The organism is Paraburkholderia sediminicola (genome assembly GCF_046027355.1).
Taxonomy (GTDB): Bacteria; Pseudomonadota; Gammaproteobacteria; order Burkholderiales; family Burkholderiaceae; genus Paraburkholderia; species Paraburkholderia sediminicola_B.
Genome location: NZ_JAQQEK010000028.1, coordinates 57,672 through 111,786 on the forward strand (window position 1 = coordinate 57,672; position 54,115 = coordinate 111,786).

The window sequence follows — 54,115 nt, forward strand, 5'->3', positions numbered from 1 at the left end:
GTAGGCTTCGAGTCCCTCGGTGGCAATGATCTCCTCGACCATGTCGCGGACCATGTGACAACCGGCGATCCGGGTGCGCTCGTCGAGGATCCAGTATTTCGGCGTGCGCACCGAACGCTGGCTTTCATGCAGCCAGTCGCGCAGCGGCTGGTCGTTCACGCCCGTCTTGCGACAGGTGATCTGGTAGCCGTCGCCGAAACGCTGGACCTGGCCCGTCGACATGGAACCGGGCGTCACCGCGCCGGTGTCGATCACGTGGGTCACGCCGCCCACCCAGCCGATCAGCTTGCCGGCCCAGAAGATCGGCACGATCGTCGCGATGTCGCAAGGATGGACGTTGCCGATCGAGCAGTCGTTATTGGTGAACATGTCGCCAGGGTTGATGCCCGGGTTGTCCTCCCAATTGTTCTCGATCATGTACTTGATCGCGGCCCCCATGGTGCCGACGTGAATGATGATGCCGGTGGAGGTCAGCACGCAGTCGCCGACCGCGTTGTACAGGGTGAAGCACAGTTCCCCTTCCTGCTCCACGATCGGCGACGCGGCGATCTTCTTCGCGGTTTCGCGAGCGTGCACCAAACCGCCGCGGATCTTGGAGAACAGTTTCTCGTAGCCGATCGGGTCCTTCTCGCGCAACTCGAGCCGGGCGAGTCCGTTGTAATGGCCCGTCGTACGCGTACGCTCCATGATCTCGCCGCGATACGCTTTCAGGGTCTTGCCGTTGGCAAGCAGATCGGCCTGGCCGACTTCCTTGGATGACATGATGTTCATTTGCGTCTCCTCACTTCACTTCTTGCAGGTGGAACAGACGATGCTTGTCGAGCGTGGTTTCGAAGCCATCGGGAACGACGAAGGTGGTGGATGCGGACTCGATGATCGCCGGCCCCACGATGTGGTTACCCGCCATGAGCGCCTCCATCTGCCAGACATCGGCTTCCACCCAAGTCTTGTGGCGATAGAACGGGCGCTTGCCTAGACGCGCGGATTGAGGCGGTGTAACGCCTGCCTCCGGGTCTTCGGGCAGCACCGGCTTCTGGGTGGCGACAAGGCCTCGCATGATCGCGCCTGTAGCGCTGAAGCCCAGTTCTGGTGAGCGGGCAGAACTCGCGTACACCCGGGAGTAGGTCTCCTCGAACGCGTCGGTGATCTTTTCCCAGTCCGCTGCGGTGGCAGCGCCACTGATTGGCGAAGTGATCTCCAGATCGTTCAGTTGCCCCATGTACTGCATCCGGTAGCCGGGCAACAGCGTGATGTCCTCCAGCTTGAAGCCGTTGATGACGAACTCCTCGACAACCTTGTCCGCCAATTCCTTCCACGCTTCCTGGATGACCGCAGAAGCCGCCGCTTTCTCTTCGTCCGGAGCGTCCGGTGCGACTGCGATATCCACGCTCTTGTCGTAGCGGTACTCGAAGTCAGCGCACGCGCAACCGAAGGCAGAAAATCCGGCTGCCCATGCGGGGACAATCACATCCTTGAAGCCGAGGCCTTCCGTATATCCGTAGGTATGCACTGGCCCGGCCCCGCCGTACGAGAAGCACACGAAGTCCGTGGGGTTATAGCCTTTCGCGCTAATGTTGGCTCGCAGGTACTCGTGCAGGCTGAGATCGAGCAGTTCGATCACGCCCGCGGCGGCGTCTTCCACGGAGAGCCCAAGCGGATCAGCGATCTGGGTCTTGATGTGCTGGCGGGCACGTTCGACATCGAGCTTGATGGCTCCGCCGAGGAAGTTGTTGGGGTTGAGATAACCCAGCACGACGTGGCAGTCGGACACCGACACCGTATCGAGCCCGCTTTCAGGCCAGCACGTGCCGACGCGATAACCCGCGCTATCCGGTCCGAGCTTGATGGAACCGCTATACGGGTCGAGCCGCACAAAGCTGCCGGCGCCTGCCCCCACCGAATCCATTGCCACGAGCGGCAACGACAGCACGAGACGGGCCATGTCCGGATCGGAGGCAATCGCAAAGTTGCCCTTGGTGATCAGCGCCATGTCGAAACTGGTGCCGCCGATATCGCTGCATGCGATGTTCTCGTAGCCTAGTCTCTCGCCAAGCAGCCGCGACCCGATCACCCCCCCAATCGGACCGGAGACGATCGTGCGGGCAAGTTCCTTGGCCTTCCAGCTGATCGTCCCGCCATGCGTGGCCATCACCCGCAGGTCGAACTTCGCTCCGTGCTTCCTGAAGCGGTCGCTGACCTTTTTCAGTGTTTGCCGGGACGGTTCGGCCGCGTAGGCTTCGAGAATGGTGGTGTTGGTGCGATGGCTTTCCTTGCGCGACGGATAGTAGTCAACCGACGCAAAGACCGGGATGTCCGCACCGATTTTCTTCAGTTCGTCGCGACATACATCACGGGCGCGTTTTTCACTCGACTCATTCTTGTGGGACTGCAGGAGACAAATGACAATCGCCTTCGATCCGGCGTTCACGAGTTCCCGCGTTGCCTTGCGCACTTCATCTTCGCGCAGGGGAATCACGATTTCACCCTGAACATCGGTGCGTTCCGTCACACCCCGGGTGCGCGAAAGCGGGACAAGCGGTTCGTCGTAGCGGTGGGTGTTGAGGTGGATTCGTTCTTCCAGCGCGTAGCCGAGATAACTCTGGATGGCCCGCCCCATCGAGTGAATCTGTTCGAAGCCGCGATTGCAGATAAGTCCCACGTCCAGGCCCTTGCGCTGAACGACGCGATTGAGCATCGCCGTTCCGGAATAGACGCAGGTCACCAGTTCGGGATACACCTCATCGACCTCACGGCTCCACTGTGCCAGCGCATCATGCGACGACTCCAGAATCGCCAACGACTCGTCTGCGGGATTGCTTTGGGCTTTACCAACCACGAACCGGCCATCCGAGCGCACGAAGAAGGTATCGGTCATCGTGCCACCGGCATCGATGCCCAGTACCTGGACGTGTGAAAGTTGCTGTTCCATTAGTGTCTCCAGCTCTCCTTGATTGAACATCGCCTCAACGGGGAGGCGCGATGTGAAGCGAGTGTTGCGATTCGCTTCGGAGGAGTTAAAGGCAAGGGATATGCCAATGACCGCCGAATCGGCGGCTTACCGGCAAACTACTGAATGGATTGGCTTTTCCGGGAACTATCGGCGCGCTCGCGGTGAACGAGACGCTCGCGCAACGACCGGTTCCTGAACGGTCGGCCGTTTGGAGAGCGGAATTCGAACGCAGGTCTGACGGGGAGCGTGACGTGCGGGAAGTCGACCAGGTTCAACGTTACCGGCTGACACGCCGGGTGATCCCGAGGTCGTGCGCAAGCGCGTACTTCCTGATCTTCTGATAGAGCGTGCTTTTCGCTATGCCAAGCTGCGCGGCCGCCTGGGTCAGGTTGCCGTGACTTTGCTGGATCGCAAAACGAATCGACTCTGCTTCCGCCATTTCCAGCGACCGGACCTTTTGGCGCGCAAGTGCAGACAACCCAGAGGACGCCGTATCTCGAGCACCCCCAGAAGAAACAGTCGAGGCGCCGATTTCGGGCGGCAGCTCTGCGGCTGTAATGATTCCGTTGCGGGCCATGAGTACCGCGCCCTCAATCGCATTTCGCATCTCGCGGACGTTACCTGGCCAGGTGTAGTTCAGCAGGCATCCATATGCCACGTCGTCAAAGACGGCATGGGTTACGCCGTACCGCTCGCGCGAGACACTCAACCAATGCTCGATCATCTCTGGCAAATCCGTCTTGCGTTCGCGCAGCGGCGGTATGGAGATGTTCGTGACGGCCAGCCGGTAATACAGATCCATGCGGAATTTCCCGTCAGCGACTTCTGCACGCAGGTCGCGATGCGTTGCGGCGATCAGACGGAAGCTGACCTTGCGAGCTGTGTTTTCACCCAGCCGGTATATCTCCCCTTCTTCCAGCACCCGCAGCAGATGCGGCTGGATGTCGAGTGGCATTTCGCCGATCTCGTCGAGGAACAGCGTGCCTTGATTCGCCGCTTCGATTTTCCCTGTCATGCCTGACCTGCGTGCGCCGGTAAACGCGCCTTCGGCATAACCAAAAAGTTCACTGCTCAACAGATCGCGGGACAAGCCACCGCAGTTCAGTGCGACGAAGGGACCGTTTGCCCTCGAGCTGGCCTGGTGGATGCCTTGCGCGAACAACTCCTTGCCAACGCCGGTTTCGCCCAGGAGCAGTACCGGGACCGAAGCTTTGGCCAGTTGCTGCGCCTTCTGGATAGCCGTCCGCAGTGCGGGGCTCGTGCCCATAATGCGAGAGAACGCCGCGGCAGGCGTGGGCTCGGCGACCGGCATCGCGTCAGACAACGGAGCGGCGCGCCGACTGGCAGCCGGCGCAATCAACATGAAGCCGAGCGTGTCGGCGCCTTCAGTGACGCGTTCAATTCGTGCGAGAAGCAACCACGCCGGTGATTGCGGCAACATGGAGCCACCCGCAATCCTGGCGATGTCCGGGATCGGAAAAGCGTTGTCCAGTGCGCCTGATACGCCAAGCCGTGCAAAGGCGGCTGACGCCTGTGGGTTGGCTCTGACGAGACGTCCGGACTCGTCCACCACGACGACGCCGTCCGTACGACCGGAGCAGTAAGCCATGCAACGCTCCATCAGGCGCAGACGGCGCTCCATTGCGAACTTCCCAAGCCGGCTCTCGATACGCCCGGCCATCGAGACGATAAACGCCAGGCTATGCTGGCTGTAGGTTTGCGCAAGCCCCGAGACATCGAGTACGCCGAGTACGGTGCCGTCGAGCGGATCGCGGATCACCGTAGCTGAGCAAGTCCATTGCTTGATACCCGCGCAGAAATGCTCCGAACCATGGATCTGCACCGGTTGCTGCAAAGCGAGTGCCGTGCCGATCGCGTTGGTGCCACAACTGAGCTCGGTCCAGTTACAACCCGGTATCAACCGGACCTCGCCGGCGGGTTCAACGATGCGCGTGTCGCCGGCCAGTTCGAGGATCATGCCGTCCGGATCCGCGAGCAGCAGAATGGTCCCCGTCTGCGAAACGAACTCGCGTGTCTGCTGGATAAGCGGCACGCTAGCATGCATCAGGCGGTCGTTCCTGACGCGCAAGTCGAACAGAGCCCCTTCTTCCAGCGGTAGTGGGGCGCCTGCCGCATCGGGAGCCACCCGGCCATCAAGGCAGCGATGCCAGGAATCGTCAACGACCCCACGAAGGGCACCAGAGGGCGGCTTGTCACCTTGAATCAAACGCTCCCACGCCGCCATGACGCTGGCGTCCCGATCGGGACTGGAAAACCAGTCCATTGGCGAGCCTGTCTCTTTCATGCTGTCTCCGTGTGAGCACGAGTACCTCACCCCATCAGAGGGTTCGCCTTATGGCGTTTTCTTTTTGCCTGTGACGGCGATGGCCTCGGTCGACATCGCGCCGCCCCCGGCGCGCGCCGCGAGCGCCGAGGCACGTTCGGCGGTTCGAACGAAGCGGTTTCGAACGCCTCACCGCCAGGCGCAGGCCGCGGCGCGATTGGACCCGTCCGTCGCGCCACGCCTTGACGCCGCGGGTGTGCCCATCAGCGATCGACTACGACGCACTCGCCCCGCAGCCGCGGGCCCTCCGTCTGAATTCTATGCCCGAAATACAGCACCGTCCGGAAATCGAACGCTTTGCGCAACTGATACCCGTTAAAAGCGCCAACCAACTGACAAAAATACCTACCAAATCAATGACTTGATGTCACAGCGGCGATGCTGGCATGGCCCATGCGGTTAGCTGGGCGAGGGCGAGCCGCAAGACTGTTTCAGCGCTCGGTCTCGTAGCAGAAAAGCGGTCGCCGTTTGCGCGATGACAAAGAGGTCAAAGGAGAAGACGATGAACACCGGTCAGAGGTCCCTGCGTTTGCTGGTCGAAAAGTGGCTGGCGCCCACTCCTGCGATTCCGGCTCACGTCACGCGGTTTAGTCGCATGGGTACGAATCAGAGGCGCTATGTGCGCGTTGAAGCGCAACATCCGACTGGCTTGCTTGCGTTTTTTTTCTTCAGACACGATGACGGTTCGTGGTGTGTATTCCCACCCGGCACGGAAAGGCCGACCATGAAAGTGTGATCGCCCTCGGCGGGGTTGTGTCGCGATAATGGCGGCAAGGCAAGAAAATGCCGCAATGACAAGGAGTCCTTGCGACACCAACGAATAGAACTCTCGGACTCAAGAATACTACTGCACTCGCCGTCTGGAATGCTTCCTATTCAATAAATAAGGCATTCTCTGTATTGGAGACGTCTCGGCTTCACCGGCTGTTTGCACCATGTATGGACGACTCCCAGTTGTCAAGCAGTCTGACTCTCTGGCATTGGGTCGAGGTTGCAGCCATGTATCCGGGCTCGATTCGCAGCGCTCGCTGCAGGCCCACGATGAATATCCGCGAGTGGGTACCCCATCAGAGCCACGGGCTTGATTGCCCTTGGTGCAAAGCGGGTTTGGCCCACCACGGTCCGACCGTTCTGTCATCGAATTGAAGTCTGCTCAAGCAACCTCTGGAAGGTAGGTGTTGTTCTTACGCTTAGAACCTGGGCCTGTTAAACCGTCACGTCAGTTCGCACGGGAACATGGCTAACCTGGTAGACCTGCTTGCGTATTAGCAAGGCCCACGCCGTTCGGGCGTTCTTTGCTGCAAGCGCGACGGCAGCGATGTTTTTGTGCCGGCGTCGACATAGTTTCATGACCCACGAATCGTTCATTTCAGGCTTATTGGCTGCCATACGAATAACAGCGCGAGCGCCGTGAATCAGAAGTGTTCGTAGTGCTGTATCACCACGCTGATGCCGTGCAGGTTTACCTTCCCGCCCGAACCTGTCTGCTTCGACACAAGCCCCACCCACGCGGCAAACTCCCGTCCCGACCTGAACGCCTTCGCGTCACCCATCATCGCGACTGCCGCCGTCGCCGTCAGCAGCCCAACGCCCGGAATCTCGCTGATCGCCTTAACTGCCTTGTCTTCCTTCTTCCACTCGCGCATACGGCGTTCGATCTCCGTTACCTGCTCGTCGAGCTTCGTCAGTCCGTTCCACTGTTCGCGAAACGTATCGACCAACACAGCGGGCAGACGCTCCTCAATCCGTTCGAGCACGGCGGGTATTTCTTTGGCCAGCTTCTCCCCGCCTTTGCTCATGATCTCGGCGTATTCCGTCAGCAGCCCTCGCAGGTTATTGATCTGCATCGTGCGAAACTTGATCAGTTGCTGTCGCATCCTGTGCAACGCCAGCATCGCCTGCTGCATTTCCGTTTTCACGGCGACTGGTTTGCCCGGCTGCTGCACGGCCAGCCAGATCGCCCGCGCATCGGCAGCGTCGTTCTTGTTTCGTACATTGAATGCCTTTACGAACTCCGCAGGCATTAACTTGACCTCATGCCCCATCTTCGTAAGTTGCCGGGACCAGTGGTGCGCACCACTACATGCTTCCATCCCGATCAGACACCGCGCATGGTTTGCGAAGTGCTCAAGGAACTTCGCTCGCTTGATCGGCTTGTTCACAATCTCGCCGGTTTCCTGATCGACGTAATGCACCTGGAACACGTGTTTGGCGATATCCACGCCCACTGCCGTACAATTCACCACTGGTTCCTCCGATTGCCTTGGAAAACTTCGTATTTCCACGTGGGCACATCGATGCCGTTGGCCCGTGAGGATCCACTGCCTCGCCTTTCCTCCTACTCGGTCACGGGGTGGGACGCGTTCATTTCATTCTCTTCAATGAGTTCTTCTTAAACGGTTGACAGCCTCGACAAGCTATTACGCCGCGGAGCCCAATACTTCGGGGTTGATACAGGTCTGCGGCTTTTTGCCTTTCAGCACGCTGATGACGTTTTCCGTTGCGATCTTACCCATCGCAAGGCGCGTCTCGATCGTCGCGGAAGCGATGTGCGGTACGACAAGCACGTTATCGAGGCTGCTCAATCCTGGCTCGAGTTCGGGTTCGCGCTCAAACACGTCGAGCCCGGCCCCCCAAATTACCTTGTCGCGCAGCGCGGCAACCAGTGCCTTTTCATCGACCAGCGGACCGCGGGCTGCATTGATCAGGATGGCTGTCCGCTTCATCTTCGCAAGCTCGGCCGCGCCGATGTAATGCTGCGTTTCTGGCAGAAGCGGCAGGTGCAACGAGAGAAAATCCGACTCTCGCAGGAGCGTATCCTTGTCGACAAATGTCGCGCCGACCTGACGTTCGATTTCGGGATTGCGCTGTGCGTCGGTGTAGATCACCTTCATGTCGAAGGCGGCCGCCTTGCGCGCGAATTTCGATTCGATCCGACCCATGCCTGCGACACCCAGAGTCATGTTGTCAACGTCCTGGCCGATAAATGCCATCGGCGCCCACCCCTGCCACTTATCCGCACGCACGAAGCGTTCGGACTCAGAGATGCGCCGTGCTGTCGCAAGCATTAGCGCCCATGCATGTGTTGCCGTGGCGTCGTCAAGCACACCCGGCGTATTGGTCATGATCACGCCGCGTTGAGTCGCCGCCTGCAGGTCGAAGTTATTGAAGCCAACAGCGTAATTTGCGAAGATCTTGCATTGCGGGCCGGCGGCATCGAGCACTTCGCCGTCAATTGTGTCGGTCAGTAGGGCACTGTCACGTTGGCGGGGCGTTCACGTAACATGATGCGATGACGAAAACGAAATCGCTTTATCACGGCCACCGGTTCCCGGCGTCGATCATCAGCCATGCGGTGCGGTGGTATTTTCGGTTCCAGCTCAGCCTACGCGACATTGAAGAGTTGCTGTTCGAGCGCGGCGTGACGGTCAGCTACGAGACGATTCGCCGCTGGTGCGAGAAGTTCGGCGCGGGCTTTGCCCATCGGGTGAAAGCGGCGCGCTGCAAGTCGGGTAGCACGTGGCACCTAGACGAGATGTTCGTTACCCTGCGTGGCGAACCGTACCTGCTTTGGCGTGCAGTCGACGAGCACGGCGTCGAACTCGACATCTTGCTGCAAAAGCGTCGCGACAAGACCGCCGCCAAACGTTTCTTCAAGCGTGTACTGCGCTCGAACCCGGTGCCACGCAAGATCGTCACCGATCAATTGCGCAGCTATCCGGCAGCGAAAGCCGAAATCCCGGAGCTGGTCAACGTGAAGCACGTGTTCGTCAAGGCTGCGGCCCGTGTCAACAACCGTGCAGAGAACAGCCATCAGCCCACGCGGGAGCGCGAGCGGCGCATGCGAGCCTTTCGCGACCCGAAGCGCACGCAGGCTTTCCTGACGAGCTTCGGTCCGATCCGTCAGCACTTCGCACTGAAACGACATCTGCTGCGCGCTTCTCTCTATCGCAAACACCTTGCGGCCCGGTTCGCCGCATGGCGCGAATTTACCAACGTCACCCAAACTCCGTCGACTGCTTTCTGAGCCACAGTGCTTTATGCATCAACATCGACGAAGTTCCGTAAGTTGACAATGCCTGGTTTGAACCTCGCCAGGTCAGTCCACCGGAACCGACCTGGTTGCTAAAAGTCAATCGACTGAGTCTGGGCGGAATGCGTGCCGCGCGCGCTAGCCGCCCGCTCACGGATTCTTCGGCGCACCACTTCGACCAGCGACGCAACGATCGCTTCCATTGACATACCCGTCCCCAACACAGCTTCAATCCCGCGCCGTTTGAGACTTCGGGCGTGCTCGTCAGGGACGATGCCACCCAAGACAACTGGAATGGTCAAATTTCGCCGCTCCATCTCGCCAAATAAGTCAGAAACCAGGCCTAAGTGAGCTCCCGCCAGCGACGAAACACCCAGAACGTCGCACATTTCTGCACATGCAAAATCGACCACGGCGCAGGCCTGTCCGAACAATCCACCCATAACAACTCGGAATCCGGCGTCCGACAACGCGCTGCCGATCAACTTTATGCCCCTGTCATGCCCGTCTTGCCCAAGCTTTACAAGCAGGATACCCGGTGCGCGTCCTAACTCCGCTGCAAGTTCCCGCACAGCATCGCAGGCCCCCTCCCATCGACTGTCGCGCCCTCGCGCTGAAGCATATATGCCGTGGCTGATGCGCATGGCAGCTGAATACCGGGGCCAGACAGCCTCTAATGCCTTGATGCATTCGCCAACCGTCGCTCTTAGGCGCATGCAATCGATCGTTGCCTGCAGGAGATTTCCGCGCCGGGTCCGGGCGATTTCGGTGAGGTGCCTCAGGGAGTTGGTTACAGCACTCGCGTCACGATGGATCTTGACGCTATTGATCCGTCGCACCTGTTGGGTGCGCACATGCTGATTATCAATCACCATGCTCGGGACCGATACGGCAGTATCCGGGTCTGGTGATACAAAACGATTCAACCCGACGACGACCCGTTTTCCGGAGTCAGTTGACGCTTGCACTTCTGTTGCCGCCACCCCAATTTCGCGCTGCACCCACCCGGAATGGATCGCCTCCAGCACACCGCCCTGCTCCTTGATCTCGCCAAGCTTTTCCCGGACGCGGCGCGCAACCTGATCGGTAAGCGACTCCATCATGAACGAGCCCGCCCAGGGGTCCACTACGTCACACAGCCCCATTTCATGCTGAAGGATCAATTGCGTATCTCGAGCAAGCCGCGATGCATCGGCCGATGGGAGCGACAAGGCTTCATCGTACGCGTTAGTGTGAAGCGACTGCGTGCCACCGAATATTGCGGCCATCGCCTCGACGGTCGTACGGACAACATTGTTGTCGGCCTGCTGAGCGCTGAGCGAAAACCCCGAGGTCTGACAATGCATTCGCAAACCGCGAGCTTTCTCGGTCGATGCTCCGTATTGCGCCGCCAACTCAGACCAGATCAACCTGGCAGCGCGTAACTTGGCCGTCTCGACGAAAAACTGTTTTCCCACGCCAAAAAAGAAACTGATCCGCTCGCAAGCGAGATCGGCTGACATGCCGTTCGCGAGGAGTATCTCTACATACTTACAGGCGTTGGCAAACGTTAGTGCAAGCTCCAGCACTGCGTCAGCCCCCGCCTCATGAAAATGGTAGCCCGAGACAGAAAGAGTATTGAATCGTGGTGCCACCCTGGCAAGATGCTGAGCAACATCGCTCGTGATCCGCAACGATTCCTCTGGAGCAAAAATATAGGTATTTCGCACCATATATTCTTTGAGGATATCGTTCTGCACTGTGCCGGTCAGCCCGGAAACCTCCACACCACTTTCTTCGGCTGCAACAATATAAGCTGCCAGAACGGGCAGTACCGCTCCGTTCATGGTCATAGAAACTGAGACACGGTCCAAAGGGATGCCTTCAAATAGCCGAACCATGTCTTCAACGGTGTCGATGGCCACACCAGCCATGCCAACATCTGCATGAACGCCCGCGTCGTCGGAGTCGTAGCCCCTCTGAGTCGGCAGGTCGAATGCGACTGACAGACCTTGAGCCCCTTCCGCCAGAGCACGTCGGAACGCGAGGTTGGAATCAACAGCATCGGCATAACCCGCATACTGCCTGATTGTCCAAGGCTTACCGCTATACATCGACGCATGAACACCGCGTACGAACGGAGCCTCGCCGGGCAAGCTCTTCACATGCGGGATCCCAGAGATATCGCTCGCCGTGTAAAGAGGTTTCAGTTCGATCGTGCCGCTCACTTTCGGCAAACCTTTCCGGGCCGTCATGAATTTTTCCACCGTTTCTCGGTTATAACGTCGGCAATCTTCGCGCCGTCGCTCGCGCGCAAAACATGGCACCAGTGTGCAATTCCCCGCTTATCAATCCGCTTGCCGATCGTACGAACAAGGACGGAGTCTCCCAGATTGACGTTCCCGTAGAAGAACATGTCTCGGGCAGTCATTACGGGCGGCTCCTTGAACTTGTGAGTCTGCCACTCCGCTCTATCAACGAAAGCCTGAAAACTTGCAAAATAGAGCAGGTCGGCACCGTTGAAATCGCCGTTTGGACATGGATGGAATTCGCAAGATGAGACATATTGAGTATTCAAATTTGGCAGCAGCTCGCGCGAGATAGCTTCTCGGTTGCCCAGATCTGAGTTCCGTACCGCCTTACCCAAGGCAAACATCTCGGCAGCCTCCGCTGGCGGGTCGGCAATCTCCCCTGTCAGCGAAGTGAGCGTCGCTCTGGATATGGAACGGTTATTTCCCACTTCGCTACGCGTTACAAACGTTGACGACATTGAGACGCTGCAGTGCTCCTCCCCACGGGAGATCAACTCATGACGGCTGAAATGCCGTGCCTGACCGACTCTGCGAAGTGACGTGCGGATTTCGAAATCGTCGTTCTCACGCACTTTTTCAAATCCGGCAGTTCGGACACGAATCGCGGTGAACGCAGCGTAAGACCGTCGTCCGACATCGTCGAAGAAGTCCGGCCGCTCACGCTGGCCGTGACTCGCTAGCGCGTCCCAGTGCTTCTGTCCGCACTCCTTCAGAATCCAGTTTTCAGATATGCCGGTCAGGCTGAGTTGCGGCATGCCGGCACGATAGCCTTGCGTCGTCAGGTACATGACGTCACGCCGCCATGCTCTCTTGCTGTCCGCCAGCCGCCGAGCGAACCGAGACAATGTCGTCAACGATGTACTGCGCATCTCGCGAGATGCCCGAGAAGCGGCCTGAGCCCCATGTGTGCAACCACGGCAGACCCACGAAATACAACCCAGGCTGGGGTGTAATGCCACGATGATGAGCTGGATAGCCCCGACCGTTAAAGACCGGCGCATCAATCCAGCTGAAATCCGGACGGAAACCAATACACCAGATTACGCATTTGATGCCACTTCGAGCGAGATCGAGAGTCGTCCGTTCGCTTGCCGGACTCCATACAGGTTCGTACTTCTCACCCATAGGTGCGTCAATCCCGTTCTTCTCGATGAACGCGTCGATGCTTGAGTTGATGCGGTTGTAGACATCATCCGCGTCGTCGAGGTTAGCGATCAGATTTGGCGAGAATTTGAGCTGACCGTCCTGAAGCTCATCGAGTTGTCCGTACAATTCCATGCCTTCCGACGCAAACTTGCGCAGATCGATGTCGCGGCCTCCGTCGCGGCCGGTTACGTAGTGATTGGTGTTATCACGAACTCCTTCCCGCAAGGGATGCTTCTCGACTGGCATATCGTAATAGCGCATATCAGCGAGCCAATCCACAACGTCGCGGCCCCGATAAAAGCGAGCGCAGCGCGGCGCCTCGCCAACGGCGAGATAGACCTTTCGGCCGGCGAGTTGGAGGTCTTCTGCGATCTGTGCGCCCGATTGTCCCGAACCGACCACGAGCACAGCCCCTTCTGGAAGCGCTTCGGGACTTCGATATTCGGACGATTGCACCTGCAATACCTCGCCCGGGAGACGCTCAGCCATACGAGGCACGATTGGCGCGTGGTACCCGCCCGATGCCACGACGACCTGGTCAGCCGTGAAATCGCCACCCGTCGTCTCAACGGCATAAATGCCGTCATCTCCGCGCTTGACTCGAATGACACCGGTATTCTCAAGGACCGGAGGATTGACCTTCGCGATAAAGCCGTCCAGATACTCGATAATCTCGTCCTTCTTCATGAAGCCATGCGGGTCCGGCCCGCTATAGGGATGCCCGGGCAGAGCACATTGCCAGTTGGGCGTCACAAGGCAGAAGGCATCCCACCTTTGACTGCGCCAGGTATGGGTCACCGTCTTTTTCTCGACGACGGCGTGGTCGATCCCCGCCTGTTTCAGGTAGTAGCTCACAGACAAGCCGGCCTGGCCACCGCCGACCACGATTACGCTGTAATGGCCGGGCTCGATGTTCGGTTGGTTCGCTGTGACGTTTGAGAGGGACATTTTCTGTCTGCCTTTGATAGATGCGGTGAATGAAGGAGAACGCTCCGTCCTGTGGACGCAGATCGCCAGTCAACGAAGTTCGAGCACGGTGACAGCTGCGCTCTCGTCCGTGAAGCGCTCCGCCAGTTCCTCGATTTGTGCCAGCTGGTCCATGGCTGCGGAACAGGCGAATCCATACTTTTTTCGCACGCGCTCCGATGCGATGTTGAGGGCTTCCTTTGAGCGCGACACAAAATCCCGAACCGGGTAGTGAGTTCCAGGAGTGAAGAATTCGCTCACAATCACCGACGGCGAGTAGCAATCTATTTCGTGACCATCCGGCCACCGAACCTTGAAATGCATGACTGGCATAGCAAACCTCATTGATTGGCAATTGACTGCGTGGCCAGCCATTGCTCATAAAGTTGAGAATGTCGGCGTGCACTGGCAGACCAGCTGAACCGGTCGAGCAGCGCGGGAACCGCGTGTACGAAGTCGATGCTGTCGCGCGCGTCCAGCGCATCGAGCAATGCCTTGGCAATGGTCGCCGGGTCCTTCGGATCGGCCCACGAACAGACGGCATCATTCAGGTATTCGGTGAACGGCGGAATCTTCGACACAACCGCTGGCGTTCCACTGGCCAGTGCTTCCAGAACAGCAAGCCCAAAACCTTCCTGAAGCGAAACCATCGCCAGCACGTCAGCACGCCGGTAGAACGCCGACATTGCTGCGTCCGTCAACGCACCGGTCAGCACGACTGCTTCTCCAGCGCCGACGCTTAGGCCGAGTTCGCTTGCAAGTCTGATAAAACCGGAAACGTACTTATTGTGGTCGAGCAAACTCGCACCGCCAGCAATCACGAGCTGGACGTCCGTACCGCCTTCGCGCAGAAGCGCAACTGCCTTAAGAAGAAGCAGAGTATTTTTTCGTTCTTCGATGCCACCAACAGCGAGCACGACGGGCGAGCGATGAATGCCGAAGGGCCTCAGGAGTTCAACGTCTCCCTGAGCGACCGGACTGAACCGTTGCGTGTCTACCCCATTCGGCACGGCTAACGCGGTGACACCGAACTCCCCTTGCATCCGTCGCGTCCATGTTTCGCTCACGCAAAGAACCCTGTCGGCGTCCTTCCAGGCGCGTCGCTGCCAGGAAGAGAGTTTCGGCTCGGGAAATTGATCAAGATGGTGCACAGTGCGAAAAAAGCCGCGAATCTCGCCGCTTTGCTTCATCTCTGCCAATGCGTTGCCACTAATGCTGTCTTGCGCATGCAGGATGTCAAATTCGCCGGCGCCATTTGAGCGCAGGACTCGCTTTAACGCACGAATTCGCCCATCGACCATGTCAATGGTATTGGTCGGTGCTTCATCAACAACCGCGAGAACAACTCGGCAGCTCGAAGGGCGAAACATTCTTTCACCCTCCTGCGCCGGCGCAAAAATTGTCACGTCGTGCCCAGCTTCGACAAGTGCCTTTCCGAGTTCAAGGGTGTGTACAACCCCACCACGAGGATTGACGGAGTGTGTCAGCAGCCCAATGCGAAGCATGCGGGTTGAAGTCATGCCGCACTCCGATGTCCGGGGCCGATAAAAGGTTTGTCACTGAAGTCCCAAAGCAGACCCGACTCGCCGTCCTGCGTGATTACTACCCGCCTAGAGGCGTCAACGGTCCCGATGACTGAGCAATCCAGCGACCTCTCCGTGAAGCTCCGGATTACCGCGTCAACGTTGCCCTCCCGAACGGACAAGATAAATCCGTAGCTCGGAAAAGCCGTGAGCCATCGGAAAAAGTCCACACCCGCTGGTCGAGGTATGCTATCCAGATCAATGGTGGCCCCAACGGAAGAACATTCAAGAAGCATCATCGCGGTACCTAGCGCACCTGCCATGCTTATGTCCTTGGCGGCGTCGCACATGCCCGATTCTGCAAGTTCCGGCAAAACTTCAAGATCCCCTCTCAGTCGGTTGGCAGGCGCTTTCACCGACGCATTCCAGAAAGGGTAAGGATCTTCAAATCCGCCGCGCAAATCTGCAACCATGAGCAAGCGGTCTCCGGGTCGCGCATTGAAGCTCGTCAGGAGCTTCTTCGCACGACCCAGGATTGCGACTGCAAGTTGCGCTTCTTCAGAGCGAGTGTTGCTGTGTCCGCCAATCAAAGGAACGCCGTACGCCACAGACGCCGCCGCCATTCCTGCTATTACCTCGTTCGCGCCTTCGATCCCGCGACTCCATAGAGCATCCACCACGGCGATTGGACGACCACCCATGGCGTACACGTCGCTCACATTCACCATCACTCCGCTATAACCGGCGAACCAGGGCATCGTGTTGACGAAGTCGCTAACAAGGCCTTCGATTGCAAACAGTAGATAGCCGTCGCCATCGGGAATCGCGGCACAGTCATCACCCACAGCAACCGCCTGTGCCAGATCGTCGCGGCCTCCCGGCATATTCGCAGACAGCGAAGCTACGACATCGGAAATGTCGTTCTTGTGGGCAAAGCCACGGCTGGCTCGCAGGCGCTCGGCTATTGAAGCGACACTCATCGCGGCACCCCAGCCCGAACGACGAAGCCCGACTGAGGAGTGACGCAGGGCGGGTAGTGATCGAGCTGAGCCTGCATCAATTGATGCGGGCGACCGAGCAAGGTCTCTTCGCCCAGAACGTCCCACCGCAACCGGCGGAAAAGCGGTACGTTCTGACTTTGAACGTGCGCCAGAAACCGATCACAACCCAATGCGTGAGCGCTCGTGACAGCAAGGCGAATCAGCGTAGACCCGATTTTCCCGTGACGGCGGAAGGCGGCATGGACCGCGAGCCGGGATCCGAGCCATTCGCGCGGGCCTGTCTCGTGAATGCGAACCGTACCCACGACCTGCTCGGGCAGCCCCGCTACACAGCTAACCGCGACAAGCAACTGTGCGCGTGCATCCACTTCGTCCCGATCGTCGCCCACAAAAATACCTTGTTCGATACAGAAGACTGCTCGCCGGAGTTTATGCGCCTGCTCAATCTCCCATGGCAACGTGGCCCACTTGATCCGGTATTCGTTTGGCGAGAACGCCAACTGGACATCGTCGCGGTAGTTGTCTTCACAGAACATGGCTAGGCCTCGTACGAAGACAGCGACGAACAGGCGCCACACTTGCCGCAGCCAGCCTTGATGTCGGCGGAGCGCATGTTGGCGTCGCGCAGCATCGCCCCAATCGGTGCAAGTATCGATTTCATGAATTCCGGAGTTGGAGCTGGATGATCTTCAAGCGGTGTTCCGCTGATGGGAACGAACGGGACCACGAATGGATAGACGCCAATACCAATCAGTTCTTGCGCAATATCGAGGATTGCCTGTGCGCTGTCGCCGAGGCCTGCAAGGATATATGTGCTCACCTGACCTCGACCAAAGACAGCCACCGCTGACTTGAATGCGTCCATATAGCGCGATAGCGGCACGCTCGCTTTGCCCGGCATGATCTGGGCGCGTACCTCAGGTGTGACGACTTCCAAATGCATGCCGAGGGCGTCAATTCCGCTGGCTTTCATCCGCTCGAACCAGACGTCATCGTCAGGCGGCTCGCATTGCGCCTGGATTGGAATGTCCACTGCGGCCCTGATTGCGGCTGCGCTCTCGCAAAGGACCTGCGCGCCTCGATCAGGCGTCGGCGGCGTGCCCGTCGTCAGAACCATATGCTTGATGCCGTCCAGTTCAACGGCAGCGCGCGCTACTTCCGCGAGCTGCTCGGGCGACTTGTGCGCAACAGTGCGCCCCGCCGCAAGAGACTGGCCAATCGCGCAAAACTTGCAGGTCTTGCGGCGACTTTCATACCGGATACAGGTTTGCAGAACGGTTGTCGCCAACACATCCGCGCTGTGCAGCGTCGCGATGTGCGAGTATGGGACGCCGTCTTGAGTCGTCAGGTCGTAAAAGCGCGGCGCCTTCGGAAAGCTGATGCTAGCGATTGGGATACTTCCACGCAGCAGCTTGCTCGAACCGCTTTCGTCTGGCTGGTCCGCCACAAAAGGCGAGTTCCAGGCGGTGCTCGTGTGGACGGGGACCATAATGGTTACCCCGTCAACGATCACTGCCTTATGGTCCGACGGCCCAGCACCACCGCGACGGCTTGCGGCGCCGGCGCGCGGATCGACAAGCCGCAAACCGCAAGACTGGAGTTCAGTCATCAGCTTCCGACTTGCCTCGGAGAGATTTTCATTCGCGTTCATTTGTTTCCCCACCGGGTGCCCCGTTGCCTGCGGCCGCCAATTCAAGTCCGTTCATCGGCTCCATGGGAACGGCAGGACGATCATTGATTTGCAGACTGAGAAGCTCGGGGCGTGCATAGTGCCCAACCGAGTCCATCATCCGTTTGCGTTTGGTGATAAGAGACATATCAAGATCCGCGATCACCATCCCTTCGCCCTCACGCAGAGGCTCGACGACGTGCTGCCCCTCTGGCGAAATGATTGCCGTGTTGCAACCACCGCGCAGCGCCTTCTGGAGCTTCAGGTCAGAGGTCATCGACTCGATCTGGGCATCCGTCAACCAGCCCGTGGCATTTACAACAAAGCAGCCGGATTCCAACGCGTGGTGCCGGATCGTCACCTCAATCTGATCGGCGAATATCGGGCCTACGAGCGACCCGGGAAACTGGCTGCAATGAATCTCTTCGTGCTGCGCCATCAGGGCATATCGGGCGAGAGGGTTGTAATGCTCCCAGCATGCAAGCGCGCCAACGCGCCCGACATTGGTACTGGCTACTTTCAGGCCAGCTGCGTCACCCTGCCCCCAGACCATGCGTTCATGAAATGTCGGCGTGATTTTTCGGCGCTTCAGAACCAGGCGGCCATCAGCATCGAAAATCAGCTGCGTGTTGTAGAGGCTTCCGTGATCGCGCTCGTTGACACCGAGCACGACCACCATCCGATGCATGCGAGCTCGCTCTGAGACTGCATGCGTTACAGGGCCCGGCACTACCACGGCTTCTTCGTAGAGCTTCATGTGTTCGGGTCCGGATGCAACCGGTGTCCGAATAAACGAAAAATACGGGTAGTACGGAACAAAGGTTTCGGGGAATACAATCAACTGCACCCCTTTACTAGCTGCCTCGTCGATCGCCGAGCAGACTTTTTCGACCGTTCCACCCGAACGCTCAAAATCTGGCGTGATCTGAACGGCGGCCGCGCGAATGACGCGCTTGTCGGACCTTGTATCGGACATGATGTTTCTCGCGCCTTAAACGGTCCAGGTGTGAATGACCAGCGCATCCTCTTTTCGATGCAGGAGTTGCAGATCAAGCACGTCAAGCGGATTGATGGGTCGAATGCCTTCAATCAGAGATGCTTCACCTTGTCCGTAGAGCGCCTGCAGCGCGAAGCGGCATGCGTACACCTTGCCACCCTCTTCCATGAATTTGACGAGCTGCTTGTTGAAGTTCATGTGCCCCGGGAAAGCTTCGTCGCCGAGAGTCGGGAAACCGCGTTGCAAACCGAGCGTGACGCCGGGTCCGTACAGCAACACAGAGGTCTCAAATCCCTTTCGTTGCAGACGCGTCGCTTGCAACAGGTTCACAAAGCCAATCGAGCCTTCAAATGCTACGGTGTGAAACGTCACCAATGCCTTTTCGCCGGGTTCGGCCTTCACGTCTTCGAAGACCTTCTCCTCGTAATCGACCAGATAGTCGCCAGCTTTGTGAAGGGGCGTATTGACTGCGGGCATAGCACTCTCCGAATGAGTCGTTGATGGAACAGCCGGGGGATCCCGGTGCTCCATCTAATGCAACAGCTATGCCAATCATTTGCAGACCAGATGCGATCACTATCCGATCATTCCGACGGCGAAAAACGGACGGTGCCAAAAAAAACTTAAACCCGCTAAAAAGCCGCAACCCCTCTCTGGCTGGGGGTCCGTCTGACATAGACTGGGACGCACACGCAATGGGAAAGGTCGACCCAGAGTGGTGCGAGCTTGTCGAAATGCGTGCACGCATATGATCAATGCGATCACTTGTCGGGCTGAATGCAATATTTTGATTGCATCGCGTGCTGGGCGTGCTATTTTTAAGGCCGCCACTGCCTGAATCTGATTTATATGCCGAACACCAAACATCACTGGCTCAAGACGCTGGACGAAAGTCGCAAGCCCGCATATCTGGCAATTCCTGATCTCATAGCCGATGACCTTGCAAGCGGCCGCCTGCGCTCGGGCGACCGCCTGCCCGGCATGCGCGAACTTGCGGACGCCCTATCCCTTAACTACACGACGATTTCGCGCGCTTACGCGGAAGCGCGCAAGCGCGGGCTGCTTGATACGCGCGCTGGAAGCGGCACCTTCGTCAAAGGCATTGCGAGAGCAATCGTCTCAGAGAGTGCGGCCGTTGAAATGTCGATGAACATGCCTCCGGAGCCTTTTGAACTTGCCGGCAGGCTGAGAGAATCTGCGTCGGAGCTGCTGAGGGAAGCGGACCCCTACCAGCTTCTGAGATATCAGGATTTTGGGGGCACCGCTGCGGATCGGGCCGCCGGGCGCAATTGGTTGTCCGGAATGACACCGGGCCGCAACGAAGATACGGTCCTGGTCTGCCCCGGCATCCATAGCGCCCTTGTCGCGCTAGTCTCCCAGTTGGCCCGCCCCGGCGAAACGATATGTCTCGATTCGTTGGCCTATCCGGGCATCAAGGCGATCTGCTCGCAGCTGGGTGTCCGTCTGCAAGCAATTGCCCGCGATGACGAAGGCCCGCTGCCACATGCCTTTGAGGCGCTCTGCAAGACCGCTGCGCCTCGTGCGTTTTACTGCAATCCGACGATTCAGAACCCGAGCACGCTTACGCTATCGACATATCGCAGACAGGCGTTGGCAGAGGTCGCATTGCGTCACAACGTGCCCATCATCGAAGATGACGCATATGGGCTGCTGCCGGGCAAAGCGCCCACGTCGATTGCGTCGTTGGCGCCTGAACTCACGTACTACGTCACAGGATTCTCGAAGACCTTCGGAGCGGGACTGAGGGTGGCCTATCTGAGCGGCCCGACAGCACGAAAGACCCAGCGTATGACCAGCGCGCTACGGGCCACCTCAGTCATGGCCAGTCCATTCACTGTGCGTCTCGCGACCCGATGGATTGAGGACGGAACAGCAAAGCAGATGCTAGATGCCATCCGAACCGAAGCGAACGCGCGGCAAGCCATTGCGGCGAGCGAGTTGGCGAAATTCTCGTTTATGGCCAACCCTGATGGCTTCCACTTGTGGCTGACGTGTCCTCCTGATACAAACCTGAGCGTCTCAGAGTTGGCAATAATGCTTCGAGAAAAAAATGTCGCCGCAGTCGCTGGCGCCGCATTCTCAACTGACGGCGACCCGCCAGACGCAATCCGTCTCTGCCTGGGTGGTCCGCAAAGCAGAGAGGGCTGCCGGGAAGGGATCAGGCGCGTTGCAGAGATGATCGCGGACCCTCATCACCTGCACGAGCCTATGTTGTGACAGGGCTCTGTCAAGTTATTGGGGAAGCGGCGGTAGAATGAAGTGATGAAGAAGAGAAAATCGCTTTATCACGGTCACCGCTTCCCTGCTGTCGTCATCAGCTGCGCGGTTCGCTGGTATTGATATGACTTTGCGTGTCAATAGCGATGTTGGGTTTCGGGTTGTTGCATGGACGCATGAATTTCCTGAGGGCGGCGCAGCAGTAACGTCGACGGTGGATCACACTTCTATGAGCGAAGCTCTGTCAAGATCGCCTATGCCAGAATTTTGATAACCAACTGGTTGCGGGTTTTCTGAGGCGGCTAAATTTGTCTGCGAGCCGCATCAGGACTGGATCTGGTGATCTGCGCTGCCTGATCGGTTAAAGTCCGGATTTGTGGGTGGCACGGATGGCTGGAAGTCAATGCGGGCAACCGATTCCAACGAAATTGAGCGTTAAGCAGTTCGAGCAATTTGTCTTGCCGCATCTGAGCATGGGTCGACGCGGACCGCCGCCCACACTGTCGTTGCACAAAGTCTTCAACTACGTCCTGCAACTGCTATACATGGGGTGTCAGTGGAAGATGCTGCCGATTGAAACGAATGCCGAAGGTCGTCCTGAAATCCACTACACGCGCATATATCGGGCGTTGCGGCGATGGCAGGCCGATGGCTGCATCGACAGGATCTTTACCGGCTCCGTGCGCAAGCTTCATCAGGGCCAGCTCCTCGATCTCACGGTCATTCACGGCGACGGCACGACCACTGCCGCGAAGAAGGGCGGCGACAACCTGGGGTACAGCGGACACAAGCACCTGAAAGGCGACAAGGTGGTCGCCTTCTGCGATCGCCGCTGCAACGTGATCGCACCATTCGTTTCTGCCCCGGGCAACCGCAACGAATCGCCGCTGCTGCGTGACGCGCTGCCTAGACTGGACCACATGGCCCGCGCCATTGGCATGGACCTGCAAGGCTCAACGGTCAGCCTGGACGGTGTCTACGACTGCCGGGCCAACCGCAAGGCGATTTTCAACCGGGACATGATTCCCAACATTCCCGAAAATCCGCGTGGACGTAAAGCGCCGAAGCGGGGCCGCAAACTGCGCTTTGATCCAGCCATTTTCGAGGAGCGCTTCAGGACCATCGAGCGGCTCTTCGCCTGGGAGGACAAGTTCCGGCGGCTGCTGCTTCGCTTCGAGCGTCTGAGCCCGGTTCACTATGCATTCAAGACCCTCGCTTACACGATGATCAACCTGCGGCACTACTGCTGACAATCAGCGCTGGTGCGAGCACCATGGGGATGGCGCCCCGCGCCATGAAGCGTCACGTCAACATCATCTGCAATCCTGACAAACCATCGCTAAAAATAGCATAACGATCGATCTTTTCACAACCCTCGAACCGCTCCCGCGCGCCCACGCTGCATCGCTTCTTCACATCCCGCTTGCGCTCGAGTGAAACCCGCAACCAGTTGTTCGTCACAGAGACGGTAAATGGCGGGTCTTTCCGGCGACCCGGCAGCGGCCGACAATCATGGCCGAGCAAACTCCGACAGATCCATGCCTCGTCGTGGGCAACCTAGGAATGGCCTGACGGCCGATGACCTCTCTCTCGATGCGTTTCTCGTACTGGCGGCAAGCAGTCCTGGCGGCATCGTTAGTTACCGGTCGTGCGATCGCCGAACGGATGGACCGGCCACTGACGGCTGCGGAATTTCACCAGCTTGCCGCGGTGCCGGCCGAGGCCGAGTGGTTTGCTAATCTCGACAATCCACGGACCCGGCGCGCGTACCGGACTGACCTGCAGGACTTCTTGGGTTTCGCCGGGATCTGGCAGCCGGGCGAATTCCGCATCGTCACGCGCGCGCATGTTGTTGGTGTTCAGAATTGCTGCTAGCTATTGTTCATAGGGCGCTACCATGATCATTAATGACGCTAGCGTGCCTTGCACACGCCCGACAATTCATTTCGAATAACGCGCTGACCCCTGAAGCAGCTATACTCCTTTTCCTAGAGCGGGCGTTCGGCACAGTTGGATCATCGCGGAACGCTACCGTGCGTGTCGCTCAGAATATCCCTTCATACAAGCATTAAAGTTTGTTCCAGAACTCGTCCACCAAGAACAGATGCTGCTCCTGATATCGTGTGCCACCCCGTTCGATACCGACTGCCGATAGTGGCAAGCATCTTTCGAATCACAACCCTCATGAGGTTCGATATCCAGGACCGCCGAGGGCCACGCTCGCAGAGTTACTGAACAAGTCTCGTCATGATTGTTGCACTATCGCAACAGGCATCGAATCATGCTGATTTTGCCCTATCCCTTACGCAGCAAGGCATTCGGCGCCTTCCACGCTAACATTCCGGTGAACACGGCTAGCGGCAATTATGAACACCTACACTTGCTCACCGGTCACAAATCAGATTGTCGAACAGATCCAAGGTTGAGCCATGCTGCTGTGCGGGTAGATTCCCGCTGCGGACTTGCGCAACCACTTCCTGCGGCATCCAGGTGTCTTCAATCGCGTCGATGCCCTTCTCGATCAACTGCTTGAGAAAAAACGACTGGCTGTGCCCTGTGGTTTCCGCCAGCAGTCTCAGTCGCTGTTCGATTGCCGGCTCGACGCGTACCGCGATGACCTGTGAGCCGTTGTCTGACTTCCTTCTCAACCTCTACTCCCGAATGGACTCATGCGCAGCGGACGGCGCATTCGCGCGCTGTTTTACCACAGTCGGGCGGAGTAAAGCGAGTTACCGTCGGTGTGTCGGAGCGGATTCGCCCCGCCCCTCACTAACGTGCGCCGCAGCGATTTGTAAAGATAGGTTTTCAGGAAACGCACCTCGAAACAGCGCTATTAAGATAATCCTTCTTATCACAATAGATGGCATCGTGACGCTCGGCGATCTCACCGTACGTGTGCCGCGTCGCCGTCAATGGTGGCATGCCATCAAGGGGCTTGGTGCAGCCACCGCAAGGCAGATCGAAGCGTTCTTCGCCGCCTATCCCACTCTCACCGAGCGGGCCCGTGCGCTGGTCGCCAGTCAGCCGACCGCCGTGCACGCGCGAGACCGCGTGTCCCACGATGTCCTAGCGCCGTGGGAGCGGCTTCACGTGCCACCCGGAGTCGACGGCACCGCCGGGACCTTCCGCGCGCCGCGCAGCGCCTGCACACTCGACGCGAACAACGATTACGAGGCCGTACACGCCTGGCTTTCGCTGCATGAGGCGCCAACGACACAGCGCGCCTACCGCAAGGAGGCAGAACGGCTGATTCTCTGGGCGATCGTCGAACGCGGCCGCGCGCTGTCGTCGTTGACAACCGAAGACGCAATTGCCTATCGCGCCTTTCTTTTGGCCCCATCGCCTCGCGGTCGCTGGGTAGGGCCCCCCAGGCCTCGTCACGCACCTGACTGGCGCCCGTTTGCCCGCAGCCTCTCGTCGCGGTCGGCCGCCTACGCACTATCGGTACTCGGCGCGCTGTTCCGCTGGCTGATCGAGCAGCGTTACATGCTCGCCAATCCCTTTGCAGGCGTCAAGGTTCGTGGACGCACACGGGTGGCCCCGCTCGACACGTCCCGCGGCTTTACGGACGGCGAATGGCAGATCGTGCGTTCGCTCGCCGATGGCCTCGAATGGTCATATGGCTGGGAGGCCGCCGCCGCGCGGCGACTGCGTTTCATGCTCGATTTCGCGTATGCGACCGGGCTGCGCGCGGGCGAACTGGTCAGCGCAACGCTGGGCGATGTGCTAACCGATGCGAATGGAGATCACTGGCTACGGCTGATCGGCAAAGGCAGCCGGCCAGGCAAGGTCGCGCTGCCACCCCTCGCGCGACACGCGCTCGATCAGTCGCTTCTGCAACGCGGCCTGCCAGTGACGCCTGCACGCTGGCAGCCGAAGGTTCCGTTGCTGGCCAGACTGGGCGACGAAACAGACAGCGCCGGCATCACGCCTGCCCGATTGTGGCACGTGATGCGCCGCTTCTTTTGTCAGGCGGCTGGACTGATTGAAGCCGACCACCCACCGCTTGCGGAGAAGTTGCGGCGAGCCAGTCCACACTGGATGCGGCATACGCATGCAACGCACGCGCTCGCCCACGGCGCGGAGCTGACGACCGTACGTGACAACCTGCGTCACGCATCGATCGCCACGACCTCGATCTACCTGCAGGGCGACGAGGTCAAACGGGCACGGCAGCTCGATGCGGCTTTTGGCAGGCGTACGTGAGAGTGTGTCACATCACCTGATTCCGAATGGTGAGGATTTTCGGGAGCTTACGGACCGGACGACCTGCCCGGAACGCGCGGCGAACGTCATGTCGTTTTCACCGGCGGCATCAAAGCGTTGCAGTAATATGCGATCCATAATCGAGCGGCCGCCGTACCGTGCTTTTCGAATAACACTTCTGAAAAATGCCCCCGTCTCTTGCAAAGCCTATGGTTGATTGCCCGCGGTGACTCGCGGCGAATTGACGGTTAGTTGCGTTATTGAGATTGGTTTAGCAAAAGCTGGGCGTTCAACATGGCGCCAGTGCTGCATCAAGCGATCGGCATGAGAGCAGCCGCCGTTTGGCCTGCCTGTGTCAGGAGGCAGCAGCTAATCGCGGAATGGAAATTCATCGAAGGGGGCGACGGGCTTATCGGGCCCAACACGCGCCAGACTTACCTGCGAAATTTGTTAGAGGTCAACGACCCTTCATCGGCCTGAGCCGCCATTGAGGTGACGAGGTCGGTGAGGCGGCTACAGGTCGCTTTCCTGCCGCTCGTGCACCGATGGCCGCGAATGTCGGGTCTCACTGTCCGCGAATCCGTGCTCCCGACCCACTCCGGCCGTTGGAGCTAGCGCGACGCGAACGGCGGTTTGTGAGGTCCGGCGGTCATCCGTGCACGCGTGCTGCCGTCTCTATCGACATCCACTTCCGTTCACATGACACCTACAAGGAGTGGAGCTGATAATCGAAATCAGCACAAAAAACCGTCACGTGGTCACCGATTAGGACAGACGGCGGTGCGTGTGACCATTACGGTTGCTGACAACGCTCTTCAATCCAGCCAGCTATTTCATCGAGCGCGTCTGAATTTTGATAGAGAAGGCTATGTTTCAACCCGAAGCGGGAAGAATGCGGTCCCTCGGGACTCGTGCTTAAGTTGACCGTGGTTACGATCCACTTGCCAGGTGGTGCTGATTCAGCAGTAACCTCCATATGGCCGATTGTAAAGATCAACTCTGGTCCAATGAGGAGAATCACTGGAAGAGCAACCGCGAAAAACCACGGAGCCAACAGCAGCACTCCGAATACGTGAATCAGTAGTCCAACCGTAAGCGTCGCAACAATGGTCCACGCTATGCCGATCATAAGGGCGAGTCCCCAATGCTTCCAGCTGAACAGCACGCCCGGTATCGAGCCGGACGCGATCACTGTAGAAGCAGGCCAATGATGGGCGAGAATGGTAGCCCAACCCGCTCCGATGACGAGACCGATGGGAAGCAAGCAAACGGGCCAAGCCCAAATGCCCAAGCGGTCGATGCCCTCATCGAAATCGGGTGTCTCCAACATTTCATACGCCCGTACCACGGAAGTGACCGCACGGGTCGCAACGACTGTAAGTCGCGTCACAAACCATGACCATATGTATCCCGTCGCGATAATCGCGCTGGCCTCGTCGCCGTGATGCCGAAGTATCATTAGCTGGTTTGCCTCAAGGGAAGGAACCGCAGCGGCCGCCATAACCGATTTGGTAGCACGGTCGGAGACAAGACGAAGCAAGCGTGTTGCGACTCGAAATTGAATGAGCGCGAGCAGTCCGGTTAGGATGCCGATCAGCACGCCCCAAAAAGGCCAGACGGGAAGAGGACCGAAATACCACAAGAAAATAGCACCCAGTACGCTATCCAACGATCCTACGAGAACGAGGAAAAGGAACATGCCTGCATAGGCTCGCGCATAGCGGAACACGCCGGGCAAGCTGGTCTGGGTGACGTGCAAGAACGGAGTCGCCAAGCATACGAGACCGCTGATTTGGCGAGCAAGGTCTCCGTCGGCTAGCGCAATAAGGCTTACTGATCCGCCGTGGCTGTGCGCGATAATGAAATGGTTCGCGTTGGGGAATTCAGAATGGGCTTGCCGCAAGTGTATTCGTAGCCGCTCGGCAGCTTGATTCCTTGCCGAGAAGGAGTTCCAGCCACTCCAACGGAACTCCAAGAATCGAGCGCGTCCAGCCAGCGAGCGTGCCAGTGAGACGCGACACTGAGATGAGGCCTGCGTCCATTTCCCCCACCACCCGAATGTCCCATGGACGAGCGTGATAACCACGTCCGTCGGACCAGACGTGTCCTCCTCGATATGCACCAGTCGCCTGTCGCGTATAAGTCGAAGACCATACGTAAGGAAAACAAGATATACGATGAACGCTCCGGCGAGCATTAGGCTGGTGCACAGGATCGAGATTGGCTCGGTTATATCGAATAGGGGCGGAACCATTTGTGGCCTCTGTCACCCAAGAGTTGGCTAACGCCGACAGTGTAAATGTCTAGATTAAAATCTCGGTCTGGCGATGAAAGTCGTTTACCGGTTAAACGATCTTCGAGCTTATAGCAGGCTGGCGGGTATAGTCTTCCAAAGGCAGCGGAACGGTCATTCGTTAGGAGGGGAACAGCGATGGCGGGAACGTCGGAAATGGCCGACGACGCGCGGATAGGGTCGACGCGCGAAGGTCCGTTGTCTGGGCGTAGCTGACGTTCGAAGGTCCACCTGAAAGCATGGGCCAACGGCCGTAACTGGGGGATGAACAAGATACGCGCTTATCCTCTGCGGAGCATTAGCGCGTACCTTGTTCATATCCCTAACTGGCCGGCAGTACGCGTTCGCACAAACCGCCTAAGCTGCCATTGAGAATTCCAACGTCCTCACGGCGGCACGTTCATCGAACTGGAGCTATCGGCCACGTACGGCCGTTCAAAGAACATTCGTGAATGTCCGCTTACCTGCGAGCTTGAGCCGCCAGCGCTTAGTCGTCCTTGAGTCTCGCGAGACGCCGAACAGATCGCTCCTGTACGGCGCTGCTACTGGACCAAAGCCCTATAGCACATCATCCGATCCCCCGTTAAGCTGAAATTACAAATCGCCAGCTTGCCGGGAGCGACCGCGTCGTTATATGGCCACCCTGAATAAAATCGTCGCTGTGATCGACGATGACGAATCAATTGCCCGCGCCATCAAGCGCTTGCTGCGTTCTGTCGGGATAAAGGCGGAGTCGTTTTCCAGTGGCGAGGAATTCCTGGGCACGCTGTCGTCGACATCGGGTTGGCCCGCCTGCGTGATCCTGGACTATGAGCTGCCGGGGATCGACGGGCTGGAGCTACAGCGTCGCCTTGCCCCGACTGGCGTGCCCATCATCTTCATTACGGCACACGACGATCCGGCCGTTCGCGAGAAGGCTCTTGCGTCAGGCGCTGCGGGCTATCTGAAAAAACCATACAACGGCACGATATTGATCAAGACCATTAAAATAGCGCTAGGCGCTACATAAAGCGCTGTACCCTTTAGTCGCTGAGTGTCCGGTCCAACGTTTACTCCAGCCATAGGTACGCAGCGGGTGGCAGTCCGGAGTGGGTCGCGTGCTGTCCGTCCTCGTCAGGCAGGCATCGGCCAGTTTCTGCCGCTCGAACGAATGTCGCGAAGGTCCGCTTGTAACCTGACATGTGACGGACGTGATTCCACTGCGAGTTTCTCCGTTCATCGGTCAACGATCCATTGGCGGCGCGTGGTTGTCTGCGCGCTGCGATTTGCCAGATTGCTGGTCTGAGGCCGGTGGAGTAGGCGCGACGTGCACGGGTGATCACGGAGTCCAACGATAAACAACGATGCTGGAGCCGTTGTAGTTGTCCTTCGTGACCACGTACTCCCCGGTCGATCGAAGGTACGATCCAAGACCGTACATCGAATCCATGTCATTGCCGACGTACACATTGCTGGGGTTGCTGTTGATGAACGTATTGTCCAACCTGCCCGTCGTCAGGTTGAAGGCATCGATGTTGGGCACAGTGTGGACGTAGCCAACGAACAGGTAGTTGCCAGCAGCAGTGAGGGACTTCGGATTGGCGCTGGTGAGCGTGATAACCGGGTTCGGGTTGGTTGTGTTGCCGGCGAGCCACCCGTGGTAGACCTCTACGCGGGTTCCGATGCCGGTCCAGTCCGTGCTGCCCGTGATCCGCTGCCCGAGAATCATCGTGTCGCTTTCGGGCAGGTAGATGATGCGGCTCAGGTCACCGATCGATGCAGGAACCGGCACGGTTACGGGCGCTCCCCATGACGGCTTGCCGTTCGCATCGAACCCGGTCAGCGGCCAGTGCCAGATCCGGTTCGTCTTGTCGAGCCCGGCCCACACGTCGCCCCTGCTGTCGAGGCAGAAGCCGTTGCGAACCAGCGCAGTGGCAATGAATAGCGTGCCCGGCAATACCCCATCCGGGACGGCAGTGTAGCCCTGGGCGGGGTCAAAGTGGAAGAAGTAGAAGCCGTCGGGGTTCTGGTCAGTGGCGACCAGCACCCTGTTCGTTCCAGCGCTCGCAACCATGCCGAAGTGCAGGCCGCGCCCCCGGTAAGTCACGTCGAGGCGGGGGTCGGACGGATACGTGAACGGGTCAACCGTGTTGGCGACAAACTTCCAGTCCGCACTACCTGTGCCTGAATAGATGTTCACGCCGGAATAGAACAGGGTTGCGTCGGTCGCCGGATCGGGAGCGGCTATCGCCTCGAAATTCAGTGCACGCAGGTTGTAGAGGAGCTTGCCTGTCGGGCTGTATGCGTAGAGGTCTGTGCCTCCTGTGCGGCCATGGTCCCATGAACCTCCCCACGGCTGGGAAAGGATGTAGAGGTTGCCGGCCGAGTCTTTGCCGATGCCGTCGATGCGCGCGAAGCGCAGGCTCCCCACCTGCCCTTTCGTACCAGTCGTTGTATCCAGATAGCCACCCTTCACCCCGAACGTGCTTTTCAGTGTCCACGTGCGCGTGTCGTAGATCTTCGCGTTCTGGTCCGGTCCTGCGTCGCCGATCCAAAGATACTGCGTGGTTGGGTCGAAGTAGAGCGCATGCGGGACTTCGCCAGTGGGCAGGGTGAGCGTATGCAGGATCGTCCCCGTCTGGCCGACCTGAAGGACGGTGCCCTCTGCCTCCTGGGCGACGAGGATGTTGCCATTGCGGTCGAATGCTAGTGCGCCGGGTTCAGTCACGGCAATGTCACGCAGCCAGGTGCCATTGATGTCGTAAAGTCGCATGCGCGCGCACGGGTTGTCGCTCGCCACCCAGAAGTGGGACCAGGTGGCGATACCGGTGATCACATCGGCGCGCCGCTCGGTGGTGTCGCACGAGACCTGGATGTTCTGGTCAAACGCCCCCGTCACCCGGTCGTATCTGATCACCAGGCCGCTCGAGTAGACCCCGTTCACGCGTCCCCACTGGCGCGGCGCCCAGAGCTTGGTGGCATTGCCGGTGATGGCACTGCCTTGTGGTTCACCATGCGCGCCAAGGCTGCCGGCGTTCAAACCACTCTTGTAGATCGCAATGCCGCCCTCGTTCTCGTCCCACATGGAAGCAGTGTAAATGGTGCCTTCTGGCGCAACCCACATCGAACGCGCGGCGTTACCTACGTGAGTGGCGTTAGTCCCAAACGTATTCGCTATCCAGTCAGTCGTGTACTGGCCCTGACATTCTGACGCGATCGTAGCGCTCAGCATTGCCGCAAGGAATGCGGCACAGATTCGTTTCATGACGTACCCCCAATTTGCAACACGTGCAACGGCCACCATCAGGAGACCGGATGGCTGCAATGAGGTGGCTGGCAAGTAAGGATGCGGTCTGGCGCAATCAAATCGGCGGGCCGCACAGGCCGGCACGTTCCGCGCCGGTTTTGTCAGTCGAGGGACGTGCTTCTGAAAAATAGTGCTCCGGGCGCGAAGCCCGAAGACCAAACCGAGCAGAAGTGTGCGATTGCGTACGTTGGCATTTTCATGGCACCGTCACATTAGCCGGCTGCCGCACCTGGCCATGCTGGTCAACGAACGACCGATCCACCTTTGGACGCCGCCGTTGAGATCGGCTGGAGACGGGCCGAAGTGGGTCGCCTACGGCCGGTTGCGTCAGGCAGAGTCCATCGGCCATGGATGGACCGTCGTCAGCCGAAGTCGACAGGCCGTTACTCATCCTGGAACAGCCACTCCTGATCGGCATGAAAATTGTATTTGTTGCTTTGCACAAATGCGCCATACACTGCTCATCTACAGAACGAAGCGCAGCACGCGAAGCGCTCGGACGGCAGCATGGTGGAGACGGCTTCAGCCGCTGCCGCTCGTCGATGGCGAGTCGCGTAGGCAGTATGCCCGAAGAAGCGATGAACCTTCGTCGCTGAACCCCGGAGGCGGACGACATGCTGACTTTGGCCGAATTGCAAAGCACGCTGCAAATCGAGTACGAACTGCAACTCGAAGCGATGGACGAGCAGGCGCTGCGTGCGCTGCTCGCGGATCCGATCGCACTGAACCGACTGATGCCGGCACATATGAGCTTTACGGAGGGGCGCCGGATAGCGGAAGCCACGCTGGAACAACTGCTCGTGCGCAAGTCGCCGAGCGGCGAACCAGTTAATCCGCATAAGCCCGAACCCCTGTGGGCGCAGTGGTTCAAACCGTTCTGGATGCCGCTCTTCGGGGCACGCAAGGGCGAGTGAGGGTGCCCGACCGACGCAATCAACGGGCTAACGCGCTAACGGGCGCCGTTGCCGGCCGATCCGTTCTCGGACGCCGCGGAGCGATAGCACACGAGATGATCGATGTCCGATTCCGATAGCCACACCTCGGCAGGTCGCCCCATTATCGGTCGCGCGTTCGCATGAGCGTGCGGCAACGGGAGCATGTCGAAGCACACGAGCGCGTTCGCCGTCCAAACGCTGAGCCAGACGAAGTGGTGGTCATCGTCGAATATCGTGTACGGACGCGGGTGGTCGCCGGGCAACGATTCGCGCCATTGGTTGCTCGATGATCGACCATGGCGACTTTCCTGCCGTCCATTCGCTGATCCATACGCGCCCCTACGAATCCGACCAGACGCGTCGCGGGTGCCTTGTTGAGGATGCCTTCTGGATTCGGACGGAAAACGTACGATAGCTGCGCCGTACTACGTTTCACGGGCTGGCGCCGGGTAACTCCGTGCTCCGCCGGGCATTCCACGGTCGCGAACGCTAACGGCGGAGGCCGGTGGTTACTGTTTTGGCTCGCCGTCGGCACAGGCGTAGCGGCGTTTGAGAACAAGAACAACGGGCGACTATCCCTCGGTCAAAGCGGATTCACCTGACGCCATTCGGATTATCTATCGCTTGCATCCCTTATCATCCCGGACGAAGCCAGTCCGGTTCAATCAGCTCAGCCTCGTCGATTCCCGCTCGAATCAGCGCACTTCGTTGATCACGAAGAGACTGCAAGAACCGGAACTGGCGCGGCCTCTGAACGGCAGCAGTCCAAAGATGGCGAAGCATCGCAGCGTGTTCCAGAAGAAACGCTTGCCGGTCTGCCTGCGAAAGATACGGATCACCGGTATCACCGTATGAAAGCAGACGCTGCAGATACAGCTCGGCATTTGCAGCTACATGCGAGTGTTTAACGGCATCTGCTAGCACCGCGGTCATCGCCTCTTGGTGTTCCTCTTCAAAGAACGAACTGCTCGGCGACGACAAAATATAGTGAAGCGCGGGACGTTCCTTCAGGCCGGCTATACCGACGACGCCGTCAGAAGATCTAAACAGGGCAATTGCCTGTTCGACGCACAAGGGCTCGATGACTTCGCGCAATTGCCGCGTCAGGTTGTAGGCGGCGGCCGACGATGCAAGATGAGACGACTCTTCGCTCATTCCGAGGCCCAGCCCTTCGAAGACAGCAAGAGGGTCATCGAAGGTTTTTGCGAGACCGACGACCAGAGTTTCCTCTGCCTCCCGTAACTCCTTCTCGCCAGGGTTCATTGTAAAATGGGCCCACGCGCCGCGTGTCTGAATTAAACTTCGCAGAGCGGCGAGGCGGTCAGCATTGTCGAAGAACCCATGAGTCTGGGCACACTGATCGAAAGCCTGCGCATAGAGGTCCAGCAAAACTTCGGCCTCTGCAATACATTGCGCATGTTGCTTCTGATCACCGATAGTCCCCGCGCGATCAAGAATGCTTCCGTATTTCAGGGTCACCGCTCGCAGAAACTCTTCTGCGACCAGCGGCAGCCTCCGTTTCGTCGCGTCCGCTCTGGCTTCAACAAACCGGGTGACCAGGTCCCGCTCGCGGCCGGCTTTCCATGTCTTCACAAAAGCATCAAATTCCGCCCATGTAATACTATCTGGCCTTATTGCGAACCACGCCTGATACGATATGTATCGGGCATCGACGAGCTCCGTCTGCTTGTCCCACACGACGAGGATCTTACGCAGACGGTCTGCAACGGCCTGTTCGGCGACATCTTTCAACAGTTCGCTTTCACGTTCTTTCTTTCGCTGTTCCCGCTCAGTTCGAGAGCCCGCGGCCAGTTCCCATCCCAAACCAAATCCGCCGGCCGTGACCACACTCAAAAATTTCCGGGTAAAGGCATCGTCTTCGATCCGCATGAGCGTAAGAAGCAGCACAATATTCCAGTTCAATTCCTCCGGCGCATGCCGACCCGATTCCTTCGAATAGGACGACACTGTCCTCGCGAACAGCTTGAGCTTGCGCGGGTTGTCCGGAACAGCGTCGACGATAATCCGCAACGCATCAACGGGCACGAACGGGCAGAGTCGCGAAAATTCTGCGATGGCGAGCCGCCGGATTGACGAATCGTCGGGCCGTAATAGCGGGAAGCCAAAGTCGATTATCTTGTCGATAAATCGCTGTCCGTCAACGTTCCAGGCGGCATTGTTTGCCGCCAACGACTTCTCCACGACTGAAGGATCGAACGCAAGTACGAATGCGAAGCCAGGGATATCAAGGAGTTCGCGAACGGCCATCAGAATCTGGGGAATCGCCTGCGGGTTTGCGCGGTCAAGGTCGTCAATCACAACCACGACGCGTTTCGCGCGGGCGGTCGCAAGCATTCGGCCGATCGCGTGACGCCCCAAATGGAGATATTTCTGAAGAAGCGCGTGGGTCTGCGTAACGAGCGCATCCGGCACCTTGACGCTCTTGAGTTGCGCGGCAACGGCAGCTCCCTGCAGAACTGACAACAGGTGCCTCGAAGCAAGTGCCCGCAACCGGCTACGGATCGTCAGCGGCAGTTCTGCTTCCTCAAACCCTTCGACCAATGCCTGGGTAAAACGTGCCCAGAAGTCAGCCTCGTGGCCATCGGCGTCCCATGCCGAAAACCAGACGGTGACGGCGCCTCTGGTCAGAAGGGCTTTTTCAAGCAGGCGCAGTACGGACGTCTTGCCCTCGCCCCACTGTCCGAACACACCGATGCGGGTGGACCAGGTTTCAGGCGCGGAAAATATGGTGTCGGCGATCGCAGATGCAATCGGCCAACGATCGTAAAAATCCGCATCAACATGGGTGACGGGGGCATCGTGCCCCGCAGCGTCCGCCGCAAGATGCTCGTCTGAAAAACTCATTGGGCGAGCCTTAAATATCTAAATAGTCGTCGCATTCTGCGTCCTGCCTTCCGCCTTGTCGGGCCCGCTCTTCCTTGTCGCCAAAAAGCATCGCTCAAGCCTTCCCTCCGAATGCGTATCGGCTTTCTACAGCGTGGGTCGGCCTTCTACGCCTTGCCTCGAACTCAACAATGTCGAACCGCTGTCCGTGATGTCGCATCACCCGTGCTACGGTCTGTTTCAGGCCGTCATCCCGAATTAACCCCGAAATCGTATTGACCGGGATGGAAACTTTTTTCTCGGCCGGCATATAGCTCAAACCGGAGCAGAACTCTGGAGCAAGCAACTCCCCCGCACGAACCTCGTCCGATGTTCTTTCGGGCGAACGTGCAATCAGACCGACCTTTCCGATGAGGTGTCCCGCCGCCATCGACAGCGCTTCCTGTGTGTCAATGGATATCATCCGCCCGACGTTCTGATCACGCAGTTTTGAAAATGCAGCCGCGCAAATTCTTTCTGGAGTGCCGAAATGACTGCCCGGGATCAGAATTCCTGAAGCCGACTCATCTGCATCCTTCATTCGTTGAACGATCCGGACGAGGAGGCTTACCGCCAGCGCCTCGATGGCATGTTCAGCTGAATCCTCGAGATGGAGCCGCAAGAGACATGCGATCGCCATCGTCGCTGGATCCTCCTTGCCGACCGTGATGACTTCCGCGAGCACATTGATCAGTTTGCGCCCCCATGAGGGACTTGCTTCGTCGTCCAACGGCGCAAGTCCAATAATGGCAACATCAGCGACGGTCATTCGTTCGCCATCCCCGGACTCGAGAATCTGTACAACAAGGTCGTGATTGATTTGAAAGTATCGAAGGTACTCTGCAGGCAGTGGTCCCGGACACGCACCAATGGTTTCGTACCAACGGGTGATATGATCATGGTCGGGAGCTGCGTCGAGAAACTCGATAATGTCTGGAGTCAAAGACGCCGCGATCTGCACATGCTGATCAGCAGAAGGAGTCAACAACCGCAGCCGCTCGGTTACCAGAAATTCCTGGAAAGACCGATGCGCGAAGTACAACACGCCGGCGTCTTTCTCCTCCGTGAGGGTGGAGACGAGGTATTCGGCCAGCTTCGTTTCATTGCTGACGGCCCCACCATTCGGCAATCCATCCAGCAATGAAAGAGGGACCTGGTCCCGCTCAAAGAACCCCTGGCCCTCGTCATTTCTCGACCAGCACCACCAGGCAAGCTCACGCTGGAATGTCAGGCGATCTTCCACACTGATCTGACTCCTCGCCTGCTTTTCGTCTACGTCCCGCTCTACGAGGCGTTGAATGAACTGCGCATAAAGGGTATGAGGTGTAAAGCCTTGCAGATTGAAGGATGGATCCACCGCAAGGTCAGCCACAATTTTGGCGTGAACCGGACGCGAAAGCAGATCGGGAGCCACTTCACGACGGATTTCCTTGACCCGCCTCTCGACGAATTCCTCCTGTCCTCGTCTGCCTGCCTCGTTCATCCGGTGTATCAGGTACGTGCGGAGGAACTGCTCGATCTCCGCATCGTTGAACGAATCGACAGTAATTTCCGTCCACTTCCGGTAATGAGGATCCTGCGTAACCTGATCGTTGTAAATACGCTGGCCACGAAACACGAGCTGCCGCGCTTCAGTGGTCAGGGCATTGGGGCGGCCAAGGAGCAATACCTTTGCTTCCGGCCGCAAAAGTCGGTTGAACTCTCGAAAGTTCGATCGAAAATCACTCGCGGACATCGCGTGTTTCATTTCGTCAAATCCGTCGAGTACGATAAAGAGCCGCCCCATCTCGTTCAGATGTTCGAGCGTGCGGAACTTGAAATCGTGCGACGGTTGATGGGCCGTAAATTCCTTGCCAAACAGTCCTTCGAGCTGGGTCTCGTGGACGACCTTCCCCAACCGAACAAGAATCGGCATCCGTTCCGTTGCATCCTTCAGATAGGCACGCGCCTGTGAGGACACAATCCGGAGCGCCAGGCTTGATTTACCTCGTCCATATCCACCCAGGATAGCCAGGGGTCGTGCATTTGACTCTCCAAGCCAGCGGTGCACGTAATCACGAGCAATTCCGGATTGCCCTTCGAATCTCCCCTCCACGTAATAAGATCCGAGCTCGCGCTCATCAGAACTCGCTGCAATCGACTCGATATACGGTCGCAACCCAAGAAGATCCTCTTCCAGCTGATTGAATGTGCGAAACCTCATCCAGGACGAATTATTGATGAAGGCTCTGGCGTCGGCGGTGACATCACCGGACGCCACGACGATCAGGTGGTGCAACAGATTTTGGCGGACAAGGGAGTCGTGGTCAGCGTAAATCTTGTTCACGTCCGACATTGTCAACGTCGCACCACAGTCCTTGCATCCGACGCCAATAATATCCGTGCGTCCTAGATCAAATCTTGAGAAAACGACATCGACCTTTTTATGCCCAATCCTTATTTCTGTTTCCGCATCTGGATATTTGGTGCGCAACGCGGCAGCGACGGAGTCACGAAAGCGGTTGCCTTTCTCAACCGTAGAGCTCACTGCACGGTCCGCCGGTTGGTCGCTTCCGGCCTCAAATCGTCCCATTATTCTGTTCCTTTTCAATACAGGCATCATGCCGGCTGACGGCCGCGTGCCCTCACGGATTGTATGAGTCACCCATGCCGCGCACTGTCGATCTTGGATTCCCCGTCATTGGAGAGAGCTTTTCTGCTTCTTATCCCAATTAAACTAGGCCCGCTTTTGCGACGCAATTTCCTTCACGAGCCGCGACAAATTCGTCCCGCCCCGTTGTTGCATCCAATTTGCTATCTGACCGGCGATTTAGGACGGGTCCGCGTCGGTCCGTCCCAAACGCAGATGCTTCGTTCCCCCCTCGATGTGTCGTTCCTCTGGCCCTAGCGCTGAGAGGAACGCTGACACCGCATCAGGCTGATACCAGTAGAAAGCGTGTTCCAAACCCCTCCGGACGGAATCCATTTGCGCTTGGGATAGTGAGGCCATGAACGCTCTCATACGGATCTCCGCACGCTCGCGGGTTTCATGGCAAGTCCTGCATAACGCACGGAATGCGCCAAGAGGATATTCCCAGGGCTCAAAACCATGTCGCATGTTTGCGTAGTAACAATGACGCGCATCCAGAGGCCCGGCGGCGCCACAGTCCTCGCATGTATGTCCAGCGCGATCCTTGATGAGTTTTGCCTTACGTTGCCAGCGCCCGTCTTTTAACTTGCTCGCGTAGGATCCCTGCAAGGGTGAAAAGTCGTAACCGTCCTCCGCGTAAAAGCCGATGCTCCACGAATAGCCCAACTCGTACCAGAATCCAAACGACTCAACCAGATTATCGAAATCTGAGGTGTCGCCACCAAAGTTCAGCATCGTATGAAGCGCGCGCTGCCGTCAATGACCAGCACGAGTGCTGCGTCCTCGTGAAATTCCTCTCCGCGGGCAATCCACTCCGCACGTGTGTAAAACCTGGCGTCACCCAATAAACCGCCGGTGATCAGCCACTCGCTCACCGCGTGCCGCATTCTTTCGAGATTAGCCAACACTGCCAAGTCCCTTCGTCTCAAAACCGGTGTTTTCAGACTTCGCTGGCGTCGCCGCGAGTCACGGCTGCGTCCCCGCCGCATGCTGTTCGGATGCGCTTGCGCCCGACGCCGCCCCTCGGGCGCGCCCGCGCGTCGCCTTCGGCCTCGAACGCGGCAGCAGCGATGTTCCTAAAGTGGGTACGACCGGCGGCGTCCCTGGAATCTAGCCACCGGAGGTCAGACGTTGTTCTCTGGATTTCTGCGCCGGTTGCCGGATTGCGCCCAACCCGTGCCGCGCGCGCGCCCGCCGAAAACGACCCGAAGCCGACCAGCTGCACGGTGTCGCCCTTCGTCACTGTCGCCGTGATGGTGCCGATCAGTGCGTCGACGGTGGCGGCGGCGGCCGCCTTGCTTCCGCCGGTTTTTGCGGCAACGGCGTCGACCAGTTCCTGTTTGTTCATGGTTTGATCTCCCTGCGGTTATTCACTGCGCCACCCTACCCGATCGGTTCCCCCGTGCGCAATACCCGGTCGACCCGCGCGCACCCGGTTGGAGACCCGATCCCGCGTTGGTGCACGGCAAGCCTCCCGTATCGGCTCACCTTACGCCGATGCGCGTCACGCGAAACTGCACCGCGTCGCCTGGGCAGACCGAAACCTTCGCGTGGCCGGCGACCGGCGGGTCGGATGCCGTCACCTTTCCTCGAGGGCGGGAATTGCGCGCCGGCCCCTTTCAGGTAGCGTCCGTGCCCATGGTTAAACGGCGTGCGATGAAGCAAAAGTAGCAGCGTTTTGGAAGTAAAAGTCGCAGTGCCTGACGGCAATTCGCGCACGCGTTCGGTCTGATCGAACCTCCCAGTCGGCCGCGACCGGCATAGACATCTCACTTCAGAGGCTGACGGGAAGTTGTAACCTTCGTCATGGGAATACACCGAATGGAGCCCACGGCAACTAGAAAAGCCCACTTTCATGGGCCTTGGGGTAGGTTAAGCTAACCAAACATGCTACGCTAGATTGTGATAGCGTCTGCTACATGCACGTCCGGACAAGCGTCAGTGATGCACCGCGAACGCGACGTAGACCAAGCCTGTACAGAAGTAATTGGCCGCAAGCAGCCAATACCCCCAGTTTGCTGAAGTCATGTGCCCTCCATAAGGTGGGTTCGTGATCCGAAGGGGCCCGCCCGAATCTTTCGACGGACGTGGGCGAAGCCCCTTCCCCTTTTTGAAACGGCGCTGACGATGGCGCCGTTTCCATTTGAGCGCCAGCTTTGCTCAATAGACAGATTACCTGTTTTAACTTTTGTTTTCGAAGCCAGAGGCACATGTCAGTCGCGATCCGGCGGGTGATGCCAGCAAACGGAACCGCGAAGTGCAAATGGGGGCTGGACTTTGAGTAGCGAATTGGCAGGCGTTTCCCCGACGCCCTCTTCTTACGATATTCGAACAGGATTTCCGCGAAGCGGCCGAAGAACGACACTCGGTGCCATTCGGTCGCTTTGTTCATCTCGCCGGACGCCTTGTCCTTGTACCGATCCGTCGTTGCAGAGGAGAGCGTGCAAGAGTTGGGGAGGTAGATTTCGTTAGGTATCCATGGCTTACGGCATGATTGCACCGTCTGTTCTGTCCGTTGGCCGGTCCTCGCCGGCCGACGCTGCCCGCACGCATGCGCCGCAACGCGAGGCGGCAATCTTGAGCGCCGAGATGCGACGGGGGGAGAATTCCCCGTTCAACACCGCAACCCTGACCTGTGCCATGCAGTGCGCTCCTTCGTCTGTCCACCGCATCTGGCGTTTCTTGGCCATACGGTAACTGACAACCTGGTTCACCGCAGACTCGGCGATGCTGCTGCTGATCGGCAGGCCCTTGCGATGCCGGGCGCCGTAGTTGACCAACGTGCGCGCGTTGTTCTTGAGGTAACTGGAGATAGTGTTCAGATTCCACCACAACGTATTGAATTCGTATCCTTCCCTCGCCAGGAGCCGACTGTCCAGTGCCTTGATCCGCTCCAACCCCTTGCGGTTCTGTCGCAATAACGATGCCGCGTTAAAGTTCGGGATGCACAAACTTTGCTTCGGCTCACGATGAAGAAGACCGCGATACCACGAACGGCCCTTGCTACAGGCATTGCGAAGGTTTTGAAGCGGCTTCATTATCCGCTGGATGTGATGCTGCTGTGCGTGCGATGGTATGTTGCCTATTCGCTAAGTCTTCGCAATCTCGAGGAGATGATGTCTGAGCGCGCCATCGGCGTCGATCATTCGACGGTGCATCGGTGGGTGATCAAACTGGTACCGTTGTTCGCAAAGACGTTTCGCAAGCACAAACGCCCGGTGGGCACGAGCTGGCGCATGGATGAAACATATATCAAGGTCAAAGGCTCGTGGAAATACCTGTATCGCGCCGTGGACAAGGCGGGTAACACCATCGACTTTCTGTTCAGAGCCAAGCGGGACAAGGCCGCCGCGCGCCGCTTCTTCGATAAAGCCATCGCTCAGAACGGCGCACCCGAGACGGTGACCATCGACAAAAGCGGTTCCAATCTGGCGGCGCTTCATGCGGTGAACGCCGAGCGCGAGACGCCCATCAAGGTTCGGCAGGTCAAGTATTTGAACAACGTGGTGGAGCAGGACCACCGGGCCATCAAACGTCGCACTAGACCGATGCTCGGGTTCAAGGATTTTGACTGCGCGCGTGTCATTCTGAGCGGCATCGAAGTCATGCACATGATCAAAAAAGGACAGATGGAGGACTTTGGCAAAATCCAACTGTCCGCCGCGAAGCAGTTTTACTCACTCGTTTCATAAGCAATACATAACAATCGCGTTTCCTCGTCCATCGCGCCTTACTGCGACAAAACCATCATCGGTCTTAACCGATCCGCAGTAGGTACGCTGGTCGAGCGCACCACCCGCTTTACAATGTTGCTCCATCTTCCACCTATGGAGGGCCATGGCACCGGCGTCCGCGTCAAGAACGGGCCACCGCTGGCGGGTCATGGAGCGGAGGCTGTCCGCAATGCCATAGCTGCGAAGATCGTCTTATTACCTGAGCAGTTGAGACGATCACTCACATGGGATCAAGGTGCAGAGATGGCCCAGCATGTGCAGCTTCGAATCGATACGGGTCTTGAAATCTATTTCTGCGATCCTCAAAGCCCGTGGCAACGAGGGACCAATGAGAACACGAACGGCCTGTTACGCCAGTACTTTCCAAAAGGCACCGACATGAGCCGGTACTCGGAGCGTGAACTCGATGCCGTCGCAAGCGCGCTGAATTGCAGACCGCGTAAAAGCCTTGGATGGAAAGCACCAGCAGAAGCACTGAGAGATCTACTACTCGCATCATAAACATCAGGTGTTGCAACGACCCCTTGAACCTAAGCAATACGTTAGCATTCGTTATAGCGAGCGACTGGCCGAAGCGGGCATCGAGCCCTCGGTTGGTAGCCGTGGCGACAGTTACGACAACGCACTGGCCGAAACAATCAACGGTTTGTACAAGGCCGAACTGATTCATCGCCGCACCTGGAAAACACGGGAGTCCGTCGAGTTGGCAACGCTGGAATGGGTGGCCTGGTTCAATCATCATCGATTGATGGAACCCCTCGGCTACATCCCGCCTGCCGAAGCTGAGGCAAACTACTATCGGCAACTTGAAACACCGGTCGCCGAAACCGCATTAACTTAAACCAATCTGCCTCCACGATTCCCGGGGCGGTTCAACATCTACGGTTACCTGAACCGAATTCAATCCAGTCGACGCCTTGAGTGCGAGGCGCAGCGCAACGTCGAATTGATGTGGCTCACGGGCCGTCTAATGCCCGACTTCAAGACCATTGCGAGGTTCCGCAAAGATAATGGCAAGGCGATCCGCAGCGTCTGTCGTCAGTTCGTTGTGCTGTGCCAACGCCTGGACCTGTTCTCCGATGCGCTCGTTGCGATAGACGGGAGCAAGTTTAAGGCAGTGAACCATCGCGACCGCAACTTCACGAGCGCAAAACTAGAACGGCGCATGCGGGATATCGAGGCAAGCATCAGCCGTTATCTAGTGGAAACCCGAACCGGGTGACACACGATTCCGCGATGCATACGTTCGTAGATGCTTTTGAAGTACTCGACCTTCAACGGTCGGAGTCGAAGGTCTTCCAGGCCCGCTGCACCAGGCGCTCTGAAGGCGTTGTGAGTCAGGAACTCATCCGCGTCGAAGAGGTGAATCTGTTTGACCGGCGCCTTGACGACCAAGTCGAGCACGTAGGAACCGGTCCCGCCAAGCCCCACGATGGCGACTGCTTCCTCAGCAAGCTTTGCGGTCACTTCAACGATTTCCGCTCGCGCCGACGCAGTCTCCAAGTAGACATGCGGTCCGTCATCGGTCGCGCTTTCGACGACCCTGAAGGTTTTCGCTGTCGCCTCAGGATTGATTGCCGCCACCTGCTGCGCCAGCAGGGACACGTAGTGGGTCATCTTTTCGTAATAGTCGACGTAGTGACCGCATGCAGGTTTCCGCGAAAACGAGTGCTTCGCTATGAAGCCACTTCCAAGCGGAATATCGGCAGATTGATGGACCAGGATTGCCATTTGCTGGCCGGCGCTGTCGCACGGATACTCGCCGATGAACTTCGCAGTGTGGTCCTGAGGCTGCACGGTCTTATCGCCCGCCAGGTCGAGATTGGTCGCGAGAACACCTGTAGCAATCGTCCTGCACGATGTAACGTACGGCACGTCATGCACGAGCAGGAAATTTGCGTCCGTCACCTGGATGTTGTAGCCATCGTGAAGCAGGCGCAGGAGGTCCGGATTACGATCGATTAGAGTGCGCGACATCGATGATAGTCCCGTTTTTCTTGATAGTAATGGCGCCATTTTCCGGAAGATCGCCGTGGTGCGGTTTGCTCTCAGCGTGTTCGAAGCTGATGGTGAATTTAGGATCTAAACCGGTCGGCGGCTGCGGAAACGCCAGATTCACGATCTCTGCGAAAGTCATGGACTCATGGTCAACGACGAAGTCATCGGTGTTGATCGTAACGACGTGATACCACTCAGGCGGCTTGCCCGTATAAAAATGTTCATCCTCTTTCAGATGGATCTCAGCAGCGTCAATTCGGACCAGTTCGTCTTCGTGATCGCCAGAGACTTCCCGGTACAAAACGTGGTTCCCGTGCAAATGGGCGAGATCGTAGAAATCAGCCCCGGTCGTGGGATTCGGCGACTCATAGGCTTTCTGATCGATATGAATTCGGGTTTGGTGTTTCGCGTGTTCGGACATCATTTATCACCTTGTCGCAGCGAAGTTGCTGCTCATCTGTATGTGCGGAAAAGAATAAAAACGCGGACAAAACGCCTACAATGTCCGCAGAGGCGACAAACTCCGCACGTACCAGTGACGAGGCAAAAGGGGGGCATGTGACAACTGGAGAATCACTCGATCGCGCTTACGCCACGGCCGAGGAGATCGCCGAAGCGATCGAAATGCTGACCGAGGCGGAACTCGGGCGCATACACCGCGCGGCACAATACGCCCTCTTCGGCACCGAATACACGGACCCACTTGAATTGCTAAGCGAAGCGGTGCAACGCACTCTCGAGGGCGTCGGTGTCAAAGAGGGCCGGCACTGGCCCAAGGACGTGCACTTCGTGGCCTATATCATCAGGACGATGCAATCCATCGCGGAGGGATCCAGCAGCTCCATCACTCAGTCACGAACCGCGTACCTCGAGACGATGGCGGGTCGCGAGGGCGACGCAGAGTTGGCTCTCGCGCAGGAAGGCTTCCACTCCCCGGATGTCGTCGAGCAGGCGCTGGAGATTGAAGAAACACACGAGCGGCAAGCTCGCGCCGTCGCTGACGCTGCACTGATTGACGCTCATTTCGCGAACGACGAGGAAATTCAGTTCCTTATTATGGGCGATAAGGACGGCATGAAACCTAGCGAAATCCGCGCCGTTTCAGGCATGGACCAAACCGCATACGATACTGCCCGGCGAAGATTCCGCCGGGGGCTCAACACCTTGATGCCGGGCAGGAGGAAATTATGAGGCAGTCCAAGGAAAACAGGGAGATCGGTTTTATCCGCGCCAGGGCGCTGGACGACCTCGCCGCAACTAGTGACGAAGAAATCAGGAACGAATATCGCGAAGCTGGGCAAGACATGGCGGCGGTGGCCATGCAAACGCATGACAAACTTCGAGACGTGGTCGCAGCCGGCATGCGGGCGAAGCTCGCCTCCGTCAAGGCAGCGACCAAGGCTTCGGCTGCAACTCGACCTATCAATCGGGTGCGCCCGACAATGGAACGACTCAAGGAGATCGTGGCCGAGACGTTCATGCGCGAGCCCAAAGTCGCTATGGCGTTTCGGGATGGCAAAAAGCAGACCGACGAAGACTTGGCGACTGTCTACGACGATTTGGTGAGGATGGGAATTGTCAAGCCGGAAGACCATGGCGATTGATCGTTCAATGCTCAGCCCCGCTGAAAGTCTGCTCTGGCACTACGGAGTACGCGACTCCTCCCACATCGATTTGGAGGCCATCGCGAACTACCGGGGAGCTGAGGTCGTCTATCGTCGCCTGTGTGGGTGCGCTGCGCGCCTGGTAGCAGCTGGCAACATAGCGGTGATTAGCGTCGATACAGGATCTTATCGTCGCCGCCAGCGCTTCTCGCTAGCCCACGAACTGGCGCATTGGATTTGCGATAAAGATCGCGGCTCTTTTCAGTGCGCTAACGAAGACATCGGCCCTCAAAACGCCGAAGCGAAGAACGTCGAGGCCTACGCAAATGGATACGCGAGCCAATTGATCTTGCCAAGCTTCTTGGTAGACCCTTGGCTCGAAGGCAAGCGGATCAATCTGGACACTGCAAAGGCGCTCGGCGACGAGTTCGACACCAGCTTAACCGCTTCAGCGATCAAGGTAGCCAGACGCGCCCAAGCCCAAACCTGCGTCGTCTGCCACAACCAGACTAAGAGGATATGGAGTCAGAAGAACCTCGCATTTCCGCACGATTTCTACGTCAAGCAGGAGCTGCACCAAGACACCGCTGCGTTTTCGATGGCGTTTGGAAAAGGAAGCGGATTATCCAGACCTGTGAAAGAGGCCGCTGACCGCTGGCTCCAAGGACCCGGGGCCTATCGGCGAACCGTGGAGACTCAGTCCCTCAAGCTGCCCGATAACACTGTCCTGACGATGATTACCCTGCTTGCCGACAAATAACTAAATTAAGCCGCCAGTAGGCACAGGGAACCTGTCAGTAACGCGACGAGCATGGCTGGCAGCGATTCCGCTGCAAAGCAGACATTGACCCACGTACCTTGAATGGCGACATTGTGTTGGGAGAACTCATTCGTCGCTCCCGCCAGGAAACAGTCGATCGTATCTCATTGTGAACGACTGCAAAACGGCGCACTGTTGCGGCACGGCGACTAACGGGCCAACGTCCGCAAAGGCCGATGAACCTCTATCGACCTGGCATGTTCAGTGACCGCTTTCGGCGTGATATAGACGCTGGAATGACCAGCCGCGTCATCAGGTAAACATCGTTTCATGGCCGCACTGGGGCATTCTCCGATCTCGTTGCGAACTCCAAACAACGTCGTCAGAAGCCAAACACATTGCAGCAAATCGCTGACAGACTAGGGATCGTTAACTGCGTTGATGATGTCAGTAAGAAACCAAGGCAGGATCAATTGCGTATCGGAATAGCTGACACCAACGCTGAGCATCGGTGGCTTCGACGTGGAGTCGCCGCGCGTCGCACCGTGGTTAGCACGCGGAATGTAGGCATTCGAGTCGGCCTTAATTTGCTGGGCAATCTGATTATTGGCGGGCGGCCATGTCGAGGCGCAGCCGGCAGTGAGTACGACGAGGGCAATTACGTAGCAAAAGGGCTTCATATGGGCGAACTCCAGCCGCATTACTTTGACAATATGGCCGATCATGAGTTCGTCGCGGTATGTGGCTGGCGTCTGCCGAGCGCGGGAGGCGTGGTCTGTAGCCCCTAAGCGGACTGCCGGCCTATCGAAGCATCAACGACTGGCGGATGGAGAGCGGTCGCTCGAACGGCCATGTTGCAGTAGCGACGAACGGCAGTTGATGGGCGGCGACTTCTGTGCGACTCGCAACGTCGGGGCCTTTGAATCGTAATCAACAGAATCAAGCGCGGGTCCTGGGCCGATAGAGCGGTTCTCAATGCAGCTCCGTGCTACCTGCCTCATGGTCGTTACCCGTCAACCAGTTTGGTAGCAAATAACATTTCCAGGTTCACGTCGTCCCTTAACTCTCGATACGCCCCGGCTTCACAACCACTTGCGCTACGTTAGCGCGAGGACGAAATCGAACCAGGCCGCCTTTCGCTCGCCGCCGTTGTCAACGTCATCAATAGCCGGCGATCGAACAGGGAATCGCGAGCGTTGCGCTGCTCGGCAGGAAAGTACAGTTGGGTGGTGAGGATCGGCCCGTTGGGTGACTGCACCGTCACGTGGATGTGTCTTGTGCGTCTCGGATATAGCCCCGGCACGATGGTCTCAAGGCGGTAGCGTCCCTCGCTGCCGGCGAATTGATGGCCGCGCAGCGGAACCCCTCGAGGTCGTACTCGCCGGCGTCATTGGCGTGCCAGAAATCGAGCAAAGCCCCGGAAACCGCGCTGCATCGTGTCGAATACACCCGTCCAGTCAGCACGATCTTCGTTCCATTGATGCCCGGTTCCAGCAGCGATGCACGTTGCGGCGAGTGCGGCAGGAAAAACGGACCTGCCGTCTGCTGCCGGGTCGGTTCATGTTCGTCGGTGCAGGCGGGCGTAGCTGAAACTGCGCCGGACTGCCCATACGCATCTCCGAGGACCAACAGCAGCAACGTGGACGGCACTGCGGCAGACTTTCGAAGAAAATCGCGCCGGCCCTGGCTCACACTTCGTGTCCGCATTGTGGGTGATCCTTGCTTTCCGCGCGCCGTCCGCCGGTACGCGCGCGCCGTGACCGCCCGACAAAGACCGCCCGGCGCGCTCTCCTTACTGCTTCTTCGCTGCATCGACCTTCGAATCGGCCGCCTTCTTGTTAGCGTCGTTCTGGGCCTCAACCTTTTCCTTGTCAGCTTTCGCTTGCGCTACGTTGGCATCCTGAGCGGCATCGTGCTTTTTCTTGTCGGCCTTGACCTGGGCATCATGCTTTTTCCTGTTCGCCTTCGCCTGCGCCGTGGCGGCATCACCGCGCGCCTCCGACGCCTCGCCTACGGTGGTCGCCTTCTCGACCTTCGCTGCCTTCTTGTCGGCTGTGGCTTGCGCTGCGGCCTTATCTTCGTTCGCAGAGGCCTGCGCCTTGTCTGCATCGCTTTGTGCTTCAGCCTTCTTTTTGTTAGCCGTAGCCTGCGCTTCACTCTTTTCGCTATTTGCCTTCGCCTGCGCCTTGGCACTGTCCGTAGGTGCGGCCGTTTGCGCGAATGCCGACGTGATGATCAGGGCGGACGCAAAAGCGGTGATGATCTTCTTCATGACAGTAGACTCCCTTGAAAATGCACTGCATGAGACAGTGCTATCTGTAGCAACGCCGACAGTCGAACCGACGTTGACCCTCCTCCCCTGGCAAATGGTAACTAGGTGAAACCAATTGCAACGCCCCTGCCGTCGCACTACTGCGTCTTTCAACAACGATGCGATTGCTGGACCACCGTCGGTCAGCCAAAGGTATAGCCTCCTACGTACAAGTCCTCTGGTCTGAAACGCACTTTTCACCGAGCAATCTGCGCGCCCGGCGGCAGGCCATCATCGTTGAAACAGCTCGATTCGGGATGTCACCTGAAGGGCAATTACGTGGTTACTAAGAGGGCCGAGGGCAAGCAAGAGCGGGCGCATGCTGCCGCAGCGCACCGCGCTGCCACCCGCATTGGTTGAGATATTGCCGCCGATCCGGCACGAGCCCTCGCTCGCGAGCGACAGCGGAAGCAGACGGTCGACGGAACCCGATGCCGCGCCACCCTCGAGCGAAGCGCAGTCGGCCGCGCTGTGGCATATCCCGCATATTGTGTCCGAAGCCAAATGCGCTTCGGCGTCAGCGTGACGCACGACATCTTTGTGCCCATTTTGCAGATCCCGCAGTGCCTAGCGCAGACCGAAGCGAAGCTGGTCGACGCGGGCCTCGTGGAAGGCGCGCGCTTTCTGTGTGTCGGCCACGTGGGCGACGGCAACATTCATTCGATCGTGCTGTTTCCGCATGCGGTGTGGGCGCAGATTGCCGATCGCGATGCGCGCGTCGATGCCATCGGCAAGATCGTCAATGGCATGGCGGTGCGGTACGGCGGCAGCGTCAGCGCGGAGCGTGGCATTGGCCGGGCGCATCGCGAAGAGCCGTCGCATTACAAGAGCGACGTCGAGCTCCACACGATGTGCGCGGTCAAGCACGCGCTTGATCCGCAAGGCCGGATGAATCCTGGCAAGGCGCTCTGAGCGGTCGCGCATCGTTTCTCACGCGACGCTTCGATTAATACGAAACTGCGGTCGGTTTATTTCACTTCTGGTAAAGCCGCATTTTCCCGTGCGAGTCCCCGATGGTTCGATGCTCCGATAGGTGAAGGCGGCTTACCTCGGCGACTGGCGCGCAGTGAATCCTGAATTTCCGTGATCGACCCTGGCCTGTCGTTAGCCTAGCGGCTGGTTCAATCGCTGGGTCGGACCGCACCGCACGAAGCCAACGGCGTGTGATAAGTCCACTTTTTCCCTCGAGATATGCCGCAAGCTCAGGGAAAGGACCGATTTGCGGAGGCTTCATGATCATTGGTCACGTCGTTATGGAAGGCCGCCGATGGGCGGCTTCAGTTAATCGCCGTCGCCGACTCAGGTAATAATTACATCGGCGGCGATTTTTTTCTATTTGTTGGAGTTGAAACGGTCCGCCATAAGGCTACCGAAGCGTTAGCCCCCATGCCTTCCAAGGCGCGCGAGCGTGCGTTGGGTTCAGCCTGAGGTGCCCAGTCTGCCGAACGCGACGGTTGGCGCACTGGCGCTCGCATCCATTAAGCAAAGGATGTGCCATCTCGATGAGTTGCACAACTGCGGAGATGTGCGATGTAGAAAGCTGGAACGGCGCCAACGAACGTTAGACCTCAAGGGCTTGATCGCCTCCGTGAGCCGCCATTCGGGCAAGCCACGCAACGGTCGCGTTATGGCCGGACACGGTCCGATGCTGAATGGATAAACGGTCCGCTGCAGGTCTGCCTGCGTCAGGCACAAGTTGCATAGGGGCAGTCGAGCTCCTGGAGGGCGACGCCCGGAATTACAGACCATCAACCGATAAGTCCGGATGCGTCCCGTCGACGATCGACCGCGCTTCGACAAACCCGGTTTGCTCTGCGGCCTCTGCATTTGGCAGGTCAGGTATCGCGTGGGAGAAATTCACTCTGCTAGGTGAATAGCGAATATCGTCGCTGGGGCGACAGACGTATCCGGTATACCCGAACAGGATGTCTGGTGGGTGCGGCGAATACTCCGGGACAGCTAGGACCCGGATAGTGAAACCTTTGTACTCTTCAAATTGCTCTTTCCCTTCGGCCATATCTGTCTCCAGCGTGATTCTCGAGGAATCGTTGCACGCGACCTAGGCCGAGTTCTCGTCGCACCACTGAATCGCCCAGCGCTGCGCCGCCTCAATAGCATCCGCGTGGGACGAATAATCGCCGAGGTCGCCCGAATACTTCACCTCAACGGCATCGCCACCCACCGGGGCGCGCCGGTAGATCTTAGCGCGGCCGTAATAGTGGCCGCCTTCATCAAGAGGTGACGCGTCAATGTGGAATTGTTGGTAGTCGAAATGCATGGCTGTCTCCAAACGATTGCCCTACTCGTCGTCGCGTTGGACAAGCTGGACCTGTTTGTCACCGCCGAGGTCGCTCCGTCACTCTGCGAGGTGAATTGGAACTCCGACTCTTCGGCCCAAAGCGCTTTACGAATAATATGTACATCGTAGTAACAGAAAAGCTTGCTGACCAGCGAGAGCAGGACAGCAACGAGAATTCTTATGGGAACGCTTCGTCCAAATACGGGTGCGCCTCGATTGTCAGCGATCCGGAAGTCGATGCCGACCGATTGTTCGTGGCCGAACCGGCCCGACGCAGACCTCACGAGATCGCCGATCGCAGCAAATATGGGAAAGGCATAACTCGACCCAGGTCGTGTAAAAACGCGACGCGGACGCATTGACAATTCCACGCGATCAACGACAGCGTCGACGGCCTCATTGAGCCCGTCTAACGGTTATCGGTTCTTTGGATATCTTTACGAGAGCACGAGACGCCCAGGCGCCGTAATGCGCGCCAGCGCGGCCGGTTTGATGCAGGCCGATCCTCACGCACGCATCTGTTGCAACATCGTCCCGGTGCCTAAGATCGCCATGACGCGCCTGAGGTTGTATGCGAGGACATGAAGGCTCATCTCGGTGCTGACATGCTCGCGTGTCTTCATCAGGAAGTGCGCCGCGCCCATCCAGAATTTCAGCGTACCAAACGGGTGCTCGACGGTCTGACGGCGTATGCGCATCATGTCCGGCTTCCGGTCGAGCCGTTGCTGCATCGCTTCGACGACGGCCTCATGTTCCCAGCGCTTTATCCGGCAAGCCTGTTTGCCTGACGTGCATTGTTTCCTGATGGTGCAGGTAGAACAGGCCGAGCTCGAATAGCAATGCAGCGTCATGCCATGCTCGATGTTTGTGAAACGCCAGTTGAGCCGCTGCTGGGCAGGGCAAAGATACTCGTCATCTTTGGCAACGTAGATAAAATCCTGCTTGCCGAAGTAGCCGTCAGCGATCTTGACCGAAGTCAGCGGTTTAGGAACGAAGGCCGTAATGCCCGCCTCATGGCATTGCAGGACTTCCTCGCTCTTGAAGTAGCCCCGGTCGGCAACAACAGTCAGTTCCTTGATGCCTGTAGCCGCGCGCGCCTGGCCAGCCATGTTTGTCAACTGGCTGCGGTCGTTGCCTACGTTGGTGACCTCGTGCGCCACAATCAGATGATGCTTGTCATCAACCGCCGTCTGAACGTTGTAGCCAACCATTCCCGTTCCCCGACCGCTGGTAGCCATTGAGCGCGCATCTGGATCAGTCAGGGAGACCTGTCCATCTGGCGACTCGCGCAATCGCTGCTCCATCGTCTTGAGGTCCTGCATCTGCTGCCTGAGCTTGCTGATCTTGTCGCTGATGCGACTCGTCTTCGCCTCGGCAACATCGGATTGAGTCCGGTCTGCCGTCTCCATCGCGGAGAGATATCGCGCGATGCTCTCATCGATCTGCTGCAGGCGCGCCTTGACCTTCCCGCTAGTGAAGTTCCGGTCACGATTATTGACGGCTTTGAACTTGCTACCGTCGATGGCCACTATCGACTTTGAGAAGAGGTCCAGGTTACGGCATAGCACGATGAACTGGCTGCAGACATTGCGGATCGCCTTGCCGTTGTTGCGTCGGAAATCGGCGATGGTCTTGAAGTCCGGCGAAAGTCGGCCTGTTAGCCACATAAGCTCGATGTTGCGCTGGGTCTCACGCTCCAGACGCCGACTCGACTGAATGCGATTCAGATAGCCGTAGATATAAATCTTGAGCAGCACGGAAGGATGATACGAGGGTCGTCCCGTCGTTGCCGGAGCGGTTCCCTCAAAGCCGAGATCACGAAGATCAAGCTCATCGACAAAGACGTCGACTACGCGCACCGGATTGTCGTCGGACACATAGTCCTCGAGATACTCGGGCAGCAAGACAGCCTGCTTACGGTCTTCGCCTTCAACGAATCGCTTCATGTGCCCGTCCGACCTGAATGCGTTACTTCAGTTTAGGCGGTTGGCGTACGTTTTCACACAAGCTGGACCCATTGCTGACCCTCGATGCAGTCTCGCCTGTGCGGCAGCAATCGAACCCTCAACGGTCGACGGCCAACGTGACGATGGTGGAGGGCACGAGCATGACGGCGGTCATCGAAAGCGACTCCGGCGCGGACTATATGCCGAATGCCCCGTTGCCGACCCGTTCGGTGGAGGGCATCACCTGGTATTGTCCGAGCAGCCTCACGTCGCAATCGACGGTGTTCACCGGTGGCGGCAGCGGCCTGAACGTGAGGTTCCAGATGGCTAACGCGCAGTCGGTGCTCGCTTAGCCGGCGGCCAGCACGTCCTATGTGATCGCGAATCTTCCGATCCAGCAGGAACTGTTCGGCAAGCCGACGCTGGACTGGGCATGTCGTTCCTGTACGGCAAGACGCTCTATCTCGGGTACGCCAACAGTTCGGCCCCGCCGACGATCGGCGTGGTGACGAACTGAGCCGTGATGTACTGAAGCAACTCCAGGCCGACCGCATTTGGGGTCGGCCTTTTTCGTCTGCTGCAGGCGTTTTGAGAGGGTCAGCGACTTGCTTGGCGGTCAGCCGCAGGAATTCCTCGACGCGGGAATAGACCGGAATCCGTCCGGTGTCGATCGCAGTTTTGCTCTCAAGGACTCGCCGATGCTTTCCGGCGTTCAGTCAGATCAATCTGGTGGACTAATCGGCCCGGCGAGTGAGGCTATTTGAGCCCGCAACGCTTCCAGGTCCTTCGGCTCAGGCGGAGCAATCGGCTTTAAACGCGGGGCCATCCGGGCCCGCAGGCCTTCCAGATCTTTCGGCTCTGGGGGAGCAATTGGCTCTGAGCGCGGGGCAATTCGGATCTGCAGGCTTTTCAGATCCTCAGGTCCGGGGGGCGCAATTGGCTCGGGGCGCGGAGCCAATTGCGCCCGCAAGCCTTCAAGGTCTTTCGCGTCCGGGGGAGCAACTAGCTCGGAGCGCGGAGCCCGTCGGGCCCGCAAGCCTTCAAGGTCTTTCGCGTCCGGGGGAGCAACTAGCTCGGAGCGTGGGGCCAGTCGGGCCCGCAAGCCTTCGAGGTCTTTCTGGCCCGGGGGAGCAATTAGCTCGGAGCGTGGAGTCATCTGCGGCCTCGCTCCTAGATGAGGAAGTTTGCCATGGCAGTTAGTTCACCCGCATCATTCAACAGATAAAGGATCAGGTCATGATCCCTTACCCAAGCGCCTGTTGCGATCTGAAAAACATTACTACAGCCGTCAGCGCTTCGTGGTTCTATTCTTCTCCAAGTCCTCGCCTCACCACCTTCGGGCAGTGTTTCTTCCAGCAATACCATAGCGTACAGTGGATCGGTTGTTGCGAAAACTTGTGAGACCCTGGCGACTTTCCAATCTGCCATTTTTTCCTCCAACCGTAGTGTTAAGTCCTCAAGAAACAATAGCGACGAACTCGCCACGCGGCAGCATCTCGGCCAGGCCGTTAATGATGCGACGCTGGGGCAGAGATGTGTGGATTCAGGACGTGACCATTTCTGTCCGAGCGCCACACTGACATTCAAGCCTCACTGCTTTAAGACATATTGGAACTCTGTACCCGATGGCTTCTAGTGAGAATAGGAGATGAAACAAAGAAATCAATGTGGGCGCTTGCGTCACCGCCCATGCGGCCTGGGCGTCGCGCCCCTCACGCATCGCCGATGCGAATGTGCAGTCTGCCGCCCGGCTCGCCACCGTCCTCGCGGCAACGCCTAGTCCGGTCGCGTCCGCGCCGGCACAATCGGCCTACACGGTGAACACCGTGGAGCTGGCCTTGGGCACTACCGTAAAAGAACTCGTCTCAGGCACGTCAACAGGTTTTTGCCGTGACCTGTCACGGTCTGCCGGCGAGCGATAGCGGAAATCCAGGTGGCCAAGCCTCTTCTTGCAATCTCAAGTCGTCTGCCGCGTCCGGCGAGCGATCTTTCAGCGGACGGGTCAAAAGCCGGTTCCAGATGAGAACTGACGCCTCAATGTCTAAGCGACGGTGCGAGCGAATGACGCTTCCT

At 58.2% G+C, this 54,115-nt stretch carries 40 protein-coding genes and 9 pseudogenes (1 of these 49 running past the window's edge); 17 read left to right on the plus strand and 32 right to left on the minus strand.

Annotated features, from left to right (window positions below; genetic code table 11):
* The 5 genes and pseudogenes from PQR42_RS34555 to PQR42_RS34575 form a co-directional block, all read right to left on the minus strand.
* Positions 1-771 carry the 5' portion of a hydantoinase B/oxoprolinase family protein gene (locus PQR42_RS34555; RefSeq protein WP_408494831.1) on the minus strand. Its footprint begins 1,554 nt before the window's first position, so 771 of the gene's 2,325 nt are visible here — the first part of the coding sequence; the start codon lies at positions 769-771; its stop codon lies beyond the left edge, outside the window.
* A gap of 10 nt (positions 772-781) precedes the next feature.
* A complete protein-coding gene (locus PQR42_RS34560; protein ID WP_408494833.1) occupies positions 782-2,929 on the minus strand; it encodes a hydantoinase/oxoprolinase family protein in 2,148 nt (715 codons plus the stop codon).
* A gap of 298 nt (positions 2,930-3,227) precedes the next feature.
* On the minus strand, positions 3,228-5,255 hold the full coding sequence (locus tag PQR42_RS34565; protein ID WP_408494835.1) for a sigma-54-dependent Fis family transcriptional regulator: 2,028 nt from the start codon (positions 5,253-5,255) through the stop codon (positions 3,228-3,230).
* A gap of 1,245 nt (positions 5,256-6,500) precedes the next feature.
* Positions 6,501-7,537: pseudogene (locus tag PQR42_RS34570) on the minus strand (IS110 family RNA-guided transposase).
* 177 nt (positions 7,538-7,714) lie between these two features.
* Entirely contained in the window at positions 7,715-8,542 is an 828-nt protein-coding gene (locus PQR42_RS34575; protein ID WP_408494900.1) for a 2-hydroxyacid dehydrogenase, read from the minus strand.
* A 44-nt stretch (positions 8,543-8,586) separates the two neighbouring features.
* Between PQR42_RS34575 and PQR42_RS34580 the strand changes: the two genes are divergently transcribed.
* Positions 8,587-9,321, plus strand: a complete 735-nt coding sequence (locus PQR42_RS34580) for an IS6 family transposase (protein ID WP_408494837.1) — start codon at positions 8,587-8,589, stop codon at positions 9,319-9,321.
* Between the two features lie 98 nt (positions 9,322-9,419).
* Here the strand turns inward: PQR42_RS34580 and scpA are convergent, their stop codons facing one another.
* From scpA to PQR42_RS34630, 10 genes are all read right to left on the minus strand, one after another.
* Positions 9,420-11,561, minus strand: a complete 2,142-nt coding sequence (scpA, locus tag PQR42_RS34585) for a methylmalonyl-CoA mutase (protein ID WP_408494902.1) — start codon at positions 11,559-11,561, stop codon at positions 9,420-9,422.
* Entirely contained in the window at positions 11,558-12,406 is an 849-nt protein-coding gene (locus PQR42_RS34590) for a Pnap_2097 family protein (protein ID WP_408494839.1), read from the minus strand. The genes scpA and PQR42_RS34590 overlap by 4 nt, the downstream gene beginning before the upstream one ends.
* Positions 12,407-12,410: 4 nt before the next feature.
* Positions 12,411-13,712, minus strand: a complete 1,302-nt coding sequence (locus PQR42_RS34595) for an MSMEG_0569 family flavin-dependent oxidoreductase (RefSeq protein WP_408494841.1) — start codon at positions 13,710-13,712, stop codon at positions 12,411-12,413.
* A gap of 69 nt (positions 13,713-13,781) precedes the next feature.
* Positions 13,782-14,063 carry an MSMEG_0570 family nitrogen starvation response protein gene (locus PQR42_RS34600; RefSeq protein ID WP_408494843.1) on the minus strand — a complete coding sequence of 94 codons (282 nt, stop codon included), beginning with the start codon at positions 14,061-14,063 and terminating at the stop codon, positions 13,782-13,784.
* Between the two features lie 8 nt (positions 14,064-14,071).
* A complete protein-coding gene (locus PQR42_RS34605; RefSeq protein WP_408494845.1) occupies positions 14,072-15,250 on the minus strand; it encodes an MSMEG_0565 family glycosyltransferase in 1,179 nt (392 codons plus the stop codon).
* Positions 15,247-16,233, minus strand: coding sequence for a sll0787 family AIR synthase-like protein (locus tag PQR42_RS34610; protein WP_408494847.1), 987 nt, complete (start codon positions 16,231-16,233; stop codon positions 15,247-15,249). Before PQR42_RS34610 ends, PQR42_RS34605 begins: the two co-directional genes overlap by 4 nt.
* Positions 16,230-16,790, minus strand: coding sequence for an MSMEG_0567/Sll0786 family nitrogen starvation N-acetyltransferase (locus tag PQR42_RS34615; protein ID WP_408494849.1), 561 nt, complete (start codon positions 16,788-16,790; stop codon positions 16,230-16,232). Before PQR42_RS34615 ends, PQR42_RS34610 begins: the two co-directional genes overlap by 4 nt.
* Before the next feature lie 2 nt (positions 16,791-16,792).
* Positions 16,793-17,905: an MSMEG_0568 family radical SAM protein gene (locus tag PQR42_RS34620; RefSeq protein ID WP_408494851.1), complete on the minus strand. Its 1,113-nt coding sequence runs from the start codon at positions 17,903-17,905 to the stop codon at positions 16,793-16,795.
* Positions 17,892-18,899: a Nit6803 family nitrilase gene (locus PQR42_RS34625; RefSeq protein WP_408350297.1), complete on the minus strand. Its 1,008-nt coding sequence runs from the start codon at positions 18,897-18,899 to the stop codon at positions 17,892-17,894. The genes PQR42_RS34620 and PQR42_RS34625 overlap by 14 nt, the downstream gene beginning before the upstream one ends.
* Positions 18,900-18,914: 15 nt before the next feature.
* Complete coding sequence (locus PQR42_RS34630) at positions 18,915-19,397, minus strand: MSMEG_0572/Sll0783 family nitrogen starvation response protein (RefSeq protein WP_323047447.1); 483 nt, start codon at positions 19,395-19,397, stop codon at positions 18,915-18,917.
* 372 nt (positions 19,398-19,769) lie between these two features.
* Here PQR42_RS34630 and PQR42_RS34635 point away from each other — a divergent pair, with 372 nt between their 5' ends.
* From PQR42_RS34635 to PQR42_RS34650, 4 genes and pseudogenes are all read left to right on the plus strand, one after another.
* Positions 19,770-21,158, plus strand: coding sequence for an aminotransferase-like domain-containing protein (locus tag PQR42_RS34635; RefSeq protein WP_408494853.1), 1,389 nt, complete (start codon positions 19,770-19,772; stop codon positions 21,156-21,158).
* 45 nt (positions 21,159-21,203) lie between these two features.
* Positions 21,204-21,278: pseudogene (locus tag PQR42_RS34640) on the plus strand (IS6 family transposase); the annotation flags it as partial.
* Positions 21,279-21,586: 308 nt separating this feature from the next.
* Entirely contained in the window at positions 21,587-22,408 is an 822-nt protein-coding gene (locus tag PQR42_RS34645) for an IS5 family transposase (protein ID WP_408494855.1), read from the plus strand.
* 328 nt (positions 22,409-22,736) lie between these two features.
* Positions 22,737-23,033, plus strand: a complete 297-nt coding sequence (locus PQR42_RS34650) for a hypothetical protein (protein ID WP_408494857.1) — start codon at positions 22,737-22,739, stop codon at positions 23,031-23,033.
* Positions 23,034-23,542: 509 nt separating this feature from the next.
* On the opposite strand, the gene PQR42_RS34655 is transcribed toward PQR42_RS34650, so the two are convergent.
* Positions 23,543-23,806: a YlcI/YnfO family protein gene (locus tag PQR42_RS34655; protein WP_408494858.1), complete on the minus strand. Its 264-nt coding sequence runs from the start codon at positions 23,804-23,806 to the stop codon at positions 23,543-23,545.
* A 214-nt stretch (positions 23,807-24,020) separates the two neighbouring features.
* Between PQR42_RS34655 and PQR42_RS34660 the strand changes: the two are divergent.
* A pseudogene (locus PQR42_RS34660) lies at positions 24,021-25,364 on the plus strand (site-specific integrase); the annotation flags it as partial.
* A gap of 793 nt (positions 25,365-26,157) precedes the next feature.
* Here PQR42_RS34660 and PQR42_RS34665 read toward each other — a convergent pair.
* Complete coding sequence (locus PQR42_RS34665) at positions 26,158-27,123, minus strand: hypothetical protein (RefSeq protein WP_408494860.1); 966 nt, start codon at positions 27,121-27,123, stop codon at positions 26,158-26,160.
* 1,168 nt (positions 27,124-28,291) lie between these two features.
* Between PQR42_RS34665 and PQR42_RS34670 the strand changes: the two genes are divergently transcribed.
* Entirely contained in the window at positions 28,292-28,666 is a 375-nt protein-coding gene (locus PQR42_RS34670; RefSeq protein ID WP_408494862.1) for a response regulator transcription factor, read from the plus strand.
* 309 nt (positions 28,667-28,975) lie between these two features.
* On the opposite strand, the gene PQR42_RS34675 is transcribed toward PQR42_RS34670, so the two are convergent.
* Positions 28,976-30,901: a YncE family protein gene (locus PQR42_RS34675; protein WP_408494864.1), complete on the minus strand. Its 1,926-nt coding sequence runs from the start codon at positions 30,899-30,901 to the stop codon at positions 28,976-28,978.
* Positions 30,902-31,557: 656 nt separating this feature from the next.
* Here PQR42_RS34675 and PQR42_RS34680 point away from each other — a divergent pair.
* Entirely contained in the window at positions 31,558-31,857 is a 300-nt protein-coding gene (locus PQR42_RS34680; protein ID WP_408494866.1) for a hypothetical protein, read from the plus strand.
* Between the two features lie 657 nt (positions 31,858-32,514).
* Here PQR42_RS34680 and PQR42_RS34685 read toward each other — a convergent pair.
* From PQR42_RS34685 to PQR42_RS34705, 5 genes and pseudogenes are all read right to left on the minus strand, one after another.
* Positions 32,515-34,743 (minus strand): KAP family P-loop NTPase fold protein, encoded by a 2,229-nt coding sequence (locus PQR42_RS34685; protein ID WP_408494868.1) that lies wholly within the window; start codon positions 34,741-34,743, stop codon positions 32,515-32,517.
* Between the two features lie 94 nt (positions 34,744-34,837).
* Entirely contained in the window at positions 34,838-37,333 is a 2,496-nt protein-coding gene (locus PQR42_RS34690) for an NACHT domain-containing protein (RefSeq protein WP_408494870.1), read from the minus strand.
* A gap of 1,195 nt (positions 37,334-38,528) precedes the next feature.
* Positions 38,529-38,738 (minus strand): annotated as a pseudogene (locus tag PQR42_RS34695) (HU family DNA-binding protein); the annotation flags it as partial.
* A gap of 957 nt (positions 38,739-39,695) precedes the next feature.
* Positions 39,696-39,866 (minus strand): annotated as a pseudogene (locus PQR42_RS34700) (single-stranded DNA-binding protein); the annotation flags it as partial.
* A gap of 130 nt (positions 39,867-39,996) precedes the next feature.
* Positions 39,997-40,167 (minus strand): annotated as a pseudogene (locus PQR42_RS34705) (ISKra4-like element ISBte2 family transposase); the annotation flags it as partial.
* A 192-nt stretch (positions 40,168-40,359) separates the two neighbouring features.
* Between PQR42_RS34705 and PQR42_RS34710 the strand changes: the two are divergent.
* From PQR42_RS34710 to PQR42_RS34725, 4 genes and pseudogenes are all read left to right on the plus strand, one after another.
* Positions 40,360-41,082, plus strand: coding sequence for an IS6 family transposase (locus tag PQR42_RS34710; RefSeq protein ID WP_408494872.1), 723 nt, complete (start codon positions 40,360-40,362; stop codon positions 41,080-41,082).
* A gap of 54 nt (positions 41,083-41,136) precedes the next feature.
* Positions 41,137-41,625 (plus strand): annotated as a pseudogene (locus tag PQR42_RS34715) (IS30 family transposase); the annotation flags it as partial.
* 34 nt (positions 41,626-41,659) lie between these two features.
* Positions 41,660-41,965: pseudogene (locus PQR42_RS34720) on the plus strand (integrase core domain-containing protein); the annotation flags it as partial.
* Positions 41,966-42,001: 36 nt separating this feature from the next.
* Positions 42,002-42,340 (plus strand): annotated as a pseudogene (locus PQR42_RS34725) (transposase); the annotation flags it as partial.
* Here PQR42_RS34725 and PQR42_RS34730 read toward each other — a convergent pair.
* Positions 42,319-43,140 carry a ThiF family adenylyltransferase gene (locus PQR42_RS34730; protein ID WP_408494874.1) on the minus strand — a complete coding sequence of 274 codons (822 nt, stop codon included), beginning with the start codon at positions 43,138-43,140 and terminating at the stop codon, positions 42,319-42,321. The pseudogene PQR42_RS34725 and the gene PQR42_RS34730 overlap by 22 nt on opposite strands.
* The gene (locus tag PQR42_RS34735) at positions 43,076-43,546 is read right to left on the minus strand and encodes a multiubiquitin domain-containing protein (protein WP_408494876.1); all 471 of its coding nucleotides are present in this window, start codon (positions 43,544-43,546) and stop codon (positions 43,076-43,078) included. The genes PQR42_RS34730 and PQR42_RS34735 overlap by 65 nt, the downstream gene beginning before the upstream one ends.
* A 77-nt stretch (positions 43,547-43,623) precedes the next feature.
* On the opposite strand from PQR42_RS34735, the gene PQR42_RS34740 reads away from it, so the two are divergent.
* Genes PQR42_RS34740 through PQR42_RS34750 form a run of 3 tightly spaced genes read left to right on the plus strand, consistent with a single transcriptional unit; the run spans position 43,624 to position 45,486 of the window.
* Positions 43,624-44,313 (plus strand): hypothetical protein, encoded by a 690-nt coding sequence (locus PQR42_RS34740; protein WP_408494878.1) that lies wholly within the window; start codon positions 43,624-43,626, stop codon positions 44,311-44,313.
* The gene (locus PQR42_RS34745) at positions 44,310-44,726 is read left to right on the plus strand and encodes a hypothetical protein (protein WP_408494880.1); all 417 of its coding nucleotides are present in this window, start codon (positions 44,310-44,312) and stop codon (positions 44,724-44,726) included. Before PQR42_RS34740 ends, PQR42_RS34745 begins: the two co-directional genes overlap by 4 nt.
* A complete protein-coding gene (locus PQR42_RS34750) occupies positions 44,716-45,486 on the plus strand; it encodes an ImmA/IrrE family metallo-endopeptidase (protein WP_408494882.1) in 771 nt (256 codons plus the stop codon). Before PQR42_RS34745 ends, PQR42_RS34750 begins: the two co-directional genes overlap by 11 nt.
* Positions 45,487-45,905: 419 nt before the next feature.
* Here the strand turns inward: PQR42_RS34750 and PQR42_RS34755 are convergent, their stop codons facing one another.
* From PQR42_RS34755 to PQR42_RS34765, 3 genes are all read right to left on the minus strand, one after another.
* A complete protein-coding gene (locus PQR42_RS34755) occupies positions 45,906-46,211 on the minus strand; it encodes a hypothetical protein (RefSeq protein ID WP_408494884.1) in 306 nt (101 codons plus the stop codon).
* Positions 46,212-46,746: 535 nt separating this feature from the next.
* Positions 46,747-47,193, minus strand: coding sequence for a hypothetical protein (locus tag PQR42_RS34760; protein ID WP_408494886.1), 447 nt, complete (start codon positions 47,191-47,193; stop codon positions 46,747-46,749).
* A gap of 85 nt (positions 47,194-47,278) precedes the next feature.
* Complete coding sequence (locus tag PQR42_RS34765; RefSeq protein ID WP_408494888.1) at positions 47,279-47,758, minus strand: hypothetical protein; 480 nt, start codon at positions 47,756-47,758, stop codon at positions 47,279-47,281.
* A 543-nt stretch (positions 47,759-48,301) separates the two neighbouring features.
* On the opposite strand from PQR42_RS34765, the gene PQR42_RS34770 reads away from it, so the two are divergent.
* On the plus strand, positions 48,302-48,709 hold the full coding sequence (locus PQR42_RS34770) for an FAD-binding oxidoreductase (protein ID WP_408494890.1): 408 nt from the start codon (positions 48,302-48,304) through the stop codon (positions 48,707-48,709).
* 826 nt (positions 48,710-49,535) lie between these two features.
* Here the strand turns inward: PQR42_RS34770 and PQR42_RS34775 are convergent.
* The 3 genes from PQR42_RS34775 to PQR42_RS34785 form a co-directional block, all read right to left on the minus strand.
* Positions 49,536-49,814, minus strand: coding sequence for a hypothetical protein (locus PQR42_RS34775; RefSeq protein ID WP_408494892.1), 279 nt, complete (start codon positions 49,812-49,814; stop codon positions 49,536-49,538).
* Between the two features lie 42 nt (positions 49,815-49,856).
* On the minus strand, positions 49,857-50,075 hold the full coding sequence (locus PQR42_RS34780; RefSeq protein WP_408494894.1) for a hypothetical protein: 219 nt from the start codon (positions 50,073-50,075) through the stop codon (positions 49,857-49,859).
* Between the two features lie 527 nt (positions 50,076-50,602).
* Entirely contained in the window at positions 50,603-52,042 is a 1,440-nt protein-coding gene (locus PQR42_RS34785; RefSeq protein WP_408494896.1) for an IS1182 family transposase, read from the minus strand.
* 17 nt (positions 52,043-52,059) lie between these two features.
* On the opposite strand from PQR42_RS34785, the gene PQR42_RS34790 reads away from it, so the two are divergent.
* The gene (locus PQR42_RS34790) at positions 52,060-52,395 is read left to right on the plus strand and encodes a DUF3443 family protein (RefSeq protein WP_408494898.1); all 336 of its coding nucleotides are present in this window, start codon (positions 52,060-52,062) and stop codon (positions 52,393-52,395) included.
* 817 nt (positions 52,396-53,212) lie between these two features.
* Here the strand turns inward: PQR42_RS34790 and PQR42_RS34795 are convergent.
* A complete protein-coding gene (locus PQR42_RS34795) occupies positions 53,213-53,470 on the minus strand; it encodes a hypothetical protein (protein ID WP_277039150.1) in 258 nt (85 codons plus the stop codon).
* Between the last annotated feature and the right edge of the window lie 645 nt (positions 53,471-54,115).

Bases quoted from the DNA above. Each gene is read 5' to 3' on its own strand.
- PQR42_RS34560 (WP_408494833.1), bottom strand. From the start codon at position 2,929: ATGGAACAGCAACTTTCACACGTCCAGGTACTGGGCATCGATGCCGGT.
- PQR42_RS34565 (WP_408494835.1), bottom strand. From the start codon at position 5,255: ATGAAAGAGACAGGCTCGCCAATGGACTGGTTTTCCAGTCCCGATCGG.
- PQR42_RS34580 (WP_408494837.1), top strand. From the start codon at position 8,587: ATGACGAAAACGAAATCGCTTTATCACGGCCACCGGTTCCCGGCGTCG.
- scpA (WP_408494902.1), bottom strand. From the start codon at position 11,561: ATGACGGCCCGGAAAGGTTTGCCGAAAGTGAGCGGCACGATCGAACTG.
- PQR42_RS34590 (WP_408494839.1), bottom strand. From the start codon at position 12,406: ATGTACCTGACGACGCAAGGCTATCGTGCCGGCATGCCGCAACTCAGC.
- PQR42_RS34595 (WP_408494841.1), bottom strand. From the start codon at position 13,712: ATGTCCCTCTCAAACGTCACAGCGAACCAACCGAACATCGAGCCCGGC.
- PQR42_RS34600 (WP_408494843.1), bottom strand. From the start codon at position 14,063: ATGCCAGTCATGCATTTCAAGGTTCGGTGGCCGGATGGTCACGAAATA.
- PQR42_RS34605 (WP_408494845.1), bottom strand. From the start codon at position 15,250: ATGACTTCAACCCGCATGCTTCGCATTGGGCTGCTGACACACTCCGTC.
- PQR42_RS34610 (WP_408494847.1), bottom strand. From the start codon at position 16,233: ATGAGTGTCGCTTCAATAGCCGAGCGCCTGCGAGCCAGCCGTGGCTTT.
- PQR42_RS34615 (WP_408494849.1), bottom strand. From the start codon at position 16,790: ATGTTCTGTGAAGACAACTACCGCGACGATGTCCAGTTGGCGTTCTCG.
- PQR42_RS34620 (WP_408494851.1), bottom strand. From the start codon at position 17,905: ATGAACGCGAATGAAAATCTCTCCGAGGCAAGTCGGAAGCTGATGACT.
- PQR42_RS34625 (WP_408350297.1), bottom strand. From the start codon at position 18,899: ATGTCCGATACAAGGTCCGACAAGCGCGTCATTCGCGCGGCCGCCGTT.
- PQR42_RS34630 (WP_323047447.1), bottom strand. From the start codon at position 19,397: ATGCCCGCAGTCAATACGCCCCTTCACAAAGCTGGCGACTATCTGGTC.
- PQR42_RS34635 (WP_408494853.1), top strand. From the start codon at position 19,770: ATGCCGAACACCAAACATCACTGGCTCAAGACGCTGGACGAAAGTCGC.
- PQR42_RS34650 (WP_408494857.1), top strand. From the start codon at position 22,737: ATGACCTCTCTCTCGATGCGTTTCTCGTACTGGCGGCAAGCAGTCCTG.
- PQR42_RS34670 (WP_408494862.1), top strand. From the start codon at position 28,292: ATGGCCACCCTGAATAAAATCGTCGCTGTGATCGACGATGACGAATCA.
- PQR42_RS34675 (WP_408494864.1), bottom strand. From the start codon at position 30,901: ATGAAACGAATCTGTGCCGCATTCCTTGCGGCAATGCTGAGCGCTACG.
- PQR42_RS34680 (WP_408494866.1), top strand. From the start codon at position 31,558: ATGCTGACTTTGGCCGAATTGCAAAGCACGCTGCAAATCGAGTACGAA.
- PQR42_RS34685 (WP_408494868.1), bottom strand. From the start codon at position 34,743: ATGAGTTTTTCAGACGAGCATCTTGCGGCGGACGCTGCGGGGCACGAT.
- PQR42_RS34690 (WP_408494870.1), bottom strand. From the start codon at position 37,333: ATGGGACGATTTGAGGCCGGAAGCGACCAACCGGCGGACCGTGCAGTG.
- PQR42_RS34710 (WP_408494872.1), top strand. From the start codon at position 40,360: ATGAAGAAGACCGCGATACCACGAACGGCCCTTGCTACAGGCATTGCG.
- PQR42_RS34730 (WP_408494874.1), bottom strand. From the start codon at position 43,140: ATGGCGCCATTACTATCAAGAAAAACGGGACTATCATCGATGTCGCGC.
- PQR42_RS34735 (WP_408494876.1), bottom strand. From the start codon at position 43,546: ATGATGTCCGAACACGCGAAACACCAAACCCGAATTCATATCGATCAG.
- PQR42_RS34740 (WP_408494878.1), top strand. From the start codon at position 43,624: ATGTCCGCAGAGGCGACAAACTCCGCACGTACCAGTGACGAGGCAAAA.
- PQR42_RS34745 (WP_408494880.1), top strand. From the start codon at position 44,310: ATGAGGCAGTCCAAGGAAAACAGGGAGATCGGTTTTATCCGCGCCAGG.
- PQR42_RS34750 (WP_408494882.1), top strand. From the start codon at position 44,716: ATGGCGATTGATCGTTCAATGCTCAGCCCCGCTGAAAGTCTGCTCTGG.
- PQR42_RS34755 (WP_408494884.1), bottom strand. From the start codon at position 46,211: ATGATCGGCCATATTGTCAAAGTAATGCGGCTGGAGTTCGCCCATATG.
- PQR42_RS34760 (WP_408494886.1), bottom strand. From the start codon at position 47,193: ATGCGGACACGAAGTGTGAGCCAGGGCCGGCGCGATTTTCTTCGAAAG.
- PQR42_RS34765 (WP_408494888.1), bottom strand. From the start codon at position 47,758: ATGAAGAAGATCATCACCGCTTTTGCGTCCGCCCTGATCATCACGTCG.
- PQR42_RS34770 (WP_408494890.1), top strand. From the start codon at position 48,302: ATGCGCTTCGGCGTCAGCGTGACGCACGACATCTTTGTGCCCATTTTG.
- PQR42_RS34775 (WP_408494892.1), bottom strand. From the start codon at position 49,814: ATGGCCGAAGGGAAAGAGCAATTTGAAGAGTACAAAGGTTTCACTATC.
- PQR42_RS34780 (WP_408494894.1), bottom strand. From the start codon at position 50,075: ATGCATTTCGACTACCAACAATTCCACATTGACGCGTCACCTCTTGAT.
- PQR42_RS34785 (WP_408494896.1), bottom strand. From the start codon at position 52,042: ATGAAGCGATTCGTTGAAGGCGAAGACCGTAAGCAGGCTGTCTTGCTG.
- PQR42_RS34790 (WP_408494898.1), top strand. From the start codon at position 52,060: ATGCGTTACTTCAGTTTAGGCGGTTGGCGTACGTTTTCACACAAGCTG.
- PQR42_RS34795 (WP_277039150.1), bottom strand. From the start codon at position 53,470: ATGGCAGATTGGAAAGTCGCCAGGGTCTCACAAGTTTTCGCAACAACC.